This window comes from Streptomyces sp. NPDC016845, from assembly GCF_044332585.1.
Taxonomy (GTDB): Bacteria; Actinomycetota; Actinomycetes; order Streptomycetales; family Streptomycetaceae; genus Streptomyces.
This window is the reverse complement of the sequence record NZ_JBIRPI010000002.1, coordinates 813,667-868,477: the sequence shown is the minus strand read 5'-3', so window position 1 is coordinate 868,477 and position 54,811 is coordinate 813,667. Positions and strand designations below refer to the sequence as shown.

Genomic DNA, 54,811 nt, shown 5'->3' with positions numbered 1-54,811 from the left:
CGGGCAGAGCGACTTACGGGGTGCTCCCCTACCAGCACGGGCTCGGCATCGACGAGGAGGACGGGCTCCGCGTGTCCATGCGGGGCGCCGTGCGCGAGTCAGTGGTGGCGCCGCCCGTCGGCGCGGACGTGCTGCGGGTCGCCGTGTGCGCGGTGCCGCTGATGTCGAACTTCACGGACGTCGACGCGCTGGCCGCGGAACCGGGTGTCGTCGTCCGGTTCGTGGACCGTGCGGAGGAGCTGGTCGACGCCGATCTGGTGGTCGTGCCGGGCACGCGCGGGACCGTCAAGGCTCTGGAGTGGCTGCGGGAGCGCGGGCTCGCGGACGCGCTCGCGCGGCGGGCCGCCGAGGGGCGCCCGGTGCTCGGCATCTGTGGCGGGTTCCAGCTGCTCGGGGAGCGCATCGAGGACGAGGTCGAGTCCCGGGCGGGCGTCGTGGACGGGCTCGGGCTGCTTCCCGTACGCGTACGGTTCGCCCGTGAGAAGACGCTCGCGCGTCCGGTGGGTGAGGCGCTCGGCGCGTACGTCGAGGGGTACGAGATCCATCACGGGGTCGCTGAGGTCCTCGGCGGGGAGGCGTTTCTCGACGGGTGCCGGGTGGGGGCCGTGTGGGGGACGCACTGGCACGGGTCCCTGGAGTCGGACGGGTTCCGGCGGGCCTTTCTGCGGGCGGTCGCCGACGCGGCCGGGCGGCGGTTCGTACCCGCCCCCGACACGTCGTTCGCGGCGCTGCGCGAGGAGCAGCTGGACCGGCTCGGGGATCTGGTCGAGCGGTACGCCGACACCGATGCGTTGTGGCGGTTGATCGAGGGGGGCGCTCCGAAGGGGTTGCCGTTCGTGCCGCCCGGAGCGCCGTCGTGAGCGCGGGCCGGGCGGGTCGCCCCCGCCGCCCCTTCCCGTCCCGTCCCCGGGGGCCGCGCCCCCGGACCCTCCACAGTTCGTGCGTACGTGCAGGTTCGTGGGGGTGCGCCGCGCAGTTCCCGGCGCCCCCAAGTAGTTCTCGTTCACCGGAGGTTGACCGCTGATGCCCACTCCGTACCCGTTCACGGCCCTGGTGGGGCAGGACGATCTGCGGCTCGCTCTCCTGCTCAACGCCGTGTCGCCCGCCGTCGGCGGGGTTCTCGTGCGCGGCGAGAAGGGGACCGCCAAGTCCACCGCCGTGCGCGCCCTCTCCGCGCTGCTGCCCGACGTGGACGTCGTCCCCGGGTGCCGGTTCTCCTGCGCGCCGGGGGCGCCCGACCCGCAGTGTCCGGACGGGCCGCACGAGGCCGGGCCCGGCGTACAGCGGCCGGCGCGGATGGTCGAGCTGCCGGTCGGCGCCTCCGAGGACCGGCTCGTCGGGGCGCTCGACATCGAGCGGGCGCTGGCCGAGGGCGTGAAGGCGTTCGAGCCGGGCCTGCTCGCGGACGCGCACCGCGGCATCCTCTACGTCGACGAGGTCAACCTCCTCCACGACCACCTGGTCGACCTGCTGCTCGACGCCGCCGCCATGGGCGCCTCGTACGTGGAGCGCGAAGGCGTCTCCGTACGGCACGCCGCGCGCTTCCTCCTCGTCGGGACGATGAACCCCGAGGAGGGCGAGCTGCGGCCGCAGTTGCTCGACCGGTTCGGCCTGACCGTGGAGGTCGCCGCGTCCCGGGTACCGGAGCAGCGCGTGGAGGTCGTCAGGCGGCGGCTCGCGTACGACGACGACCCCGACGGGTTCACCGCGCGCTTCGCCGGGGACGAGGCCGACGTGCGGGAGCGGATCGCCGCCGCGCGGGCCCTGCTGCCTCAGGTGCGCCTCGGCGACAAGGCGTTGACGCGGATCGCCGCGACCTGCGCCGCGTTCGAGGTGGACGGCATGCGCGCCGACATCGTGATGGCCAGGACCGCGACCGCGCTCGCCGCCTGGGCGGGGCGCACCGATGTGCTCGCGGAGGACGTGCGGCAGGCCGCGCTGCTCGCGCTGCCGCACCGGCGCCGCCGCAACCCGTTCGACGCGCCGGGCCTGGACGAGGACAAGCTCGACGAGACGCTGGACGAGTTCGGCCCGGACGACGATCCGGAGCCCGAGGGGCCGGACGGCCAGGGTCCCGATGACGGCGGTCCCGATGACGGCGGTCCCGGCGGTGGTGGCGGGCTGCCTCCGCAGAGCGGGCCCGAGCAGGACGCCCCCGGCCCACAGGACACCGCCGACGCGCAGGACACCGCCGACGCGCAGGAATCCTCCGGGGAACCCGCGGCGCCTTCCGCCCCGCGCGGAGCGCAGGAGCAGCGTCCCGTCTCCCCCGGCGAGCCCTTCCGTACGAAGATGCTGAGCGTCCCGGGCCTCGGTGACGGCGCCGCCGGACGCCGGTCGAGGGCGCGGACCGAGCACGGCCGCACGACGGGCGCCGTACGGCCCCGGGGCACCCTGACCAAGCTGCATCTGGCCGCCACCGTGCACGCGGCGGCCCCGCACCAGCGGGCGCGCGGGCGGTCGGGCCCCGGGCTGGTCGTGCACCGTGACGACCTGCGGCAGGCGACGCGCGAGGGCCGCGAGGGCAACCTCGTGCTCTTCGTCGTGGACGCCTCCGGTTCGATGGCCGCGCGGCAGCGGATGGGCGCCGTGAAGGGCGCCGTGCTGTCTCTCCTCCTCGACGCGTACCAGCGGCGCGACAAGGTGGGGCTCGTGACGTTCCGCGGGTCCGGCGCCGAAGTGGCGCTGCCGCCGACGTCGAGCGTGGACACGGCCGCCGCGCGGCTGGAAACGCTGCCGACCGGTGGGCGTACACCGCTGGCCGCCGGGCTGCTCACCGCGCATGAAGTACTGCGCGTGGAGCGGCTGCGGGACCCGGCGCGCCGGCCGCTGATGGTCGTCGTCACCGACGGGCGGGCCACGGGCGGGCCCGAGCCGGTGAAGCTGGCGGGCCGGGCGGCAGGGCTGCACGCCGCCGGGGGTGTCGCGTCCGTGGTCGTCGACTGCGAGTCGGGCATGGTCAGGCTCGGGCTCGCCGGGCAGCTCGCCGGTCAGCTGGGCGGCAGCGTCGTCACCTTGGACGAGCTGCGCGCGGACGCCATCGCCGGGCTCGTCAAGGACGTACAAGGACAAGCGCAAGGACCGCACCAGACCCGCAGGAGGGCCGCCTGATGCCGCAGGGACAGCCGAGTGTCGTACCGGACGACGGACTGACGACGCGGCAGCGCCGCAACCGTCCGCTGGTGTTCGTGCACACGGGCGTCGGCAAGGGGAAGTCGACAGCGGCCTTCGGGCTCGCGCTGCGCGCCTGGAACCAGGGGTGGCCGATCGGGGTGTTCCAGTTCGTCAAGTCGGCGAAGTGGAAGGTCGGCGAGGAGAACGCGCTCAAGGTGCTGGGCGCCTCCGGCGAGGGCGGCACCGTCGACTGGCACAAGATGGGCGAGGGTTGGTCCTGGGTCCAGCGTGACGACCAGGCCGACAACGAGGAGAAGGCCCGCGAGGGCTGGGAGCAGGTCAAGCGGGACCTGGCCGCCGAGACGTACAAGCTGTACGTGCTCGACGAGTTCGCGTACCCGCTGCACTGGGGCTGGATCGACGTGGAGGAAGTGGTGGAGGTGCTGCGGGCGCGGCCCGGCACCCAGCACGTCGTCATCACGGGCCGCAACGCGCCCGACAAGCTCGTGGAGTTCGCCGACCTCGTGACCGACATGTCGAAGGTGAAGCACCCGATGGACACGGGCCAGAAGGGCCAGCGGGGCATCGAGTGGTGACGTCCGCATCCGCCGTGCCCCGCCTGGTCGTGGCCGCGCCCGCGTCCGGTTCGGGCAAGACGACCGTGGCCACGGGCCTGATGGCCGCGTTCGCCGAGCGCGGCCTCGCCGTGTCGCCGCACAAGGTCGGGCCCGACTACATCGACCCGGGCTACCACGCCCTCGCGACCGGCCGTCCGGGCCGGAACCTGGACGCGTACATGTGCGGTCCCGACCTCGTCGGCCCGCTGTTCGCGCACGGCGCGCAAGGCTGCGACCTGGCTGTCGTCGAAGGCGTGATGGGCCTCTTCGACGGGGTCTCCGGGCAGGGCGAACTCGCCTCGACCGCGCATGTCGCCAAGCTCCTCAAGGCGCCCGTCGTGCTCGTCGTCGACGCGTCGTCGCAGTCCCGCTCGGTGGCGGCGCTCGTCCACGGCTTCGCGTCGTTCGACCCGGAGGTACGGCTCGCGGGCGTCATCCTCAACAAGGTCGGCTCGGACCGCCACGAGGAGCTGCTCCGCGAGGCGCTGGAGGAGGTCGGCGTCCCGGTGTTCGGGGCGTTGCGCCGCGCTCCGCGAGTGGAAACGCCCTCCCGCCATCTGGGCCTGGTCCCGGTGGCCGAGCGAAGCGCCGGGGCGGTGGAGTCGGTACGGGCAGCGGCGCAGATGGTCCGTGAGGGCTGCGACCTGGAGGGCCTCCTGGCACTGGCGAGAACGGCCCCGCCCCTGACGGCAGAGGCGTGGACGCCGGCCCTGCCAGAGGCGCGGGGAACTGCGCGACCAGCCACAACGGCGCCGCACCCGCCGGCGAAACCGATCGTGGCAGTAGCAGGGGGCGCGGCCTTCACCTTCTCCTACACCGAGCACACAGAACTGCTCACCGCGGCAGGCGCCCAGGTGGCCGCCTTCGACCCCCTGAACGACGAACACCTCCCCGAGGGCACCACAGGCATCGTCATAGGCGGCGGCTTCCCGGAGGTCTACGCGCCCGAGCTGTCCGCCAACGGACAGCTCCGCAAGGCCGTCGCCGAACTGGCCCGCACGGGCGCCCCGGTGGTCGCGGAATGCGCGGGGCTCCTGTATCTCGCCAGGTCCCTCGACGGCCAGGAGATGTGCGGGGTCCTCGACGCCGAGGCACGGATGACGAAGCGGCTCACGCTCGGCTACCGGGACGCGGTCGCCGTCTCCGACAGCGTGCTCGCCCCGGCGGGGACGCGGCTGCGGGGCCACGAGTTCCACCGCACCGTCCTCGAACCGGGCGCGGGCCCGTCCCCGGCGTGGGGCATGCGGCTCCCGTCGCCGCGCGTCGAGGGCTTCGTACAACAAGGTGTGCACGCCAGCTATCTGCACACGCACTGGGCGGCGCTCCCGGACATCGCCCGGCGTCTCGTGGAGCGGTGCGCCGCGCCGTGACCTCAGCCCGCGATGCCCACGACGAGCCAGATGAACGCCGCTCCGGCGACCGTGCACAGCAGGGTCGAACGGGCCGGGTGGTCGTGGTGGGCCTCGGGCAGGATCTCGGCGGCGGCCAGGTAGAGCAGGACGCCGCCGAAGAAGCCGAGATAGCCGCCGAGCAGTTGCTCCGGAATGGTGAACAGGAGCGTGGAGGCGGCGCCGACGACGGGCGCCGCCGCGTCGGCCAGGAGCATGATCGTCGCCTTGCGGCGGGCGTTCCCGTACAGGCGCGTGATCGTGTACGTGTTGAAGCCGTCGGCGAAGTCGTGGGCGATCACCGCGAGCGCCACGGCGACGCCCATGCCGCCGCCGACCTGGAACGCGGCGCCGATCGCGATGCCGTCCATCATGCTGTGCCCGACCATCGCCCCGGCCGCCGTCAGGCCCACCTCGGGGACCCGGCCGCCCTCGTGCTCGTCGGCGCCGTGGGCGGCCTGGCGCTGGGCGAGGAGGTGTTCCAGAACGTGCGCGGCGAGGAACCCGGCGACGAAGAGCAGCAGCGCCGCGGGCACCCCGAAGACCGGCCCGTCGGCCGCGTCGAGCGCCTCCGGCAGCAGGTCGAGCCCGACGACGCCGAGCATCAGGCCGCCCGCGAGTCCGAGCACCAGATGGCGCCGGTCGGTGACCCTCCTCGCGGTCCAGCCGCCGACCAGGGTCATCACAAAGGCGCCGAGCGCCACGAACACCGCCATGCGCCTTTGCTAACCCATGCGGCACCCTCGGCGCACGTCGTGGTGGTCGGGGTCGGGGCACGTGCCGGGGTGGGCGCCGACGAGGTGCTCGGACTCGTCCGGGCCGTCCTCGACGAGGCCGGTGCCGGGCCGGACGGCGTGGTCGCCCTCGCGACCGTCGAGGCGAAAGGCCGGGAGCCGGGGCTCGTGGCGGCGGCCGGGGCGCTCGGGGTGCCGCTCGTGTCGTACGCGGCCGAGCTCCTGGCCGCTGTGCCGGTGCCGCATCCGTCGGCGCGGGTGGGCGCGGTCGCCGGTACGGCGTCGGTCGCCGAGGCGGCCGCGCTGGCCGCGTCGCGGGGTGTGCTCGTGGTGCCGAAGCGGGTGTGGCGCGGGCGGCTCACCTGCGCGGTGGCCGCCGTCGGTCCCGACTGCCCCTTGAACCTCTCGCTGGTCACTAGTCGCTAGGAGTCCGCTTCGTGCTCACCCCTCCCCCGGCCCTGCTCGCCGCCCTGGCGCGGTGCGCCGACCGCTTCCCGTCCGGGCGGGACGATGTGGTGGTCCTGCTCGTGGGACGCGGTTCGGCCGACCCCGCCGTGAACGCCGAACTCGCCGCCGCCGCACGGTTGTTGTGGGAGGAGGGAGGTTTCGCCGGGGTCGAGCCGGCGTTCGTCTCGGGTGCTTGGCCGGATGTGGCCTCCGGGCTCGACCGGTGCGCCGCGCTCGGGGCGCGACGGATCGTCGTCCAGCCGTACGAGGATGTCGCGGATGCCGGCTCGGGTGAGTTCCGGGCGCGGGCCCAGGAGTGGGGCGGTGCGCATCCCGGCGTGGAGGTGCGGCTCGGGGCGTCCCCCGTACCGGCGGGTGAGGAGGACGGCCCCGATCTGCGGCATCACGGGGACGCCGAGGTGCGGGACGACGGCGAGAAGCTGACCGACCTCGCCGTGAACGTCCGGACCGGTACGCCGCCCACGTGGCTGCGGGAAGACATCGCCGCTTCCCTTGAGGGGCTCGCGGCGTATCCGGACGGGCGCGCGGCCCGCGCGGCGGTCGCGGCCCGGCACGGGGTGCCCGCCGAGCGGGTGCTGCTCACGGCGGGGGCGGCGGAGGCGTTCGTACTGCTCGCGCGGGCGCTCGGGGTGCGGCGGCCGGTCGTCGTACACCCCCAGTTCACGGAGCCGGAGGCGGCGCTCGCCGACGCGGGGCATGTGGTGGGGCGGGTGGTGCTGCCGGAGTCCGACGGGTTCCGGCTCGACGCCGCGCTGGTGCCGGAGGAGGCGGATCTCGTCGTCGTCGGCAATCCGACGAACCCCACGTCCGTCCTGCACCCCGCCGAGGAGATCGTCCGGCTCGCGCGGCCGGGGCGGGTGCTCGTGGTCGACGAGGCGTTCATGGACGCGGTGCCGGGTGAGCGGGAGGCGCTGGCCGGGCGGACGGACGTACCCGGGCTCGTGGTGCTGCGGAGTCTGACCAAGACGTGGGGGCTCGCCGGGCTCCGGGTCGGGTACGTGCTCGCCGAGCCGGAGATCATCGCGGCGCTCGGGCGGGCGCAGCCGTTGTGGCCGGTGTCCTCGCCCGCGCTCGTTGCCGCGCAGGCGTGTGTGTCCGCGCGGGGGGTTGCCGAGGCGGAGAGCGCGGCTCGGGCGGTTGCCGCGGACCGGGCCCATCTGGTGGGGCTGCTCGAGGGGCTGGCGGAGTTCGGGGTGGAGGTGGCGGGGCCTGCGGAGGGGCCCTTTGTGTTGCTGCGGGTGCCTCAGGCCGGTGTGGTGCGGGAGTTGTTGCGGGGGGCCGGGTTCGCTGTGCGGCGGGGGGATACGTTTCCGGGGCTGGGGGTGGAATGGGTGCGGGTCGCTGTGCGGGGGCGGGAGGTCAGTGCCGAGTTTGTGGCCGGGCTGAGGGGGGTTCTGGGTTCCTTCGGGTGAGGGGGCCGGGCTTGCGCCTTCGCGCCGTGAGTGGTTGGGGTGGTCCCTGCGACGCGCGGTCGCCTGTGGTTGCTCGCGCCGTTCCCCGCGCCCCTGACGGGGCGCCTGGCCCCGGTGGCGATCCGCGGGTTCATCGTGGCTGCTCGCGCCGTTCCCCGCGCCCCTGACGGGGCGCCTGCTCCCGGTGGCGATCCGCGGGTTCGTCGTGGTTGCTCGCGCCGGTCCCCGCGCCCCCGGTGGGGATGCGCGGGGTCGTCGTGGGCTGCTCGCGCCGGTCCCCGTGGTCCTGGCGGGGCGCCGGGTGTTCGGGGCCCCGCCGTCTCGGGTTATGCCCTTGCTCGGTTCCTGCGGGTCATCGCTACCGCTGCGCCGCCCGCTGCCAGGAGGAGTACCGCGCCGCCCGCGATGTAGGGGGTGGCTGAGCTGCCGCCCGTTTCGGCCAGGTCGGCCGGGGGCTCTTCCTTGGTGCCCTGGGGGACGATCGCGTCGGGGGTCGGGGTGGAGACCGCCGGGGTCTCCTTCCCGGGAGCGGGGGGCTTCGGGGACTCGCAGGTGGCGCCGGCCAGGGTGACCTCGCCGTCGACCTCGGCGACGTTCAGCTTCAGGGGGTTGACCGAGACCTTGAGCCGGAGTGCGGAGGCCGCCGCCGTACGGGACGTCGTCGAGGTGGAGGAGAGGGCCAGGGAGACCTCGCCGACACCCGGGACCCTGACCTCCGTCGTGCCGCCCGCGGTCAGCGTGACCTTCTTGCCGAGGACCGTGACGGAGCCGAGCAGATTCGATTCCGCAACCGGCTTCTCACCCGCCTCGCACCGGGCCTTGGACGTGACCTGGTCCACCTCGATGAGGGAGAGCAGCGGCAGGCCGGGGACGTGCACCTTGGCGTGGACGAGCTGGGTGAAACCTTCCGCCTTCTTCGCGTCGACGGTCGCCTCCGCCTTCGCGACGTCCGCGCGCAGCACGTTGAACGGGCGGCCGTTGTCGACACCGTCCAGGTTCACGCTCAGCGCGGTCTTCTCGGCGCTCGCCGGGGCCTGCACCTCGTTGAGCGCGACCTTGAGGGGGACGTTCACCGTCTTGTTCAGGAGGGAGACGTCCAGGCCCGTGCGGAGCACGACCGCGCCGGCCTTGCCGCCGTGGTCGCCCGTCGCCGCGGCGGGGCCGGCGGCGGCGAGCGCGGCGGGTCCGGCGGCGAGCACGGTCGCGACGGCCGTCACGGCGAGGCGGCGGGCGGTCGTACGCGGTGCGGTGGTGACAGTGGAGCTGGGCATGCTGGTGGGACCCCCAGGAGAGGACAGAACAGATTCGGATTCAGGACAGGCGATGGTCAGAACAGATCCCCCTCGGCGGGCGCGCACAGGGACAGCACGTGCGCCGCCGACGGTGTCGACTGGTCATCGATGAGGGAATCTTTACGCACTGAGGGTGAACGGGCGGCAACCCTAGGTCAGTTCACCCCAACGAGGGGTTTTAGCTCGCATCTTCGAATCCGGGGGCTCGGATGTTCCCCGCCGTCCCCCTGATCTCACCCGAGCTGCTCATCTCCCGGGTACGCCGGTTGACCGCGAGGGCGCCGCGAAGCCGTGTGCAACGAGCAGCCGCCCGCCCGGGTAACGCTGCGTCAACCCAGGCGGCTTCTAGCCGACCACCCTCCCCCGCAGCACGATCGCGCGCGGAGCGGCCAGGACCCGTACGTCCTCGCGCGGGTCCGACTCGTACACCACCAGGTCCGCCGGGGCGCCCTCCTCCAGGGCGGGGCGGCCGAGCCAGGCGCGGGCGCCCCAGGCGGTGGCCGAGAGGGCCTCCACCGCAGGGATGCCCGCCTTGACCAGTTCGGCGACCTCGCCCGCGACGAGGCCGTGGGCGAGGGAGCCGCCCGCGTCCGTGCCGACGTAGACCGGGATGCCCGCGTCGTAGGCGTTGCGCACGGTGTCGTAGCGGCGGTCGTACAGCCGGCGCATATGGGCCGACCAGCGCGGGAACTTCTCCTCGCCGCCCTTGGCGAGGTCCGGGAACGTGGCGATGTTGACCAGGGTCGGAACGATCGCGACGCCGCGCTCGGCGAAGAGCGGGATCAGGTCGTCGGTGAGGCCCGTGGCGTGCTCGACGCAGTCGATGCCCGCCTCGACGAGGTCGCGCAGCGAGTCCTCGGCGAAGCAGTGGGCGGTGACGCGGGCGCCGAGCCGGTGCGCCTCGGCGATGGCGTCCTCGACGGCGCCGCGCGGCCAGCAGGCGCCGAGGTCGCCGGTGGAGCGGTCGATCCAGTCGCCGACGAGCTTGACCCAGCCGTCGCCGCGCCGGGCCTCCCGGGCGACGTAGGCGGTGAGGTCCCCGGGTTCGATCTCGTGGGCGTAGTTGCGGATGTAGCGGCGGGTGCGGGCGATGTGCCGGCCCGCGCGGATGATCTTCGGCAGGTCCTCGCGGTCGTCGATCCAGCGGGTGTCGGACGGCGAGCCCGCGTCGCGCAGGAGCAGCGTGCCGCTGTCGCGGTCGGTCAGTGCCTGCTTCTCGGCGGTCCCGGCGGGGACGGGGCCGTGGGCGTCGAGGCCGACGTGGCAGTGGGCGTCCACCAGGCCGGGCAGCGCCCAGCCGTGGACCGTCGTCACGTCCGGGCCCGGGGTGCGCGGGCGGTCGTAGGTGACCTTGCCGTCGATCACCCACAGTTCGTCGCGTACGTCGTCGGGTCCGGCCAGGACCCGTCCGGTCACGTGCAGCGCCCCCGCCGGGCTCGGCTCACTCATGCGCGAAGCCTATGAAACGGGTGGGTACGCTCGACAGCGGCATCTGTCCGAACCCGTGAGCACCTGTCCGAACCCGTGAGCGAAGAGAGCATCACCGTGACGCATCCGTTTCTCGATCTGGCCCCCCTGAGCGCCGAGCACTTCGCCGCCGTCGAGGACCGTGTGGCCCGTCTCCTGCGAACCTCCGCGTCCCAGGACGTCGTGATCATGCAGGGCGAGGCGCTGCTCCCGCTCGAGGGCGCGATCCGTGGCGCCGCCGGGCCCGGCACCGTGGCGCTCAACGTCATCACGGGCCCGTACGGGCAGACCTTCGGCGACTGGCTGCGCGACTGCGGGGCCACCGTGCACGACCTGGCGGTGCCCTTCCACACGGCGGTGACGGCCGGGCAGATCAGGGAGGCGTTCGCCGAACATCCCGACATCGACTTCGTCTCCCTCGTGCACGCGGAGGCGGCGACCGGCAACACCAACCCCGTCGCGGAGATCGGTGAGGTGGTCCGGGAGCACGGCGCGCTGTTCTACCTGGACGCCGTGGCGTCGATCGCCGCCGAGCCGGTACTGCCGGACGCCTGGGGCGTGGACCTGTGCGTGATCGGCGCGCAGAAGGCGATGGGCGGACCGGCCGGGGTCTCGGCCGTGTCGGTGAGCGCGCGGGCCTGGGAGCGGATGGCCGCCAACCCGCAGGCGCCGCGCCACTCCTACCTCTCGCTCCTGGACTGGAAGCAGCGCTGGATCGACGGCGGCCGGAAGGCCCTGCTCCACGCGCCCGCCCAGCTGGAGATGCTCGCGCTCGAGGCGTGCGTGGAGCGGATCGAGAGCGAGGGGCTCGACGCCCTGATGGCCCGTCACGCGAGCGCGGCGGCGGCGACCCGCGCCGGAACCCTGGCTCTGGGCGGGGGGCTCGAGCCGTACGTGCACGAGGCGCGGGACGCCGCGCCGGTCGCCACGACGCTGCGGGCGCCCGCCGGGACGGACGCGCGTGAGCTGGTCGCGAAGGCTCTCGCCGTGGACCCGGTGCTGCCGCTCGTGGCGGGCGGGGGCGCCCTGGCCAAGGAGATGATCCGGGTCAACCACTACGGTCCGCAGGCGACGCGCGGTGTCGTGCAGTCCTCGCTCGCCGCGCTCGGCGGGGCGCTCGCGGAGGCCGGGTGCGCGGTGGACCTGGAGGGTGCGCGGAAGGCCGTCGCCGCCGCCTGGGCATAAAAGGCGATCCTCCGCCGAAACAGACCGAAGCAATTCCGCCGTCCACAAAGTGGCGCCGCCCATTTCCGGGCGGCGCTTTTCTTTATCTTCCGCAAGAACTACTGAACTACATTCTTCCGCTTATTATCGGAGCAGCTTCCCGTACTGCTTCTGCCCGGTTCGACGGAACGTAAACACTAAGATTTCAACAACGCGAGTCGTCGTGAATCGGACACGCTTCCGACCAGGCAGAACGGTGTGACGTACTCCACACCAACGGTGTTATGCCCTATTTGTACACGGCAAATCGGCATATATCTCCGCCCACTCATGCGCGTGCTCACCTGCGCGCGATAACACAGATCGCCGCGCCACGTAACCCTGCTCGCAGATGCAATCCCAGAAATTGCTGGGTAAATTCAATTTGCATGACCGCCGTACAAGCGAAATTCCAGCTCGACCAGCCCGGCGTGGCCGACGGTGCCGCGATCTGGCGTATCGCACGCGACTCCAAGGTTCTCGACCTCAACTCCTCGTACAGCTATCTGCTGTGGTGCCGTGACTTCGCCGCCACCTCCGCGGTGGCGCGGGACGAGACCGGCGCGGTCGCGGGGTTCGTCACCGGGTACACACGGCCGGACCGACCGGGCACTCTGGTCGTATGGCAGATAGCCGTGGACTCCGCCCACCGCGGGCACGGTCTGGCCGGCGAACTCCTGGACGGTCTGGCCGCGAAGGCCGTCGCCGAGCGGCAGGTCACCACCGTCGAGACGACGATCACGCCGGACAACGAGGCGTCGCAGGCGCTGTTCCGCTCCTTCGCCCGCAGGCACGGGGCCGGCGTGGAGCGCACCGTCCTGTTCGACGCCGGGCTCTTCCCCGACGACGGGCACCTGCCGGAAGAGCTGTACCGGATCGGTCCGCTCGCGCCCGCCGCCTAGCCGGCCGAGCCCCACAAGCCGAAGCCATGCAAGCCGACCCCCCGCTACTCCCCTCCCAAGAGGAGCATTCGCTGTGACCATCACCCAGCCGGACCTGAGCGTCTTCGAGACCCTTGAGTCGGAGGTGCGCAGCTACTGCCGCGGCTGGCCCACCGTCTTCGACCGGGCCCACGGCAGCCGTATGTACGACGAGGACGGCCACGAGTACCTGGACTTCTTCGCCGGCGCCGGTTCACTCAACTACGGCCACAACAACCCTGTGCTGAAACGCGCGCTCATCGACTACCTGGAGCGCGACGGCGTCACGCACGGCCTGGACATGTCGACGACGGCGAAGCGCAACTTCCTGGAGTCCTTCCAGAACATCATCCTGCGCCCGCGCGACCTCCCCTACAAGGTCATGTTCCCGGGCCCGACGGGCACCAACGCCGTCGAGTCCGCGCTGAAGCTGGCCCGCAAGGTCAAGGGCCGCGAGTCGATCGTCTCCTTCACCAACGCCTTCCACGGCATGTCGCTCGGCTCGCTCGCGGTGACCGGCAACGCGTTCAAGCGGGCCGGCGCGGGCATCCCGCTGGTGCACGGCACGCCCATGCCGTTCGACAACTACCTGGACGGGCAGACGCCGGACTTCATCTGGTTCGAGCGGCTCCTCGCCGACCAGGGTTCCGGCCTGAACCAGCCCGCCGCCGTGATCGTCGAGACGGTGCAGGGCGAGGGCGGCATCAACGTCGCCCGCGCCGAGTGGCTGCGCAAGCTCGCCGACGTGTGCGAGCGCTGGGACATGCTGCTCATCGTCGACGACATCCAGATGGGCTGCGGCCGCACCGGCGCCTTCTTCTCCTTCGAGGAGGCGGGCATCACCCCGGACATCGTGACCGTCTCCAAGTCCATCAGCGGGTACGGGCTCCCCATGTCCCTGTGCCTGTTCAAGCCGGAGCACGACGTCTGGGAGCCCGGCGAGCACAACGGCACGTTCCGCGGCAACAACCCCGCCTTCGTGACGGCGTCCGCCGCCCTGGAGACGTACTGGACCGACGGTCCGGCCATGGAGAAGCAGACGCTCGCCCGCGGCCAGCAGATCGAGGAGGCCCTCGTCGCGCTGCGCGACGAGTTCCGCGACGAGACCGTGCAGTACCGCGGCCGCGGCCTCGTGTGGGGCCTCGAGTTCCGCGACAAGGAGCGGGCCGGCAAGGTCGCCAAGCGCGCCTTCGAGCTCGGCCTGCTGATCGAGACCTCCGGCCCGAACAGCGAGGTCGTCAAGCTCCTCCCGGCGCTGACGATCACGCCCGACGAGCTGGAAGAGGGGCTGCGCACGCTCACCAGGGCCGTGCGCGAGACCGCCTGACATCCCTCAGGGAACGCAACAGAGAGAGGCAGCGACACACCGTGATTGTCCGTTCGTTCAAGGAGATCGAGAACACCGACCGGCACGTGAAGTCGGCGTCCGGCACGTGGGAGACCAAGCGCATCGTCCTCGCCAAGGAGAAGGTCGGTTTCTCCCTGCACGAGACGATCCTCTACGCGGGTACCGAGACGAAGATGTGGTACAAGAACCACATCGAGGCCGTACTCTGCGTCGAGGGCGAGGCCGAGCTCACCAACGAGGAGACCGGCGAGAAGCACTGGATCGAGCCGGGCACCATGTACCTCCTGAACGGCCACGAGCACCACACGCTGCGGCCCAAGACGGACTTCCGCTGCGTATGCGTGTTCAATCCGCCCGTGACCGGGCGGGAGGACCACGACGAGCACGGCGCCTACCCGCTGCTGACCGAGGACGAGGAGGCCTGATTCTTATGACCGCCATCTCTGCGGACCACGGCATCGCCGATCTGTACCCGACCCGCGGCACCTCGGAGGTGGCCACCCCGCGCGTCGACCCGGTCGTCTGGTCGGCGCCCGGCGCCCGGGGCCCGATCCGCGAGTCCGACCTCGCGGGCTTCGAGCGGGACGGCTTCCTCGCGATCGACGAGCTGATCGGCCCGGACGAGATCGGTACCTACCAGGCCGAGCTGCAGCGGCTGATCACCGATCCGGCGGTCAAGGCCGACGAGCGCTCCATCGTCGAGCCGAAGTCGCAGGACGTGCGCTCGGTCTTCGAGGTGCACAGGATCAGCGAGGTCTTCGCGAACCTGGTCCGCGACGAGCGCGTCGTGGGGCGGGCCCGGCAGATCCTCGGCTCGGACGTCTACGTCCACCAGTCGCGGATCAACGTCAAGCCCGGTTTCGGGGCGAGCGGCTTCTACTGGCACTCGGACTTCGAGACCTGGCACGCCGAGGACGGCCTCGCGAACATGCGGACGGTGTCCGTCTCCATCGCCCTGACGGAGAACTACGACACCAACGGCGGCCTCATGATCATGCCGGGGTCGCACAAGACGTTCCTCGGCTGCGCGGGCGAGACGCCGAAGGACAACTACAAGAAGTCGCTGCAGATGCAGGACGCGGGCATCCCCTCCAACGAGGCGCTGTCCAAGTTCGCCGACGCGCACGGCATCAAGCTGTTCACCGGCAGGGCGGGCTCGGCGACCTGGTTCGACTGCAACGCCATGCACGGCTCGGGCGACAACATCACGCCCTACCCGCGCTCGAACGTCTTCATCGTGTTCAACAGCGTGGAGAACCCGGCGGTGGAGCCGTTCTCGGCGCCCGTACGCCGCCCGGAGTTCATCGGGGCGCGGGACTTCACCCCGGTGAAGTGACGCACGTACGCGCATGAGTGGGGCGGGACCGGTCACCGGTCCCGCCCCACCGGTGTGTGGGCTTACGGAAACCTCAGAGCCAGGCGAGCCGGGCCGCCCCGTCGAGGACGGCGTGTACGGCCCTGTCGTCGCCCTGGGCGGCCATGGGGACGGTGTACGGGGCGACGCGGCCGCCGATGAGGAGGCAGAAGTCGACGGCGTCCAGGGCGAGTTCGGCGCGGACCGGCTCGCCTTCCGCGCCCAGGACCCACTTCGTGGAGCGGCCCGCGTCGGTGACGGTGAGGGCGACCGGTTCGGCGGTCGTGCCGAGCGCGAGGCCGAGGATGCGGACGCCGAGCCGCACCAGGCGCCGCAGGTGGTCGGCGGGTGGCGGGGGGACGGGCCGCCCCAGGGCGCGCCCGATGTCGTCGGCGTGGATCCACGCTTCGAAGGCCCGGACCAGGAAGTGATCGGCGACGGGCAGCCGCGCGCCGACCAGCGTCGTGGGCAGCGCCGCCACTTCGGGGTCGTGCGCGGCCGGGGTGGCGAGCAGCGCGGCGGCCTGCGCGCGCCAGGTGGCGACCGTGGCCTGCGGTGAACGGGCCCGCTCGTGGGCGATGACGCGGTGGGTGCGGGTGGCCCAGGCGGTACGCCAGCCGGTGTCGTCGGGGGCCGTCGGGGTGGGCGGCGGCTCGTTGGCCGGAAGGCCCAGGTGGATGGCGAGATGCTCGTCGGCGGCGATCAGGTGGGCGATCGTGTCCCGCACGGTCCAGTCGTGGACGACGGGGGTCCGCCAGACGTCCGGGTCCGGCGCGGCGTCGGGCTCGGGGTCGAGTGCGGCGACGAGCGCCTCGAGCGCGGCGACGGCGGCGGCGTAGGGCTCGGCGTGCGGGGCGGTGCGGGGCACGGCCGGGCGGGCGACGAGGACGCGGGTCAGGATGTCGTCGCCCGCGCTGCGCGGGGCGGTGCCGAGGTTCTCCATCGGGCCGTCCAGCAGTCGTACGGTCTCTCGCAGCCGTTCCGCCTCCGCCGCGCACTCCGGGCACCGCGCGAGGTGTTCGGGGACGGCGTGCTCCTCCTCGGCGGGCAGGGCGTGGACGGCCCAGGCGCCGAGGAGGTCGCAGATCGCCGCGTGGTCGTAGGCGTCGGTCGTCATCACGCGCTCCTTTCCCTGGCCGGGTCGGGGGGGTCCGCCAGGGTTTCGGCCAGCCGGTGCAGGGCCGTGCGCAGCCGGGTCTTCGCGGTGCCCTCGGGGATGCCGAGTTCCACCGCTGCCTGACGGTACGTCCGCCCGGCGAAGTACGCCAAGTGGACCACCTGCCGTTGGGGCAGCGGGAGTTCGGCGAGGGCGGAGTGGAGCAGGAGGGCGCGTTCGCGGTCCACGACCCGCTCGTCGGGTCCCGGGTCCTGTGCCGGGATGGCGTGCAGGACCGCGTCGTCGGCGGTGACCGCCTTGCGGTGGCGGGCCTCGCTGCGCACCCAGTCGACGGCGCGGCGGTGCGCCAGCATCGTCAGCCAGGTGCGCAGGGTGCCGCGCCGCTCGTCGTAGGCGTAGGGCCGCGCCCACAGGTGGGCGAAGACCTCCTGGGCGACGTCGTCGGCGGCCCCGGTCTGGCGGGTCACCCGGACCGCGACTCCGCGCACGAGCCCGCCGTAGGTGTCGTACACCTCGGTGAGCGCGGCCTCGTCGCCGTAGACCAGCCGCCGGTGCAGCTCGGCGTCGGCCGTCGGTTCTGTCCCGTGCTTGCGGGCCACCGGCACCACCACCTCGTCCCTGCCTTCCTAGCGTCCGGCGGGCCCGCGCGCCAGGTGTGGTGGTGCGGCGGTGGCGAGGGGCGGTCAGTGGGACAGAGCGGTCAGGAGCCGGTCTACGTCCTCGGGCGTGTTGTAGAGGTGGAAGGCGGCCCTCAGATTGCCCGCGCGGGCGGCGACCTCGATGCCGTCCGTGCGCAACTCCGCCTGCCTGTGGCCGAGTCGGGGTACGGAGACGATCGGTGAGCCGGGCGACGGGACCGGCTGGTGGCCGAGGGCGGCGAGGCCCGCGCGGAAGCGGTCGGCGAGCGCCAGGTCGTGGGCGCGGACGGCGTCCGGGCCCAGCTCCTCGATCAGCGCGAGGGACTGGCGCGCCGCGGTGTACGCGAGGAGGCTCGGCGCCTCGTCGAACCGGCGCCCGGAGCGAGCGGGTCGGGTGACGGGGCCGTAGCAGCTGTCCATGGGGATCTCGCCGGAGACGTAGCCGCCGAAGACCGGGCGCAGCGCGTCCGGGTCCTCGGGGCCGACGAAGAAGGCGGTGCCGCGCGGGCAGGAGAGCCACTTGTAGCCGACGGCGCAGACGTAGTCGGCGTCCGCGGCCTGCAGCGGGAGCCAGCCCGCGGCCTGCGAGGCGTCGACGTAGAGGCGGGCGCCGTGGGCGCGGGTGGCCTCGCGCAGGGCGGCCAGGTCGGCGACGCGGCCGTCGGCGGACTGCACGGCGCTGACGGCGACGAGCGCGGTGTCGGGGCCGACGGACCCGGCGAGCGCGTCCAGCGGGACGATGCGGACCCTGAGGTCGCCCCGGACGTGGAACGGGTTGACGGTGGAGCTGAAGTCGTTCTCCGCGGTGAGGACCTCGGCGCCCGGGGGCAGCGACGCGGCGACCAGACCGCCGTAGACCGCGACGGACGCGCCGGCCGCCACCTGCGCCACCGGCGCCCCGGCTATCCGCGCGAAGGAGGCGCGGGCCGCCTCGACGTCGGCGAACAGGGCGTCGAGCGGGCGGCCCGCCGCCATGGTGTCGACGGCGATGCGCACCGCGTCGGCCGCCCGCGCGGGCAGCACCCCGGAACCGGCGGTGTTCAGGTAGGTGCTGTCCGGGTGGTACTGGGCGCGGACGAGATCGAGGTCGAGGGCGAGGGCGGGTTCCGGGGGCAGGTCCAGGGCGGGGACGCCGGGCTGGTGATCGTCGGTCGTCTGCATGACTTCACTGTGCCGGACGCCCCCGGGCGCCCGCGCCCGAATTCGATCAGCCCGGCTGGGCCGGGGTCAGCTCTGCGGGACCGCGCAGCCGTCGGGGCCGCACGCGTCGCCGCCGTCCGCGCTGTCGATCACCGTGAGCGGGGAGCGGCTGTCCCACGCCTGGGTCAGGGCCTGTGTGAAGACCTCGGCGGGCTGGGCGCCGGAGACCCCGAACTTGCGGTCGAGGACGAAGAACGGGACGCCGTTGGCGCCCAGCTCGGCGGCCTCGCGCTCGTCGGCGCGGACCTCGTCGGCGTACTTGTCCGGGTCGGCGAGGACCGCGCGGACCTCGGCCTCGTCGAGCCCGGCGTCGACAGCGAGGCGCACCACGTGCTCCTCGTCGGCGAAGACGGAGCCCTGCTCGGCGAAGTTCCCCCGGTACAGGGCGTCGATCATGGCGTTCTGGACGCCCTTCTCGTGCGCGAGGTGGAGCAGGCGGTGCAGGTCGAAGCTGTTTCCGTAGTCGCGGCCCGCGGTGAGGTAGGGCAGGCCGAGCGCCTGCGCCTGCTGCCCGAGCCCCTGCTCGTTGGCGGCGGCCTGCTCCTCGCTGATCCCGTACTTCTCGGCGATGTGCGGGACGACGAGACCGGTGTCGCCCTTGGCGATGGTGGGGTCGAGCTCGAAGGAGCGGTGCACGACCTGGACCTGGTCCTTGTGCGGGAAGGCGTCGAGGGCCTGCTCGAACCGGAACTTGCCGATGTAGCAGAACGGGCAGTTGATGTCGGTCCAGATCTCGACGCGCATGGGGTCTCTCGCTCCAGTGGATACGTACGGCGCAGGGGGAGCCCTGCGCCGTACGTCAACCGGTGCCGCCCGTGGCTAATTCCCGTCCCGCAGGTCCTTCGGCGCGCCGGAGCGCAGCTCGATGCGGTCGAAAACGACCTCGCACCCCTCCCCCGTCGGCGACTGCGCGAGGAAGCCGACCTGGGCCGCCGCCGCGGAGTGCTCGTCGCCGAGCGCGAAGACGCGGACGAAGGTCCACTTCTCGCCGTCGGTGGAGGCGTGGAAGGCGAACGCGGAGCCGGTGCGGGTGATCCGCAGCCACACGGTCGACCCCGGGACCACGAAGGAGTTCGCGTCGTCGGAGCGCCCGCGCGTGACGACCGTGCAGACCGTGGGCTCGTCCGGGGAGCGCTCGTAGCAGAGCTTGGCCCACTCCCGCTCCCCCACGTGGAGGTAGAGGACGCCCGCGTCGAACGCCGCCGCGAAACCGACCGTCACGCGGGCGATCAGCTGGAAGTCGCCCTCGGGCGGTGTGCCGAGGAGGCGCGGCGCGTCGGAGGCGGATTCGAGCGAGTCACCGGCCGGGGGCACGAAGCGGTCCTGGCGGGCGCCGGCCCGGCCGGTGAGCGCTCCGTCCGCGTACGCCCAGTGCCCCTCGGGGCCGTGGGCGTGCAGCTGGAAGGGCAGCTCGGGGAGGTTCAGTTCCATGGGCTTCAGTTCTCCAGGCGGCCGTTGTAGCGGCGCGGCAGGTCCAGCGGATTGTCGTCGCGCAGCTCCGGCGGCAGCAGCGCCTCGGGGGTCGTCTGGTACGAGACCGGGCGCAGCCAGCGCTCGATCGCGGTGGAGCCGACCGAGGTGGAGGTGGAGGTCGTCGCCGGGTACGGGCCGCCGTGGTGCTGGGCGGGGGCGACGGCGACGCCGGTCGGCCAGCCATTGACCAGGACGCGTCCGGCGAGCGGGGTCAGCTCGGCGAGGATCTCCGTGCCGCGCCCCTCACCGGCGGCCTCCTCGGCGGAGAGCTGGACGGTGGCGGTGAGGTTGCCGGGCAGGCGGGAGAGGACGGCGGTGATCTCGTCGGCGCTCTCGTAGCGGGCGACGACGGTGACCGGGCCGAAGCACTCCTCGAGGAGCAGGTCGTGCGCCCCGCCCTCGACGGCGAGCCTGGTCGCCGGGACGGTGAGGAAGCCGGGGCTGACGGTGTGCTCGCCGCCCGCGCCGGGCGTCACCGGCGCCTCGACGTCCGGGAGCTGGGCCCGCTCGGCGACGCCCGCGACGAAGTTGTCCCGCATGCGGTGGTCGAGCAGGACGCCCCCGGCGGTGTCGCTGACGGCGGCCGTGAGCGACTTGACGAGGCTGTCGCCCGCCTCGCCGCTCGGCGCGAACACCAGGCCGGGCTTGACGCAGAACTGGCCGACGCCCAGGGTCATGGAGCCCGCGAGGCCCGTACCGATCTGCTCGGGGCGCTCGGTGGCGGCCGCCTCGGTGATCACGACCGGGTTGAGGGAGCCCAGTTCGCCGTGGAACGGGATCGGCACCGGACGGGCCGCGGCGGCGTCGAAGAGCGCGCGCCCGCCGCGTACGGAACCGGTGAACCCGGCGGCCGAGACCAGCGGGTGCTTGACCAGCTCGACCCCCGCCTCGAAGCCGTGCACGAGACCGAGCACGCCCTCCGGGATGTCGTGCCGGGCGGCGGCCCGCCGGATGACGGAGGCGACCAGCTCGGAGGTGGCCGGGTGGTCGGGGTGCGACTTGACGACGACGGGGCAGCCCGCGGCGAGCGCGCTCGCGGTGTCACCGCCGGGCACGGAGAAGGCGAAGGGGAAGTTCGAGGCCGAGTAGACGGCGACGACACCCAGCGGGATCTTGTAGCGGCGCAGGTCCGGGATGGGCGGCGTGGCGGTGTCGTCCGGGTGGTCGATGACGACGCCGAGGAAGGCTCCCTCGTCGACGACGCTCGCGAACGCCCGCAACTGGAAGCTCGTGCGGGCGAGTTCACCGCCGAGCCGGACCGGTCCGAGCGCGGTCTCCGCGTCGGCGGCCTCGACCAGATGGTCCTTGGCCTCGTCCAGCAGATCGGCGGCGGTGCGCAGGAACGCGGCGCGCACGGTCCGGTCCGTCAGAGCGGAACGGGCGTCGTGGGCGGCGCGGACCGCCTGGTCCACCTCCTGGGCCGTGGCCTCGACCGCGACCTGTTCCCGCTGCTTCCCGGTTCGGGGGTCGACACTCCAGACTGGTGCTGCTGCCACGGCGAATTCCTCCAGCTTTTCCCGCGGCTCGCCGGACGAGCCACGAGAGTCGTTCGATATACTGAACGCTGTCTCTGTTGATGAACTCTACGGAGACTATTTCTCGTCGAACGAAGGGGTCAAGGGCGATGTCGGCTGGCGAGACGGGGGCCGTTGCGGGCTCCGCGGCGGGGGCCGCGCAGGGTGGCGCGCAGGTCAAGTCGGCGGTGCGCACGGTCGAACTGCTCGAGTACTTCGCGGGCCGCCCCGGCATGCACTCCCTGGCCGCCGTCCAGGAGGCGGTCGGCTACCCGAAGTCGAGCCTCTACATGCTCCTCCGCACGCTCGTCGAGCTGGGCTGGGTGGAGACGGACGCGACCGGCACGCGGTACGGGATCGGGGTGCGGGCGCTGCTCGTCGGCACCTCCTACATCGACGGCGACGAGGTCGTGGCCGCCGCCCGGCCCACGCTCGACCGGCTCTCCGACGACACCACCGAGACCATCCACCTGGCGCGGCTCGACGGCACCAACGTGGTCTACCTGGCCACCCGCCAGTCCCAGCACTACCTGCGGCCCTTCACGCGCGTGGGGCGCCGGCTGCCCGCGCACTCCACCTCGCTCGGCAAGGCGCTGCTCGCCACGTACGGCGACGAGCAGGTCCGCAAGATGCTCCCGGAGACGCTGCCCGCGCTGACCGAGCACACGATCACCGACCGCGAGAAGCTCATCGAGGAGCTGCACACGGTGCGCGAGCAGGGCTTCGCGGTGGACCGCGAGGAGAACACGCTCGGCCTGCGCTGCTTCGGCGTCGCGATCCCCTACCGGACCCCGGCGCGAGACGCGATCTCCTGCTCGGTGCCGGTGGCACGGCTCACTCCCGCGCACGAGCAGATGGTGAAGGACGCGCTGTTCGACGCGCGGGACCGCCTGACGCTGGCGACGCGCCGCCTCTGAGTCCGCCCCCGTCCGGGGTTGATGAGAGCTTTCTGAGAAAAGCGGGCTTATCGGAACGATTCGCTCCCGGCCGCTCGTCCTACCAGCGGGATGAACAAGACGATCAGGCGCGCCTCCGTCTTCAGTCTGCTGCTCGTGTTCGCTCTGCTGGTCAGGGCGACATGGGTGCAGTTCTACGACGGCAAGGCCCTCGCAGACAACGACAAGAACCGGCGGAAGACGATCGCGCAGTACGCGTATCCGCTCGGCGACATCATCGTGGGCGGAAAGGCGGTGACCGGCTCGGCGCCGACGGACGGCGGCAGCGACCTGAAGTACAAGCGGACCTACAAGGACGGCTCCCTGTACTCCGCGGTCACCGGCTTCACGTCGCAGGTGTACGGGTCCACGCAGCTGGAGGCGCTGTACCAGGACGTGCTCGACGGCACGGCGACCCGGCTGACGAACCCGCTCGACACGGTCACCGGCAAGCGCTCCGCCCCCGGCGACGTGGTCACGACCATCGACCCCGCCGTGCAGAAGGCGGCGGCGAAGGCGCTCGGCTCCACCAAGGGCGCCGCCGTCGCGATCGACCCGAAGACCGGGCGGATCCTCGGCATGGTGTCGTCGCCGTCGTACGACCCCTCGGAGATCAGCGGCTCGGGAGCGTCCGACGCCGCGGCGTGGAAGAAGCTGTCCGACGACGAGGACGTGCCGACCCTGAACCGCGCCCTGAAGCAGGCGCTGCCGCCGGGCTCGACGTTCAAGCTGGTGGTCGCGGCGGCCGCGCTGGAGAACGGGCTGTACTCGTCGGTCGACGAGAAGACCGACTCCCCGAACCCGTACCGCATGCCCGGCACCACCACGGATCTGGAGAACGAGAGCGCGAGCGCGCCCTGTGAGGACGCGTCCCTGCGCACCGCGCTCCAGTACTCCTGCAACAACGTCTTCGGCAAGATCGCCGTCGACCTCGGCCAGGACGAGGTCCGGGCCATGGCGGAGAAGTTCGGCTTCGACGACAAGAAGCAGGACGTGCCGGTGCGCGCCGCCGAGAGCGTCTACCCCTCCGGCATGGACAAGGCGCAGACCGCGCTCTCCGGCATCGGCCAGTTCGACGTCACCGCCACCCCGCTCCAGATGGCGATGGTCTCCGCGACGCTCGCCAACGGCGGCGAACAGGCGTCCCCGCACATGGTCTCCGAAGTGACGAACGCGGACGGCGACGCGGTCGAGAGCTACCCGGACTCGGAGACGGAGCGGGTCGTCAGCGAGTCGACCGCCTCGCAGCTCCGGTCGGCGATGGAGACCGTCGTCACGAAGGGCACCGGCACGAACGCGCAGATCGCGGGCGCGACCGTCGGCGGCAAGACGGGCACGGCCCAGCACGGCGAGAACAACAGCAAGACGCCCTACGCCTGGTTCACCTCGTACGCGAAGGACGACTCGACCGGTGAGGAGGTCGCCGTGGCGGTGGTCGTGGAACAGTCCGACGCGGCGCGCTCGGAGGTCAGCGGCAACGGGCTGGCCGCTCCGATCGCCAGGGCCATGATGTCGGCGGCGCTGAAGGGTTAGCCCCCGAAGGCGGGCCGGGTCGTGAGCCCGGCGTACGGCAGGCCCTCGTTGCCGGGTGCGGCTTGGTCGTGGTCGCTCGCGCAGTTCCCCGCGCTCGTGGCGGTGAACCCGCGGAGCGTCACTCGCGGCGCCGGCGGCGGACCTGCCACACCACCACCGCCCAGCCCGCCAGCAGCGGTACCGCCGCGCCGACCGACGCGCCCGTCACGAAGCCCGCGCCGGTGCTTGCCTCGCCGTCCCGTACGGACAGGGCGACCGCCGCGGTGATCAGCGCCACCGTCGCCAGCGCCAGCGTCAGCCAGAAGCGGCGGCTGAAGAAGGCGTGGCGGGTCGGGGCCGCCGGGGGCGGGGTCGTCATCTCCGCCGCCGGGCCCAGCGTCGCCGCCTTCGGGCGCTTGTACCAGCCGTAGACGGCCCACGTGCCGCACGGCTCCCAGCCCTCGACCGCGAGTTCGCGGTCCAGGGCGGCGCGGCCCCGGGTCACCAGTTCGCGGCGGTACTCCCAGCGTTGCGGCTGTTCGGGGTCCCGGTGGCTGACGAAGCGGCCGAGAGCGTCGACGCGTTCGACCTCCCAGCCCTCGTCGCCGAAGCGGTCGAGGAGCGCCTCGTCGGCGTAGGTGTCGGCGGTCCAGCGCCAGGTCTCCACGTGCTCGTCGGGTACCGCACCGTCCGGCGCCGCGCTCTCCGGCGCCAGCTGCCGGGCGAACTCCTCGACCGGGCCGAACTCGTCCTCGGGGTCCACCGGGCCGGACTCGGCCAGATGTGCCGCGAGGTCGTCGACGGTGGCGTCGACGTGGTCCGGGGGCAGCCCAGAGGCACCGAGGAGGCGGCTCAGCTCGGCCAGGTAGTCGTCGGTGGTCATCGCAGACCGCCCTTGGCCAGCATGGCCCGTACCGACGCGTCGAACTCCCGCCAGAGCGCCCCTTGTGCGGCGAGCGTGGCGCGGCCCGCGTCGGTGAGTGTGTAGTAGCGGCGGCCCGGCCCCTTCTCGGTGGCGCGGAACTCGGCCGCGACGAGACCGGCCTCCTCGAGCCGGTTGAGCACGGGGTAGAGCGTGCCGCCCTTGATCTGGCCGAAGCCTGCGCCGTCCAGCGTCTTGGCGATCTCGTAGCCGTAGCTCTCGCCGTCGGTGAGGGCGGCGAGGACGAGCAGGTCGAGCACGCCCTTGAACCAGCTGGCACGACGGTCGCCGCTCACGCGGTCCTGCCCTTCATGACGGCCGCCGGTCCGTCTCCGACGACAAGCCCGGAATCCGTGGCCCTCAGCCCCGGTGACAGCCCGTACACGGTGAGGTGCGGCGAGACGTGCGCAGTGACGGTCATGCCATGGACCGTATGGCTACCTAGTCAGTTACGCAACCTAGGTCGCCCCCCGACCCAGTTCCTGCCCCCCCTCGGATCATGTCCGAAATCTCGCACGCCCTTCGAACCGCCGTACGCAACGCTGGTACGCTCTCGCATCCCGTCGACCCGCATCGAGCCGCACAGTGAGGGGAGGGATCCGCGTGAGCACTGTCGTGGACGACGACAACTCCGCCGAGTTCCATGCCTTCTTCGAACGGCACCACGCCGAACTCGCCCGCCTCGCCCACCTCCTGACGGGCGAGCCGGACGCCGCCGACGACCTCGCGGCGGACGCGCTGCTCGCGCTCTGGCACCGCTGGGACCGGGTCAGGGATGCCGACCACCCGGTGGCGTACGCGCGTGGTGTCGTCGCCAACCTCGCCCGCACCCGGATCCGCAGCGCGGTCCGCGAGCGGCGGCGCGTGGCCCTGTTCTGGTCGGGCCGGCAGGAGCGCGCCGAGGACCCGGACGTGCCCGCCGTGGTCGACGTGCAGGGCGCGCTGCGCGAACTCCCGTTCCGCAAGCGGGCCTGCGTGGTGCTGCGGCACGCCTTCGACCTGTCGGAGAAGGACACCGCGCTCACCCTCGGCATCTCGGTGGGTACGGTGAAGAGCCAGACGTCCAAGGGCATGGCCGAGCTGGAGAAGCGGCTCGGGTCCGGCGAGCGGGAGGGCCCGGCCCCGCGCCGCGTACGGGCGATCGGGGCGACGGCGGAGGGAGGCAGGCGGTGAACGACGAAGTGCGGCGGCGGCTGCGCGAGTCCGCCGACGCGCACCACCCGGACCGGGAGCGGATGCTCGCCCGGATCGAGCGCGGCATGTCCGAGCCGCACCCGGCCCTGGGCGCACGGCGCCGCCCTGCCGTCGGGTGGGTACGGATCGCGGGCGCGGTGGCCGGGGTCGCGGGGGCCCTCGCCGTGGGCGCGTTCGCGGTCGGCGCGACACTTGGCGACGACGACGGCGGGGGCCCGCGCCAGACGGTCGCCGTGACACCCACCCCGGGCGCCAGTCGCTCCGCCGCGCAGGCCCTGTGGTCGAAGGGGACCGTCGACCCCGGCTCGAACCGGTACTGGGCGCAGAGCGACATCACCTTCAAGGCGCGCCAGCAACTCACGGACCTGACGCTGGAGTTGAGGGTCGCACAGACCGGCAAGGTCACCGACACCGGCAACTGGAGGTCGCTGCCCGCCGAGGACTTCACGGTCTCCGTCGGCGAGCGCGGCGGGTTCCTGGTGTACCGGTGGGTCCTGAAGAACGGCCGTACGGTACCGGCCGGGCAGTACGTGTTCGCCGGGCAGTACAACCACGCCGAGGGCGACCGGGACGCGGGCGGTGACTCGTACTCGGTGTGGGGCCGCACCGTGAACGGCGACCAAGTGACCGTGAGCGGAGATTTCGAGTAAGCGGAATGCCCGACGAGGAGGCGGCAACCTTTCCCCGCCACCCGGCGACCAAGGGGCATGACCAAGACAGGCACCCCCTCCCGACACAGCCACCGGCGCCGCGTCACCCGGCGCCGGGCCACCTTCGGCGGGCTCCTCGCGGTGACGCTCACCGGCGCCGCCCTCGCCACCACGGGCATGCTCAGCCCGGCCGGGGCCGCGACCGCCTGGCCGACGGCCACCGGCACCCAGGCCGTGAGCAGCAGCATCTCGGTCTCCGGCACCTACGACGGCTCGTACAAGCGGTTCTACGGCTCCGGTGACCTCGGCAGCGGCGGCCAGGACGAGGGCCAGGACCCGATCTTCAACCTGAAGGACGGCGCCACCCTCAAGAACGTCATCCTCGGCTCCCCCGCCGCCGACGGTGTGCACTGCGCGGGCAGCTGCACGCTCCAGAACGTCTGGTGGGAGGACGTGGGCGAGGACGCCGCCACGTTCAAGGGCAAGTCCACGTCGTCCGTCTACACCGTGTACGGCGGCGGCGCGAAGAAGGCGTCCGACAAGGTGTTCCAGTTCAACGGCGCGGGCAAGCTCGTCATCACCAAGTTCCAGGTGTCGGACTTCGGCAAGCTGGTCCGCTCGTGCGGCAACTGCTCGACGCAGTACAAGAACCGCAACATCATCATCAACGACGTCGACGTGACCGCCCCCGGCAAGTCGATCGTCGGCATCAACTCCAACTACGGCGACACGGCCGCCCTGCGCAACGTCCGTATCCACGGCGACAGCAGCAAGAAGATCAAGCCGTGCATCCGCTACAACGGCAACAGCACGGGTGCCGAGCCCACGGAGGTCGGCAGCGGCCCCGACGGCACGTACTGCAACTACACCGCCTCGGACCTCACGTACGACTGAGCCGTGACGGCCGGGCGCCGGTGTGCCGACGCCCGGTTCGCGGCGGTGTCTCAGCCCACGAAGTACGTCGGGTTCGGGAACTTGTACGTCTTGTCCGCGTACCCGCCGTCGAGGTCGGACTGCTGGTCGCCGAAGTTGCCGACGATGTCGTAGCCGAGCGACTCGATGTGCTTGCGGGTGCCCGACTTGTACTGCACGGTCGTGCACTTCCAGGCACCGGCGGTGGCGCAGCCGCCGAGGTAGGCGGGCGGGTTGTCGGCGTTCTTCAGGTACACGTGGCGCGCGTCGAGGTCCGTGTCGATGCCGACCTTCTTCAGGTTGGCCACGGCGGAGTCGCGCTGCGCCTCGGTGAGGCCCGAGTTGTAGAAGACCTCGACGCCCTTGCTCTTGGCGTACTCGATGAGGGCGGGGGCGCCGAAGACGGCCGGGCGGTCGGCGTCGGCCACATAGGCCGCCCAGGTGGCACTGTTGTAGACGTAGCCGGTGCGCACCTCGTAGTCGAGGCTGAGCAGCAGCGTGTCGTCGATGTCGAAGACGACCGCGGGCCTGGCGCGGTGGTGCCGCGCCTTCTGGGCCGCCTCCGCGATGTCCTTCCTGGCGCGCGCCTGGACGCGCGCCAGGTCGTCGGCGTAGGCGCTGTGGGCGTCGGCCCGCCAGGTGCCGTCGGCGTCCTGCGTGGCGCCGTAGTACGACTTGATGTCGCCGACGAGCTTGCCGATGTTGTAGGGCTCCGCCGTGGTCCCGGCGGTGGGGGCATCGGCGCCGGCCGTGCCGGTGCCGTAGAGGGCGCCGCCCGCGAGGGCGCACGCGGCGGCTGTACCCGCGACTGTGATGGACTTCCGCATGGCCCGTGTCTACGCGCATCACACAGGGCGTCGCGAGAGCAGTTATTGGATCGATACACGTATCGGTCGAACCATTGCTCAGCGATGGCGGCGGCTTGACCTGGCCTTTGAGCGGCCCGTCCTACGCTCACCCGGTGCAGCCGCAGTTCACCGTCGCCTCCTCCTCGCACGGGCAGTCGCCCGTGCTGCTCACCGTGTTCGCCGTGGGCGGCGTCATCGCCCTGTGCACCGGGCTGTGCTGGGCGTTCGACATACGCGGACTGCCCGTACGGCGTACGCGCACCGCCGGGCAGCCGCGCTTGCTCGGTGCTCTCCTCGCCCTCGCCGGTCTCGTTCTCCTCGCCATCGTGTACGCGCTGTGGCAGCTGGGCTGAGCCGTCTCAGACGCGGGGACGCCAGTCGCCGAGATACCTCGCGCGGGTGTGCTGTGCGGCCTGGGCGCGGGTGAGCTGCGGCCGGTTCGCCGGCACGGTGACGACCGCGCCCGCACCCGAGTTGCGGTACTCGGCGAACCGCTGCTCCTGCCACGGGTAGGCGTCCGACATGTTGGCGTAGGGCGCGACCGCGTCGATGCCGGGCCCCAGGTGCGTGTCCCGCACGACGAGCATCGGCCGGGCGGTCGTGTCGGAGCTCGGCACCCACGGCCGGGCGAGCTTGTAGTACGCGTCCGGCGCCGCCGAGCTGATCCGGGAGCGGCCGACCAGGTACCCCAGCGGATTGGCGGCCGCCGTGGACGGCGCGAAGACGAAGCCGTACGGGGCGCCCGCCAGGTCGGTGCGGACGAGCGTGCGGAAGTGGCAGTCCTCGAAGACGGCGGTGCCGCGTCCGAAGACGAAGTCGACGTCGCCCTCGACGTGACAGCCGCGGAAGTACTGCCGCGCGACGGTGGTGAGGGCGGGCGAGTCCGCGTACAGCGTGTCCTGGTGCCCGAGGAAACGGCAGTCGAAGAAAGCGGAACGGTCGCCCATGACCTTGAGCGCGACCGCCTGCGTCCCGGTGACGCCCGGATGGTCGGCGCGCAGCCAGTCGTTGGCGAAGGTGATTCCGCGGGCGGTGAACCCGTCAGACCGCAGCGTCACGGTCGCCGACCCGCTCGTGCCGTACGTACCGGACCCGTCGGGCTTGACCGTGCCCGCCGCGTTGTCGAACACGACGACGGTACGACGCGGATCGCGGGCGGCGCCGAGCCAGGTCATGCCGGTCGCGGTGGCGGGAACGGAGACGGTCTCTCGGTAGACACCGGGCGCGAGTACGAGGGTGTACCCGTCCCCGGCGACGGCGTCGACGGCGGCCTGGACGGTGGTGTGGTCACCGGAGCCGCGCGGGTCGACGTAGAGCGTGCGCGGGCTGAGCCGGCGCGCGGGCGATCCGTAGGCCGCGCCGCCGGCACCGAGAGCGAGAGCGCCGCCGAGACCGACTCCGGCGGCGAGGAACCGCCTGCGCTTCAAGCCGAGTTGAGGTTGCTGATCAGACATGCTTGTACTCCGGGTAGCCAGGGGCGCGGGGAACTGCGCGAGCGACCGCGACGCCCCCGCACCCGGACGACAACATCACCTCAGCGGAGCCGATCCGCCCCGGCCCCCCGTCCGACGACCCGGGACACGGCCTTCGCCGGGTCCACCTGCGTACGCAGCACAGGCTTCCAACCGGCCCCGGAGGCGAGCGGAGTCGTCGGATTCGCCGCGTTGTAGGCGCCGATGAGATCGGTCTGCCGGCCGTTCACGACATTGCCCTGTGCCGTCAGCGGGGAGTCGTTCCACCGGTGCAGGACCGTCGAGGCGCCGACCCCCTTCGGCAACGTGAACGAGTTCTTCTCGGCGAACAGCTGCGACTTGAAACCGATGCCGAACGAGTAGCTGTGGTCGGCCCCCGCGACATAGGAGTTGTTGTACGCGTCGACCTGCCCGAACCGCACGCGCGGGGCCCGCTCGACGAGGTTCCTGAAGAGGTTGTGGTGCAGGGTGACGCGCAGCTTGCCCTCATCGGTCGCGCCCGCGCTGTCGCTGTTGCCGATCATGAAGGTCTTGTCGTGGTCCTCGAAGACGTTCCAGGACGCGGTGACGTAGTCGGCGCCCCTGACGACGTCGAGTTCGCCGTCGTGCTGCTGGAAGACCCGGCCGTAGTAGCTGGGCAGCGTCGAGTCGGGGTGGTCCCCGTCGGTGAACGTGTTGTGGTCGAGCCAGACGTGCGTGGCGTTGTAGACGACGGCGGCGTCGTACTCGGAGTTCCAGTTGCCGGTGTCGCCGTCGGTCGGGTCCCACTGCGGGAAGCAGTCGAGCGGGGACTCCAGGGTCAGGCCGCGCACGATGACGTTGTCGACGCCGTTGATCTGGAGGCTGCCGCCGACGATGCCCGCGCCGCGCCCGGCGCCGATGATCGTGGTGTTGGCGGGGACGGCGGCCTTGATGGCCTTGGCCTGGGCGGCGGCGGACTGGTTGCGCAGGTACTCCTGGGTGCCCGCGGTGGCCTTCTCGCCCTCCAGGTCCTCCTCGTAGCCCCAGACGGCGGGGTCGTAGTCGGCGAGGTACTGGTCGAAGTCGTAGCCGGGGACGGCGAACTCGGAGCAGTCCGCGCCGTCCGCGTCGAGCGTTCCCTCGACCTTGATGATGCGCGGCGCGGTGCCGCTGACGGCGAGGGCCGCCTTGAACTCGGCCCAGGTGGTGACCGTGTAGACCCGGTCGTGGGTGGCGGCCGCGCCGCCCGTGGTGCCGGTCGTCGCCGAGGCCCAGCCGTCGCGCGAGGCCAGCGTCTGGCGTGCGGCGTCGCGGCCGTGCGCCTGGGCGGCGCCCGTGGTGGTGACGGCGAGGACGAGGGCGGTGCAGCCCACGAGCCCGGCGATGACGCGCGCATGACATCTCGGTGTGTTCACTGTGCGGCTCCTGGAAAGGTGCGAGAGGGGTTCAGGCGGGGGTGGTGCCGGACAGCCACGTCAGCCGTGACCGCCATACGTCCGACAGCTCGTCGATCTCGTCGCCGAGGCGGCGCACGTCACGCGCGGGCAGCACCCGGCGCTTCAGCAGCCCGGTGGCGACGAGGCGGGCCACGGCGATCGCGCCGGGCGGGTTGGCGTGCGTGTTGTCCTGTTCGGTGGCGGTCCAGTTGAAGTAGACCTTCGTCTCCTCGGCGCCGAGCCGCTGCCACAGCGCGAGCGTCATCGCCTGGATGTCGAGGAGCGCGACGCCCTCCTCGCGGGCGAGGGCGCGCATCGCATCCGGGTACTCGCCGTGGGTGGGCAGCGCGGTCCCGGCGGCGTCGAACTTGCGGCGCTCGACGGAGGTGGCGAGCACCGGGCGGGCGCCTCTGGCCCGCGCCCCGTCGACGTACAGCTTCAGGTACTCCTGGTACGTCGACCAGGGCTCGGTGTAGCGCGCGGGGTAGGCGCTCTTCTCGTCGTTGTGCGCGAACTGGATCAGCAGCAGGTCGCCGGGGCGGATCGCCGCGAGGACGGCGTCGAGGCGGCCCTCGTCGGCGAAGCTCTTCGAGCTGCGGCCGTTGACCGCGTGGTTGGCGACCCCGACGCGCGAGGAGAGGAAGAACGGCAGGGCCATGCCCCAGCCGGTCTCCGGCGCGGCGTCCGCGTACTTCTGGGCGGCGGTGGAGTCGCCCGCGATGAACAGGGTCCGGCCTTTCGGGGAGTGGGCGGCGGCCGGCGGTGCGACGGCCGCCGCGAGGGGCAGTCCGGCGAGCGCGGCGAGGGCCGTTCTTCGAGTGGTCGACACGGTGCGGTGCCCTTCCTTCGGAGGCGTACGGGAGGGTGGGTGGATCCGGCGGCGGGAGTGCGGCGGGGCAGCCTGGTTCATCCCGCCGCCGGACCGGTCTCGTACGGGCGCGTGGCGGCCTCGGGCCTTACTTGGCCTGCGCCTTCCACTCGTCCTGCGCCTTGTTCAGCTGCTCGGCGAGGTTGTCGAGGAACTTCTTGGCGGACTGCTTGCCGAGCATGACCTTCTGCAGGTCGTCCTCGTTCTCGGCCTTGGAGATGGTGTTCCAGTCGGGCAGGTAGTACGGCAGGTCCACGATCTTGGTCGAGCCGGAGGAGAGGGCCTCGGCGGCGAGCCGGGTCGGCTCCGACTTCTGCACCCAGGCGTCCTTGGCGGCGTCGGTGTTGGCCGGGATCTGCTTGGCCTGCTCGTTCCACTTGCTGTTCTCCGCGTGCGACGCGGCGAACTCGATGAACTTCCAGGCGGCCTGCTTGTTCTTGCTGGACTTGAAGAGGCCGAGCCCGTCGACGGGGTTGGAGACCTGGACGCGGGTGCCGTCCTCGGCGGTCGGACTGGGCAGGCCGCGGAACTTGTCGCCGAACGCCTTCACGTGGTCCTGGTAGGAGCCCAGGTTGTGGCTGAGCATGCCGATCTGGCCGCTGTCGAACTGGGCGACCATCTTCGTGAAGTCGTTGTTGACGTCGGCGGACGGCGTGGCCTTCTTGTAGAGGCCGACGTACTTCTCCAGGGCGGTCACGTTCTTCGGGTCGTTGACCGTGGTCTTGCTGTTGTCCCCGTCCCAGAAGGACGTGATGCCGCTCTGCCCGTACATCGCGTCGAGGGCCTGGGCGATGGAGCCCTCGCCGCCGCGGATGGTGTAGCCGAACTTGTTCTCGCCGGTGTCGGTGAGCTCGGCGGCGGCGTCGAAGAACTTGGGCCACGTCGTCGGCGCCTCCACGCCGGCCTCCTTGAACAGGTCCGTGCGGTAGTACAGGACACCGTTGTTGGCCGACGTGGGGACGGTGAACAGCTTCGAGTTCGAGCCGCCCGCGGACTTCACGGACGCCACGAAGGCATCGTTCAGCTTGCCGTTGAGGGAGCTGGTGGCAAGCCGGTCGTCGAGGGGTTCGAGGGCGTTCTGCGCGGCGATCCCGGCGAGCATCGCGGTGCCCACACCGCCGACGTCGGGCAGGCCGCCGCCCTGGATCGCGGTGTCGTACTTGGACTGCACGTTCTCGGCGGGGATGCCGACGTACTTCACCTTGACGTTCGGGTTCGCCTTCTCGAAGTCCTTGATGATCTCCATCCAGACGTCGCGGCGCACCGCCGTGTTGTTGTCCCAGAAGGTGATCTCACCCTTGCCGGAACCCTCGTCGCCCTTGTCGCCGCCCGTGCCGGTGCCGTCGTCGCCGCAGGCGGTCGCGGTGAGCGCGAGGACGGTGGTCAGGGTGAGGGCGGTACCGGTGCGGAGCGCGCCTTTGCGCATGCGGATGTTCATGGTCTGCTCTCTTCTTCTGGATCCAACGGGTTTTCGCGGTTGTCGCGGGGGGTGTTCCGGGTGACCTGGACGATCTGGAAGTGCGTGAACAGGGCGGTTCCGGCCGGGCCCGTGCCGGCCGGCGCCGCCGCGAACAGGGCGAGGAGCGCGCCGACCCAGCGCCAGGGCGTCGCGGCGAAGACCTGGCCCGAGGGCAGGAACCCGGCGCCGTCGCCGGTGTCGAGGGCGAAGCGGCAGCGCGCCCCGTCGGTGATGTCGATCCGCAGCCGGGCCGTGCCGTCCGGCGCGGGGCGCGCGGTGGCCGCGTCGCGTTCGGCTTCGGCGACGGTCTCGGCGAACCGGTGCACGGCGCGGGCGGTGCCGTCCTCGCCGCGCTCCAGCCCGATCCAGGAGTACGCGTCACCGAGGACGGCGAGGCCCGCGCGGGCACCGGGTGCGGTGCTGGTGAGGCTGAGGCCGACCTCGACCCGGGACGGGAGGAGCGGCAGGCGCTGCGTGAGCAGGTGCGGTACCCGGCGCAGGTCGCGCACCCCGTCCGCGGACCGCACGCAGGACAGCCGCAGCCCGTCCCCGCCGTGTGAACTGGCCCATCCGTCACGGGGGTTGGCGGTCCACTGCCATTGCCGCCCGATCCGGCCGCCGGGGAAGTCGTCGTCGGTGGCGGGCGCGGTCACGGGCTGCGCGGGCAGCGCCGGTTTGGCGTGTACGAGCACGGGGGCGCCGTCGTCCCCGAGCACGGGCCAGCCGTCGGCGTCCCAGCGCATCGGTTGCAGATGCACGACACGCCCGTACGGGCCGCGCTGCTGGAAGTGCAGGAACCAGTCCTCGCCCGCGCCGGTCCGCACCCAGCCGCCCTGGTGGGGGCCGTTGACCGCGGTGGCGCCCTGTTCCAGGACGACGCGCTCCTCGTACGGCCCGAAGAACGAGCGGGAGCGGAACGCGCCCTGCCAGCCGGTCTCCACACTCCCCGCCGGGGCGAAGATCCAGTACCAGCCGCCGTGCCGGTACACCTTCGGGCCCTCGATGGTGAACCAGCCGGGGATCCGGTCGCCGTCGACGAGGATCTGGCCCTCGTCGAGGAGTTCGCGGCCGTCGGGGCTCATGCGGTGGCCGGTGAGCCGGTTCTTGATGCCGGCGCGCGAGCGGGCGTAGGCGTGCACGAGGAACGCCTCGCCGCTCTCCTCGTCCCACAACGGGCACGCGTCGATGAGCCCTTTGCCCGCCTTGAGAAGGTGCGGAGCGGTCCACGGGCCCCTGACCGACGATGCGTTGATCTGATACACGCCGTGATCGGGGTCGCCCCAGAAGATCCAGAAGCGGCCGTCGTGGTGGCGAAGGGACGGGGCCCAGACGCCGCAGTCGTGGCGCGGCGTCGTGAACGCCTCGGCGGGTTCGAGCCGGTCCAGGGCGTGCCCGACGAGCGTCCAGTTGACGAGGTCGCGGGAGTGCAGGAGCGGCAGGCCCGGTACGCGGCCGAAGCTGGACGCCGTCAGGTAGTAGTCGTCGCCGACGCGCAGGACGTCGGGGTCGGACCAGTCGGCGGCGAGGACCGGGTTGCGGTACGTGCCGTCGCCGAGGTCGCCCGTGCGGGCCGGTGTACGTGCCGGTGTGCTCACGCGGTCACCGCCTTGCGGACCAGGGCCGCGGCGCGGGCCCGGTCCAGGCGGCCGTCGGCGACGACCGTGACGACGCGGCGCACGGCGGTCTCCCCCGCGCCGATCCGCAGCCGCGCGGCCGAGGCGAGCGAGGAGCCGACGCCCGGGTACTCCCCCGTGCGCACGAACCAGGGGTCGCGGCGGGTCTCGGCGGTGGCCCCGGCGAAGACCAGGGTCCAGCCGTCGCCCGCGAGGGCCAGCCAGTCGGCGGTACGGCCGTGCACGGCGGCCTCGCCCTCGGCGGCGGCGGTGAAGACGGCGGGGGCGGCGGGCTCCTTCGGCGCGCGCCAGAAGAACCCGCCGTAGGCGGCGCCGGGGCGGCCGTTGGTGGCGGGGCTGCCGATGCCGATGTCCTCGCCGCCCGGGTTGGTGAGGGAGAAGGTGAGGTCCAGCGCCCAGACGTCGGGCCCGAGCCGGGTCGTGGCGACGGTGCGGCGCTCGCGCAGGACGAGGCAGCCGCCGGCGGTCCACTCCAGGTCCTCGACGAAGCCGTCCGGGTCGCACAGCTTGAACTCGACGTGGCGCTGCTCGCCGTGGTTGTCGAGTTCGGTGGGGCCCTGGTCGCGGACGTAGGTGCGGCCGCCCCAGAAGTTGAACCCGGCGACGTCCGGGACGGCGACGCTGACGCCCAGGTGGTGGAGGTGGTCGGCGGGCGCGAACTCGGTGACGGGGGTGCCGCCGAGGGTGCTGACCGGGTGCAGGCAGGGGCGCGGCGAGAGCCGGTGCTCGACGTCGGGGCGCAGCTCGTAGCGGGCGACGGGGCGGCCCGCGCAGCTGAGGGTGAGAGGGGCGGTGGTCTGCCGGAGAAGGTGGTTCATGATGCTGCCTCCAGTCCTGACCGGGGCCGGGCCCACTGCGCGCCGAGCCCGGCGTAGCCGGTGAGGGAGTCCGCGCTGGCGGCGACGAGCCCGTCGATGCCGTGCACGACGCGGCGGGGGGCCGCGCCCTCGCCCGCGCCGGGGAGGGAGGTCCAGGCGTCGGAGGGCAGGGCGCGCGGGTCCGGGGCGCGCCGGATCTCCTCGACGACGCGCATGAAGGCGCCGGTCACGGCGGGCGGTACGAGGAGGTCGGCACCGGACGTCAGATGGTCGAGGAGGTTCTCCAGGAGGTCCGTGCGCCCGAAGACGGTCTCCTCGGGGCCGTGCCCGGCGCGCTGCACGAGGACGCGGTCCTGCTTGTACCAGAAGGTGATCCGGCCCCGGCTGCCGTGCACGACGACGTACGGCTCCTCGGCGTGCTCGGCGCAGAGCGTGGCCGCGACGGTGACGCGTACGCCGTCGCGCGGGGTGATCTCGACGAAGGAGGTGTCGTCGGCCTCGATCGCGTTGGCGCGGAAGAGTTCGGTGCGGATGGCGGCGAGGTCGTCGGCGCCGGTCGCGCCGGAGAGGGCGAGGGCGGTGGAGACGGCGTGGGCGAGGGGGTTGGTGAGAACACCGTCGACGACGTCCACGTATCCGGCGCCCGTGCCCGTGCCCGTGGGGCCGGGGGCCGGGAGGCGGCGGTGCCCTGCCCAGGGCGCGCGCCGGAAGTACGCCTCGTCGCGGACCCAGGCCCCCGCGGCGCCGATGCCGAGCACTTCCCCGATGCGGCCCTCGCGTACGAGATCTCGTATATGAGACAGCGCGTGCGAGCCGAGCGACTGGAACCCGACCTGGCAGGCGACGCCCGCCTCCGCCACGCCCCGCACCATCCGCTCGTACTCCGTATATGACGGCGCGGGCGGCTTCTCCAGGAGGAGGTGGACGCCCCGGCGCGCGGCGGCCAACGCCAGTTCCGTGTGCGTGGGGATGGGCGTGCAGATGATCGCCACGCGGGCGCCGGTCGCGTCGAGGAGCGCGCCGAGGTCGTCGCCCTGTGCGACGGGGCCGAAGCCTTCGAGTTCCGGCTCCTCCAGGGGCTTGAGTTCGCAGACGCCGGCGAGCGTGACCCGACCGGCGTCGGCGAGGCGCCGCAGGTTGTTCAGGTGCCAGCGGCCGTGCCCGCGCGCACCGGCGAGGACCACGGGAACCGGCTCGACGAGACCCTGGCCGCTCATCCCTTCACCGCCCCGGCGCTGAACCCCGTGACCAGCCACTTCTGGATGAACGCGAAGACGATGACGACGGGGACGGCCGCGACGACACCACCGGCGGCGAGCGCGCCCAGGTCGACCGAGTCGGCGCCCATGAGCGTCGCGAGACCGACCGGGATCGTCTGCTTGTCCTGGTCCGAGAGGAACATCAGGGCGAACAGGAAGTGGTTCCAGCTGTGCACGAAGGCGAAGGAGCCGACCGCGATCAACCCGGGCCGAAGCAGCGGGAGCACCACGGCGCAGAAGGCGCGGAAGCGTCCGCAGCCGTCGACCCAGGCCGCCTCCTCCAGGGAGTACGGCACGTTCTTGATGAACCCGCTGATCAGGATCATCGTGAGCGGCAGCTGGAAGACGGTCTCGGCGATGATGACGGAGCCGAGCGAGTTGATCATCTTGAGGTTGGCGAAGATCTGGAAGAGCGGGACCAGCATCAGGGCGCCCGGGATGAACTGCGAGCACAGCAGCGCCAGCATGAAGCCCTGCTTGACCTTGAAGTTGAACCGGGCGAGGGCGTATCCGCCGGCCAGCGCGACCACGGTCGTCATCAGCATCGAGGCGACGCCGACGAGCAGGCTGTTCTGGAAGAAGATCGCGAAGGACCGCTCGTTCCACACCTTGTCGAAGTGGTCGAAGGTCAGCGGCCACGGCACGAGCGAGGTGGACCCGGCCGGCCGGAACGCGAAGAGCAGCATCCAGTAGAACGGGATCAGCGTGAAGAGGAGGTAGACGCCGAGCGGCACATAGATCTGCCAGCGCGGAACGTCGTCGTAGGAGCGGCCCTTCTTCGGCGGGACGGGGGCCGTCCGGTGGCGGTGGCGGCCGCCGGACGTGGCGCGGTCGGGTGCGGTGACAGTGCTCAACTGGGCTTCCTTGACGTTCACTTCTCCTGGCCCCCGAACTTGCTCAGCCGCAGATAGACCATCGAGCAGAAGAGGAGGATCACGAAGGCGATGGAGGTCAGCGCGGACGCGTAGCCGAAGTCGTGCGAGTCGACGGCGATGGAGGCGATGCGCAGCGGCAGGGTGGTCGTCTCACCCGCGGGCCCGCCGCCGGTGAGGGTGTAGAGCAGGTCGACGTTGTTGAACTCCCACACCGCGCGCAGCAGCGTGGACAGGATGATCGCGTCCTTCAGGTGCGGCAGCGTGATGTGCAGGAACTGCCGCCAGCGGCTCGCGCCGTCGACCTCGGCGGCCTCGTACAGGTCCTTCGAGACGGACTGCAGGTCGGCGAGGATGAGGATCGCGAAGAAGGGGACGCCGCGCCAGAGTTCGGCGGTGACGACGGCCGGGAAGACGGTCGCGGTGTCCGACAGCCACGAGGTGCCGTAACTGCCCACGCCCACGTCGGCGAGGTAACGGGTGATGCCGGTCTGGGAGTTGTAGAGCAGCATCCAGACGGCGGAGGTGAGCACGCCCGAGACGGCCCACGGGGAGAAGACGAGGGCGCGGGCCATGCCCCGGCCGACGAAGGTCTGGTTGACGACGAGCGCGAGACCGAGCCCGAGCAGCAGCTGGAGCACCACCTGCACGACGACCCACTGGAGGCTGAAGCCGAGCGTGTGCCAGAAGTCGGGGTCGTCGGTGAACGCGGTGACGAAGTTGTCCAGGCCCGCGAAGCCGTTGCGCCAGGGCTTGGTGGGGTTGAAGTGCTGCAGGCTGTAGTAGAAGACGCTGAGCACGGGGTACGCGATGAAGCCCAGCATCAGCAGCCCTGCCGGGGCGATCAGCAGGTACGGCAGCCTGCGCGGGGTGGCCGACTTGCGGCGCCGGGCGGGCGGGGCTTTCGCCACGGCAGTGGCTTGGGCCATGACTGGACTCCGTTCTTGAAAGCGCTTTCCAGAGGGGGTGCGGTGGGTCTGGGCGCGGGGTGGTCTGGGTGCCGGTGAGAGAGCGGCGGGGCGCGGGGTCAGCCCGCGTAGGGATCGGGGACCTCGCCCGGCTTGGCCAGGAAGGCGAAGTCGCAGCCGGTGTCGGCCTGGGTGATCTGCTCGTTGTAGAGCGCGCCGTAGCCGCGCTCGTAGCGCTCGGGGGGAGCGGTCCACTCGGCGCGGCGCCGCGCCAGCTCGTCGTCGGAGACGTTCAGTTGCAGGGCACGCGCGGTGACGTCGAGGGTGATCGAGTCCCCGGTGCGGACCAGGGCCAGCGGTCCGCCGACGTACGACTCGGGGGCGATGTGCAGCGCGCACGCCCCGTAGCTGGTGCCGCTCATGCGGGCGTCGGAGATCCGCACCATGTCCCGTACGCCCTGCTTCAGCAGGTGGTCGGGGATCGGCAGCATCCCGTACTCGGGCATGCCGGGACCGCCCTTGGGGCCTGAGTTGCGCAGTACGAGGACGGTGTCGGCGGTGATGCCGAGGTCCGGGTCGTTGATGGTGCGCTGCATCGTCTTGTAGTCGTCGAAGACGACGGCGGGCCCGGTGTGCTTGAGCAGGTGCGGTTCGGCGGAGATGTGCTTGATGACGGCGCCGTCGGGGCAGAGGTTGCCGCGCAGGACCGCGACGCCGCCCTCGGCGGCGACCGGGTTCTCACGGGTGCGGATGACGTCGTCGTTGTGGACGGCGGCGTTCGCGAGCTGGTCGCCGAAGCGGCCGTTGACGGTGGGCCGGTCCAGGTGGAGCAGGTCGGGGATGCGGGAGAGGAACGCGGGCAGGCCGCCGGCGAAGTAGAAGTCCTCCATCAGATACGTCCGACCGCCGGGCCGTACGTTGGCGAGGACCGGCACGGTGCGGGCGATGCGGTCGAAGTCGTCGAGGGTCAGGCGGACGCCCGCCCGGCCCGCCATGGCGATCAGGTGGATCACGGCGTTGGTCGAGCCGCCGAGGCCGAGGACGGTGGTGACGGCGTCCTCGAAGGCGTCCGCCGTGAGGATCCCGGACGGCTTGAGCCCGGTCCAGGCCAGCTCGACGGCGCGTCGTCCGGAGGCCGCGGCCATCCGCTCGTGCGCCGAGTCGACGGCGGGGATCGACGAGGCGCCGGGCAGCGTCATGCCGAGCGCTTCCGCCGCGGCGGTCATGGTGGAGGCGGTCCCCATGGTCATGCAGTGACCGGGCGAGCGGGCCAGCCCGCCTTGCAGTTCGCGCAGTTCGCAGTCGGTGAGATTCCCTGCGCGGTGCTCGTCCCAGTACTTCCACATGTCGGTGCCGGAGCCGAGCGTCTCGCCGCGCCAGTGTCCGGGCAGCATCGGCCCGGCGGGCACGAAGAGAGACGGCACGTCGGCGGAGGTGGCGCCCATGAGCAGCGCCGGGGTCGACTTGTCGCAGCCGCCGAGCAGGACCGCCGCGTCGACGGGGTAGGAGCGCAGCAGCTCCTCGGTCTCCATGGCGAGCAGGTTGCGGTAGAGCATCGGGGTGGGCTTCTGGTACGTCTCCGAGAGCGTGGAGACGGGGAACTCGAGAGGGAAGCCGCCTGCCTGCCAGACGCCCCGCTTGACCGCTTCGGCGCGTTCGCGCAGGTGGACGTGGCAGGGGTTGATGTCGGACCAGGTGTTGAGGACGGCGATCACCGGGCGGCCCCGGTACTCCTCGGCCTCGTAGCCGAGCTGGCGCATCCGGGCGTTGTGCGACCAGGTGCGCAGGGCGCCTTCGGCGCCGTACCACTGGTGGGAGCGGAGCGCCTCCGGGGCCAGCCTGGGGCGGCCGTCGGTCGTGTCGGTCATATGGACCACCCCGCGGCGATCCCGGCGACCTCGGCGCGCTCCCCCACCGCCAACTCCTGGCTGGGCGGGCGGACCTCGCGGCGGCACAGGCCGAGCGAGGCGAGCGCCTCCTTGACGACGGTGACATTGTTGGCGGAGGCGTCGGCGCCCCGCAGCTCCTCGAAGCGGCGGATCTGCTCCCACACCTTCATGGCCTTGGGATAGTCACCGGCTCGAAGCGCTTCGATCATGGAAAGCGAAACGCCCGGCGCGACGTTCACGAGCCCCGACGTGAAACCGGTGGCGCCGGCCGAGAAGTAGGAGGGCGCGTACGGCTCGGCGAGCCCGGCGACCCAGACGAACCGGTCCATACCCGCGTCCCGCGCGAACGCGGCGAACCGCGCGGCGTCCGGCACGGCGTACTTCACGCCGATCACGTTCGGGCAGTCCGCGCCCAGCTCGGCGAGGCGGGCGCCGGGCAGCGAGGCGTTCTTCAGGTACGGCACGACACCGATCTCGGGCACCGCCTGCGCGATGGCCCGGTGGTAGTCGACCCAGCCGCCCTCGGAGACGTACGGGTGCACGGGCTGGTGCACCATCACCATGTGGGCGCCGAGGTCACGGGCGTGGCGGGCGGCCTCGACGGCGGTCGGCACGTCGTGGCCGACGCCGACCAGGACCGAGGCGCCGGGCCGCTCCCCCGTCTCCGTGAGGGTCAGCTCGGTGACGAGGCGGCGCTCCTGCGGGGTCAGCGCGTAGAACTCGCCGGTGTTCCCGTTCGGCGTGAGCGTGCGCACCCCGGCGTCGAGCAGCCGCCGCAGCAGGGCCGTGTACGTGGCCTCGTCGACCGACCCGTCCTCGGCGAACGGGGTCACGGGGATCGCCACCACGTCGGCCAGCGCGGTCCGCTGGGTCTGGAACGCGTACGACGACGCTGTCGTGCCTGTCATGAGCGCGGCTCACCCTTCTGGTTCGGCCGGTTCGGCCGGCTCTGCTGGCCCGTCTGGCTCTGCTGGCTCGGCTGGTCCGGCTGGCTCGGCTGGTCCGGGCCGAGGATCTCGATCTCGGGGAACGCCCGCCGCACGAACGAGGCGATGTGGTCGCGCAGCGCACGGGAGGCGCCCTGCGCGTCGCCGGCGAGCGCGAGCTCCAGGATCTCCTGGTGCTCGGCGGCCTCCCGGTCCCAGGAGGGGTGCGCGGCCCAGGCCACGGCGGAGACGAGCGCGGCCTGGTCGCGGACCTCGTCGAGCATCTTGCCGAGCAGCGGGTTGCCGCACGGGACGTAGAGCGCGCGGTGGAACTCCCGGTTGGCGAGGGAGCGCTGCGCCGTGTCGTCCGCCGTGGCGGCGCGCTCCAGGGCCTCGCGGGCGACGTCGAGGGAGGCGCGGCGGTGGACGGTGCGGCGCAGCGCCTCGGGTTCGAGGAGGAGGCGCACGTCGTAGACCTCGCGGGCCATGTCCGCGTCCACCATGCGCACCGTGACGCCCTTGTACTGGCTCATCACGACGAGTCCGGTCCCGGCCAGGGTCTTGAGCGCCTCGCGCACCGGCGTCTTGGAGACGCCGAACTGCGCGGCGAGGTCGGTCTCCACCAGCGGCTGGCCCGGCCTCAACTGCCCGGTCAGAATGCGGTGCTTGATCTCGTCCTGCACGTACTGCGTACGGGAGGAGGGGATCGGAGTGGGCACTGAGGTCATGCGCGCCTCTCGCGTTTCACGTGTGATGTGGGGCTGATCGCGTATCTCGTATCGCGTCTCATATATGACGTACGAAGTACGACGCGTTGAAGCTAGAAGCACGGCGATGTTTCGTCAACGCTTCCGACGAAAGAAGTTCGGCCGGACTCGAAAAAAGCGATTGCCCTGTACAGGCGGCTCAATTGAGCGCCTGCACAGGGCAGTTGGAAGTGGTCGATGAGACTCCGTTACGTCTTTTACGCCTTCCAGGCCGGGTCGCGGCCGCTCAGGCCGATGACGCGGTCCAGCAGCGGGGCGTGGTCGGGCACGGGCACGATGCGGCCGAACACGCCGTCGCGGTGGTCGCCGTCCGCGTCCTGGTCCGGCGCATCCGGCGCATCCGGCGCATCCGGCGCATCCATGGTGAGCAGGTCGCGGGCGGCCCGCAGCGCCGCCTCGTCGGGCACGTACTCCTGCCCGGTGGCGCGGGCCAGGTCCCAGCCGTGCACGACCAGCTCGTCGGCGGTGACCAGGCCCGCGACCGCGCCGGGCAGGTCGAGGCCGCCCGCCCGCGTCATGCCCTCCCAGGCGGCGGGCTCGCTCCAGGTGTCGGCCAGCGCGTCCAGCGCCTCGGGCAGGACGGCGCGCCAGTCGGCCGGGAGTGCGGGCAGCCCCGGGCCCGGGTCGCTGCCCTCGGCCTCCTTGCGCCCGGCGGCGCGAAGGCCCGCCGCCAGACCGACGATGTGGCCGAGCAGCTCGCGTACGGCGTAGTCGGCGCACGGGGTGGGCAGGTCGAGCTGGTCCTCGCGGACGCCGTGGGCGAGGCGCGCGACGATGCGGGCCTGCGGGCCGATGTCCACTGTGGTGTCACTCATGGCGAATGGTGACCCTTCCGGTGAGTACGGCGTCCTGAGTGGACGTCCTTCACCGGGGTGGACTCGGCCGTGGCCCGGAACTCATCGGTGCGGCCCGTCAGAGCTGCCTCAGCGCCTCCGTGACCATGGCCAGGTCCGCGTCCGAGGCGAGCCCCGCGTGGTAGAGCCGCAGCTCGTTCGCGCCCAGGTCACGGGCGGCGCGGGCGTCCTCGGCGAGCGTGCCGGGGCTGCCGCCCATGCCGCCCACGACGGTGAGATTCGCGGCGACCACCCCCCTGCCCTGCTCGGCGAACGGCCGCACCAGGCCCGCGCCGCCCGTGCAGGGCACGACGACGCCGTCCGCGACGGAGAGGATGTGCGCCGGGTCGACCCCGGCGTTGGCGCCGCAGTGGTACGGGACCGGGTCGGCGTGGAGCAGCACCTGGAAGCCCGGCGGGGCCGCCTCCCGTACCGCCGCCACAGCGGCTTCCTGGAGGGAGCGTGCGGTCGCGTCGCGGTGGGCGCGGGTGGCCGCGGCGGTCTCGGCGCCGAGGAGCTTCTCGACGGTGGGCCAGCCGTCGTCGGCCGCGTGGCCGCGCCACAGGGGTTCCAGGGCGGTACGGACGGACGCCTGCAACTCGGCGCTGTTCAAGTCCTGTTGCGCATACCCCTGCTCGCAGTCCGGGCAGAAGCACACGGACATCAGATACTGCCCGGCCTCGCCGAGGCCGACGCCGGCCGTCTTGTCGTGGGCGTGCAGATGGGCGAGGCCGTACCAGCCGAGGGACTCCAGTTCGGTGCCGAGGGCGCCGGGCCGGGTCGCGGCTTCGGCGGCGAGGTCGACGAGGTAAGTACGGGTGGCGGGCTGCGCGATGCACGGGGCCCAGGGGTAGCGGTCGCCGTAGGCGTTGCGGACGGAGGTGTCCGGGTGGTCGGCGCCGAGGCGGCTGTTGTGGGCGAGGACGACCCAGGTGTGGACGTCGAGCCCGGCGTCGGCGAGGGCGGCGGCGGCTTCGCCGTAGGCGTCGCCGGGGGCCCAGTCGCCGGCGGCGTACGGCCCGAGGGGCTTTCCGTGCCACCTCTGCTCATCGACCGGATACAGCACGGAGGCGTGTTCCGCGGTGACGATGCGGTGGTGCGGGTGGCGCGGGGTGAGGGCGCGGGTGGAGTGGTAGGCGGCGGCGAGGGTGACCTGCTGGACGCCGAGGTCGGCGATGCGGCGTGCGGCGTCCGGGTCGCCGTTGACGTCCCAGGGATAGACGAACGCGGAGACCTTCACGCGGCGCCCCCCTCGGCGCTTTCGAGGAGCGCCTGGCCGCGCTCGATGAGGTCGGTGAGCTGCTTGACGTGTTCCCCGGTCGGCTCCTGGAGCGGCGGGCGGACCTCGCCGACGTCGAGCCCGCGCAGCCGTACGCCCGCCTTGACCAGGGAGACCGCGTACCCCTTGCCCTGGTTGCGGAGTTCGACGAGGGGCCGGTAGAAGCCGTCGAGCAGCTTGTTCGCGGTCGCGTCGTCGCCCGTGTTCAGCGCCTTGTGGAAGGCCTGCGCGATGTCGGGCGCGAAGCAGAAGACGGCGGAGGAGTAGAGGGTGATGCCGATGCCGCGGTAGGCGAGGCCGGTGAGTTCGGCGGTGGGAAGCCCGTTGAAGTAGAGGAAGTCCGCGTCCGGGGCCTCGCTGCGTACGGCGCTGACGATGCGCTGCATCAGGTCGAGGTCGCCGAGCCCGTCCTTGAGGCCGAGGATCTTGGGGTGGCGGGCGAACTCGACGACGGTCTCCGGGGTGAAGACGGCGTTGTCGCGCTGGTAGACGATGACGTCGAGGGAGGTCGCCTCCGCGAGCTGCGTGTAGTGGCGCAGGAGCCCCTCCTGTCCGGCGACGACGAGGTAGGGCGGCATCGCCAACAGGCCGTCGGCGCCCGCGCGTTCGGCCAGGCGCGCGTAGTGGACGGCGAGGGCGGTCCCGTATCCGGCGCCCGCGATGACGGGCACCCTGCCCTCGGCCGCCTCGACCGCGGCGGCGACGCAGGCCTCGAACTCCTCCGGGGCGAGCGCGTGGAACTCGCCCGTGCCGCAGCAGGCGAAGACGGCGGCGGCCCCGGCCTCGACGCCGCGCCGTACGTGGGCGCGGTAGGTGTCGAGGTCGACAGCGGCGCCGTCGCCGTCGGGCCCGTACGCGGTGACGGGGAAGAACAGCGGACCGCTGGGGACGCTGAGTCGGGCGGCGAGGGCGGCTGAGGTCACGGGCTCTCCCTGTACATGAGCAACATGAGCATGATCATGTGCACGTCTATGATCCGCGTCTATATTTCTGAACGCGCTCACGGTAAGCCGCCCCAAAGGGGACGGTCAAGCACTTGGACTCGTCGCATGAGCAACACCCTTGACGGGCTCGGACGCCGCTCCTTAACGTGACCTCGATTGTGTCCACGCATGTGAATGCAGCTCACAGACACGGAGATCACGCGCATGTCAGAGTCCTCGCCGCCCGCCGGACCCCGCACCATTCTCCTCACCGGCGCCGCCGGCGGCCTCGGCACGCTCATGCGGGAGCTGCTCCCCGCACACGGCTACCGGCTCCGGCTGCTCGACGTGCGCCCCATCCCCGACGCGCCGGACGCGATCGTCGCCGACCTGAACGACACGGAGGCGCTGCGCGAGGCGGTGCGCGGCGTCGACGGCGTGCTGCACCTGGCGGGCATCTCCCTGGAATCCACCTTCGACAAGATCCTCGAGTCGAACATCAAGGGCACCTACCACCTCTACGAGGCCGTCCGCGCCGAGGCCCGGACCCGCGCCGACGGCCGGGCCCCCCGCATCGTCTTCGCCTCCTCCAACCACGCGATCGGCTACACCCCGCGCCCGCACACGGAGGACGGCGCCCCACTGGTCCCGGTCTCGACGCTCCGCCGCCCCGACACCTACTACGGCCTGTCGAAGTCGTTCGGCGAGGACCTGGCCCAGTTCTACTGGGACAAGTTCGGCCTGGAAACGGTGTCGGTCCGCATCGGCTCCTGCTTCAAGGAGCCCACCGACGTCCGCATGATGTCGGTCTGGATGAGCCCCGCCGACGGCGCCCGCCTCTTCGACGCGGCCCTGACCGCCCCGGACGTCGGCCACACCGTCGTCTACGGCTCCTCCGCCAACACCCGCCTGTGGTGGGACCTGTCGAGCGCCCGCGCCCTCGGCTACGACCCCCAGGACGACTCGGAGGAGTACGCGGAAACCCTGCTGGCCGAGTTCGGCCCGCTGACCGACGACAACCCGGCCCACCGGCACATGGGCGGCCGCTTCGTCAACGACCCGCCGGTCTGGCCGCACTAGGCACTGAGTTCCTACGGATGCGGCGGGCCTTGGCAACGAATCTGCGAGGCAGCTTCGGACCCGCGCATGCGTAGTCGATCAGTAGGTTCCGGTAGGTAGTGTTCGCGAGTTCCGGTGCCAGGGCGATCAGGGCACTCAGGTCGTCGGACGAGCCGGAAAGGCGTGTGCGGTAGGCGGCGCTGGCCGCGCGCAGGGTGACTTCGTGAGGTTCGTGTTCCAGACCCTGTTCGACGAGGCGCGCGGCTGCGGGGAAGTCGCCCTGCTCGGCGCGCACGTCCGCCAGGTCCGGGCAGAGGGACCAATTGGCGGAGTCCAGGAGCAGGGCGCATTCGAAGGCAGCAGCAGTCTGATGCAGGTCGCCCATCACACGCCAGGTTGCCGCTCGTGCGACTGCCGTCCACCCCGATCGACGGCATCGGCGCGGTCGCACGCCGCAAAGGACAGTTCGTACTGGCCGCAGACCTGGGGCAACCTGGCCATGGCGACCAGCGACTCCGGCACGGGATCCCGTTCGGACACTACGTCGAGGGCATGGAACCAGGGTGCGAACCGCTTCCGCACCCCGTCGGTGTCCAGGTCGTGGCCGCAGAGCGACCACGCGGCCGGGCCCGAGGATAAGGACAAGCTGAGACGACAGGACCGAACCCTCGGCGATGGCCGTGCTCCCCGCCCCCGGCGCAATTTCGCGCTCCTGTGCGAGATCCTGGTGACGGTGCCGCTGCCGCTGCAGGAAGCTCGCTCGCGCCGACGCCCGTGGCGGCGCCTTCTGCCTCTAACCTGCACCACATGGGCCACGGCGAACACCCCGAAGCCGAGCTGTGGCACCACCAGGACGGGCCGAAGAACTCTCCGCCCGCCCTGCCCCTTCATCGACCGGCGCGACGTCAACGAGCTGGACGTCGTGCCCATCGAGCCCGTCGGCTAACCCCGAGCGACCTCAGCGGTGTGCGCGGGGGTGTAGCGCTCACCTGTCACCTGGTCGCTCAGCGGGTCCAGCGCGGCCAGCGCGTCGGCGTCCAGGGTGAGCTCCAGTGCGGCCGCGTTCTGCTCCAGCCGGGCAGGGCTGCGTGTGCCCGGAATGGTCGCCACCGCCACCCCGAGCTGCTCGGCTTGGGCGTGCACCCAGGCCAGCGCCACCTGGGCCGGGGTGGCACCCAGCCGGTCGGCCACCTCGCGCACGGTCTGCGCGATCTTCTCGTTGGCCTTGCCCGCCTCGCCGGCGAAGCGGGGGTTGGTGCGCCGGAAGTCCTTCTCGCCCAGTGCGGAGCGGTCCAGGGCGCCCGTCAGGAACCCCCGTCCCAGCGGCGAGTACGGCACCAGCCCGACCCCCAGCTCGGCCATCACCGGGGTGATGGCCTCGACGTCGCGGGTCCACAGTGAGTACTCGCTCTGCACCGCGGTGATCGGGTGCACCGCGTGCGCCCGGCGCAGCAGTTCGCCGTCGACCTCGGACAGGCCCAGATGGCGGACCTTGCCCGCCTCGACCAGCTCGGTCATCGCCCCGACGGTCTCCTCGATCTCCACGTCCTGGGGCGGGCGGTGGGCGTAGTACAGGTCGATCACCTCGACGCCCAGCCGCAGCAGCGAGGCGTCGCAGGAGCGCAGCACGTAGTCCCGGGCACCGCGGATGCGGCGTGCCCGGTCGCCGGCACTGCGGTCGATGCCGAACTTGGTGGCCAGCTGCACCTGGTCCCGGCGGCCGTGGATGGCTCGGCCCACCAGCACCTCGTTGTGCCCGGTGCCGTAGGAGTCGGAGGTGTCCAGGAACGTGATGCCCAGCTCCAGGGCGCGGTCGATGGTGGCCAGGCCGCCGTCCCAGTCTGCGGCGCCGTAGCTCTCGCTCATCCCCATGCACCCCAGGCCCATCGCGCTGACGGTGAGACCGGGCGAGCCGAGCGTGGTTCGGGTGATCATGCGCGGATACTCCTCCTGCCCGGCGGACCGGGCGGTACCTTGAGTTGACGAACGCCTGCGAAACTAGGACTTAAAGCGCGCTCAAAGTCAAGCCGGAGGACCGACCCCCGCAAGCGGGTCACCCGGCTCCAGGAACCGCCACCCGGCCAGCCGCTACGACGTGGGCAAGACCGTCAAACGCCCCGTCAGTATCACCCGTGAACAAACTGATCTGCGTCTTCCTTGGCACCGTCATAGTCGCGGCGGTCCGCTTGTGGCTCCGCCCATGATCCGCCGGACAGGGCCTAGCCAGGTCCGAGCTCAGAGGTACCCCCTCAGCGGAGATGCGCGACGAACATCCGCCAGGCCGCACGCCCAAAAGGGATCACCGGCCCGGCGGGATTCTTGCTGTCACGGACCGGAGCGAGGGCAGGAACGTCCTGGGCGAGCTCCACGCACTCATTGTTGCCGCCGCTGTAGCTACTCCTGCGCCACCGCGCGCCTGCCAGGTCGGGTATGGCGTGGCCTGCGCTGTTCATGTCCTGTGCTCCTTGGCCCTGCGTCGGATGAGGGCACGGGACTCCACCGGAGAGAGCGCCGACGTACGCGCGGCATCGAACAGTTCCCGGTAGCGGGAGACCTCGGCCTCACGCTCCAGCCAGACGGAACCGGTCGGGTTGTCCGTCAGCACCACGTCGAGCGCCGCCTCCTCCGGGAAGCCCAGTACCACGTACGGCCCGAACATACTTGCATGTGCCCCGCGCGAGAACGGCAGGACCTGGACGGTCACGTTGGGCCGCTCCGACGCTGCCAGTAGATGGTCCGACTGTGCTGCGGTCACCGCCGCCCCTCCGACCTGCTGCAACAGGACCGCCTCGGACAGAACCGCCCAGAACTGCAGTGGAGCATCACCGCTCAGCCGTTCTTGGCGCGCGAGGCGCACCTGGACGAACTTCTCGATCTCGTCCGCTGTCTTCCACTGGCGGGATGCCACCGTCACCGCGCGGATGTAGTCCGGGGTCTGCAGCAGCCCGGGGATCAACTGCGCCTGGAAGGTGCGGATCACGCCCGCCATCGCCTCCAAGGCGATGTAGTCACGGTAGGTGTCTGCGAGTACGGAGCCGTATTCGTTCCACCACCCCTGTCTGCGCCGGCGATTGGCCTTCCGGGCCAGCGCGGTCAGCCGGTCACGCACCTCGGGGTCCGAGGCGCCGTAGGCAAACAGCATCGCGGTCAAATCCGGGAGCCGGACGGCCACCCTGCCGTTCTCGATGCGGCTGACCTTCCCTTTCGTGCAGTCGAGTGCGTCGGCCGCCTGCGTCGTGGTCAGCCCTGCGGCCTCCCGCAACCGGCGCAACTCATCGCCAAGTTGGCGTCCGAGGACGGTCGAGGGACTGGAGGCGGCGCTCTTCACAGGCATCCCCCACATCTAGCAGAGCGCGAAGTCGCGCCCGCAGCGTTTAACTCGAAAGGTGGAACATTGCGGCGATGCTATTCGGCAACGTTGCAGATTCGACTGTTGCACCGGCAAGCTCCGAGTATCCGCGTGGCCAACTTCGGCCGCGCCAAAGGGCTTTCGCAGTCCCCAAACCCCCCGGAGGCCCGTATGGCCACGCCGAACGACGTCACCTTCCACCTCAGCCGCTCTCGCCGCAGCGTCCCTCGGGCCCGCGCTCTCCTCCTCTCCACGCTCGCCACCTGGCAGGTCGCATCAGAGGACCAGGAGTCCGCCGAGGTGGTGCTGAGCGAACTCGTCACCAACGCTTTGTGCGCCGACGCCCCGCCCGACCAACTCGTCGGCGTCCGGATCGCCCGAAACCATGCCGACGGATTGCTACGGATCGAGGTGAGCGACGGCGGGCTGGGGCTGCCCGAGGTCAGGACGCCCGGGGACGACGAGACGGGCGGGCGAGGACTCGTGCTCGTGACCGCCCTCGCGCACGAGTGGGGCGTTGACGTATGGACCGCCGGAAACGGCAAGACCGTATGGGCCCAGCTCAAATCACCAGGCATCGCCGCCCAGCCGGAAGCAGTCGAGGTGGCTGCGGTACGGGTCCTAGTGGGACACCGCGTACGGGTCTGGGGTGCGTGGCTCACCGTCCGCAGCACGCACACGGAGCCCTGCGCGACCCTGGGCACCGCCGTCGTCCTGGGCCTCGACGACGGGCCGCCCCTGCGCGTGCAGGCCACCGACCCGTTGTCCGTACAGCGCTGAGAACGGCGCCGAAAATTGACACGGGCACCGAACGGGCCCGTCCGCCCTCCTGTTCGGGCATTCAGGGCGCCCGAACAGACACGCCTCACCGCTCCCCCGCAGGTCCGCGCCGGACAGCCCCCTTTCCGAACGGGCCGAGACGGGCAGCATCTTGTCCGCAACAGACCTGGTCACCGCCGCCCGGCGCCGGTAGAACTTCCGGTGCGGGCCCTTCCGGGCCCGAACGGGCAACGGAGCTGCGCCAGGGAGGCAGGTCGGCATGAGCGCGGAGGAACGCCAGCGGGAGATCGTGCGCACCGCGCGCCGCACCGGCTCCGTCGACGTCACGGAACTCGCGATCGAGCTGGGTGTCGCCAAGGAGACCGTCCGCCGCGACCTGCGCGCTCTGGAGGACCACGGCCTGGTCCGGCGCACGCACGGCGGGGCGTACCCGGTGGAGAGCGCCGGGTTCGAGACGACGCTCGCTTTCCGTACGACCATGCACGTGCCGGAGAAGCGGCGGATCGCCTCGGCCGCCGCCGACCTGCTCGGCGACGCCGAGACCGTCTTCATCGACGAGGGGTTCACCCCGCAGCTCATCGCCGAGGCGCTCCCCCGCGACCGGCCGCTGACCGTCGTCACCGCCTCCCTCGCCACCGCCGGCGCGCTCGCCGAGGCCGACAACACCACCGTGCTGCTGCTCGGCGGCCGGGTACGCGCGGGCACGCTCGCCACCGTCGACCACTGGACGACGAAGATGCTGGCCGGGTTCGTCATCGACCTCGCCTACATCGGCGCCAACGGCATCTCCCGCGACCACGGCCTGACCACCCCCGACCCCGCCGTCAGCGAGGTGAAGGCGCAGGCGATCCGGGCCGCCCGGCGCACGGTCTTCACAGGCGTGCACACCAAGTTCGGCGCGGTCAGCTTCTGCCGCTTCGCGCCGGTCGGCGCCCTCGAAGCGATCGTCACCGGCAGCCAGCTCCCCACGTCCGAAGCACACCGGTACTCGCTGATGGGCCCGCAGGTCATTCGCGTCTGACCCGCATGAGCAAGAACACGCCGCACCACCGCTCGGGCACCCCCATGCCCGAAACCTCATCCCCTTCATCCCCACACGCCACATAAGTCCAGGAGCAATCATGCGAACCCAGAGCCGACGGAGGCCGCCGGGCGCCCTGCTCGCCACGGCCGCCGCAGGGACGCTGCTCATCCCCCTCCTGTCCGGCTGCTGGGCCGGCGCCGGCGGGCTCGGTACGGGCGGCGACGCCATCAACGTACTGATGGTGAACAACCCGCAGATGACCCAGTTGCAGAAGCTGACCTCCCGCTACTTCACGCGCGAGACCGGCATCAAGGTCAACTTCACCGTGCTGCCCGAGAACGACGTCCGCGACAAGATCAGCCAGGACTTCGCCAACCAGGCGGGCCAGTACGACGTGGCGACGCTCAGCAACTACGAGATCCCCATCTACGCCCGCAACGGCTGGCTGCACGATCTCGACCCGTACGTGAAGAAGGACACCGGCTTCGACCAGCAGGACATCCTGGAGCCGATGCGCGAGTCGCTCACCGGCGACGACGGCAAGCTCTACGGCGAGCCCTTCTACGGCGAGTCGTCCTTCCTCATGTACCGCAAGGACGTCTTCGCCGAGAAGGGGCTGAAGATGCCCGCGCGTCCGACCTGGCAGCAGGTCGCCGATCTCGCCGCCGAGGCCGACGGCGCCCAGTCCGGCATGAAGGGCATCTGCCTGCGCGGCCTGCCCGGCTGGGGCGAGCTGATGGCGCCGCTGACGACCGTCGTCAACACCTTCGGCGGCACCTGGTTCGACAACGACTGGACCGCGCGCCTGGACGACAAGGGCTTCAAGGACGCCACGAAGTTCTACGTGGACCTCGTGCGCGAGCACGGTGAGTCGGGCGCCGCCCAGGCCGGGTTCGCCGAATGTCTCAACAACCTCACCCAGTCCAAGACCGCCATGTGGTACGACGCGACCTCCGCCGCGGGCTCGCTGGAGTCCGCCAACTCCCCGGTCAAGGGCAAGATCGGGTACGTGCCCGCGCCCGTCGTGAAGACGGAGGGCAGCGGCTGGCTCTACACCTGGGCGTGGGGCCTGCAGAAGGCGTCCCACAACCCCGACAACGCCTGGAAGTTCATCTCCTGGGCGTCCGGCAAGGAGTACGAGAAGCTCGTCGGCGAGAAGGTCGGCTGGTCCGACGTCCCGGCCGGCAAGCGCGCCTCGACGTACGAGATCCCGGAGTACCGGCGCGAAGCCGCAGCCTTCGTCGACGTGACCCGCACCGCCATCGAGGGCGCCCGCCCGCGCGACCCCGGCGTGCAGAAGCGGCCCGCGCCCGGCATCCAGTTCGTCGGCATCCCCGAGTTCACCGACCTCGGCACCAAGGTCTCGCAGGAGATCAGCGCGGCCATCGCCGGGCGCCAGTCCGTCGACTCGGCCCTGAACAAGTCCCAGGACCTCGCCGCCGAGATCGCGAAGGAGTACGAGGGCCGATGACCAGCACATCGACGACGCCGCCGGTGCCCGCGGCCCCCGCCGCCCGTACCCGGATACCCGACGCCCGCCCCGACGCGCCCAACAGACTCCGCGCCTGGGCCACCCGCGCACCCCTCCTGCCCGCCCTCATCTTCATGATCGTCGTGACCCAGCTGCCGTTCGTGGCCACGCTGGTGATCTCCCTCTTCGACTGGAACGCGCTCTACCCGGACGCCCGCGAGTTCACCTGGTTCGGGAACTACTCCGAGGTTCTCTCCGACCCCGACCTGCGCAAATCCGTCCTGACGACCATCGTTTTGACCGTCACCGTCGTCATCGTGAGTCTGGTCGTCGGGCTCGGTCTCGCCCTGCTCCTGGACCGTAGGTTCCGGGGGCGCGGCCTCGTCCGTACGCTGCTCATCGCGCCGTTCCTCGTCGTGCCCGTGGCGGCCGCGCTGCTCTGGAAGCACGTGCTCTACAACCCCGAGTACGGGCTCCTCAACGGCCTGCTTCACTACGTCGGCGGGCCGCAGCCGGACTGGATCTCCAACACCCCGCTGATCGCGGTGGAGATGGCGCTGATCTGGCAGTGGACCCCGTTCATGATGCTGATCCTGCTCGCGGGCCTGCAGTCGCGCTCCCCCGAACTCCTGGAAGCGGCCCGGATGGACGGCGCGAGCCCGTGGCAGATCTTCCGCCACATGACGCTGCCGCACCTGCGTCGCTACCTGGAGCTCGGCGCCCTGCTCGGTTCGATCTACATCGTGCAGAACTTCGACGCCGTCTTCACGCTCACCTCCGGCGGCCTCGGCACCGCCAACCTGCCCTACACCGTCTACCAGAGCTTCTACCAGGCCCACGAGAACGGCCTCGCCTCGGCCGCCGGCGTCCTGGTCGTCATCGGTTCGATCATCATCGCGACGTTCGCGCTGCGCGTCGTGTCGTCCCTGTTCCGCGAGGAGGTGTCACGCGGATGACCTCCACCGGCATCAGCAACAGCCCCAGCCCCCGCCCCGGCAAGGGCTTCTTCAGGAGCAAGGGCCTCGGTCTCGTCGCCTGGCTGCTCGGCATCGTCTTCTTCCTGCCCATCGCGTGGATGGTGCTCACCTCCTTCCACTCGGAGGAGGACGCGGCGACCAACCCGCCGTCCTTCGCGGCCTCGCTCACCCTCGACGGCTACCGCGAGTTCTTCGGCGCGGGCGGCGGCGCCAGCCCCTGGCCCGCGCTGATCAACTCGACGGTCGCCTCGCTCGCCTCGACGCTCTTCGTCCTGCTCCTGGCCCTGCCGGCGGCGTACGCGCTGTCGATCCGGCCGGTGAAGAAGTGGACGGACGTGCTCTTCTTCTTCCTCTCGACCAAGATGCTGCCCGTCGTCGCGGGGCTGCTTCCGCTCTACCTCTTCGCGAAGAACACCGACTTCCTCGACAACATCTGGCTGCTCGTCATCCTCTACACCTCGATGAACCTGCCGATCGCGGTGTGGATGATGCACTCGTTCCTCTCGGAGGTGCCGGTCGCGGTCATCGAGGCCGCGCAGATCGACGGCGCGCGGCTGCCCACCGTCCTGACCCGGGTGGTGGCCCCGATCGCACTGCCCGGCATCGCGGCGACCG

Annotated in this window: 55 protein-coding genes and 1 pseudogene (2 of these 56 running past the window's edge); 24 read left to right on the top strand and 32 right to left on the bottom strand. The window is 71.7% G+C overall.

The genetic code is table 11. From position 1 onward, the window contains the following. From ACH4RC_RS10025 to ACH4RC_RS10010, 4 genes are all read left to right on the top strand, one after another. Positions 1-860, top strand: the 3' portion of a protein-coding gene (locus ACH4RC_RS10025; protein ID WP_398197899.1) for a cobyric acid synthase. The gene continues 652 nt to the left of window position 1, outside the view; only the last 860 of its 1,512 coding nucleotides appear in the window; the start codon falls outside the window, past its left edge; it ends in the stop codon at positions 858-860. Positions 861-1,023: 163 nt separating this feature from the next. Beyond that, positions 1,024-3,111, top strand: a complete 2,088-nt coding sequence (locus tag ACH4RC_RS10020) for a putative cobaltochelatase (protein ID WP_398197651.1) — start codon at positions 1,024-1,026, stop codon at positions 3,109-3,111. Next, a complete protein-coding gene (gene cobO / locus ACH4RC_RS10015; RefSeq protein ID WP_398197649.1) occupies positions 3,111-3,710 on the top strand; it encodes a cob(I)yrinic acid a,c-diamide adenosyltransferase in 600 nt (199 codons plus the stop codon). The genes ACH4RC_RS10020 and cobO overlap by 1 nt, the downstream gene beginning before the upstream one ends. Next, positions 3,704-5,101 carry a cobyrinate a,c-diamide synthase gene (locus tag ACH4RC_RS10010; RefSeq protein WP_398197647.1) on the top strand — a complete coding sequence of 466 codons (1,398 nt, stop codon included), beginning with the start codon at positions 3,704-3,706 and terminating at the stop codon, positions 5,099-5,101. The genes cobO and ACH4RC_RS10010 overlap by 7 nt, the downstream gene beginning before the upstream one ends. Before the next feature lie 2 nt (positions 5,102-5,103). Here ACH4RC_RS10010 and ACH4RC_RS10005 read toward each other — a convergent pair whose 3' ends face one another. After that, positions 5,104-5,835, bottom strand: coding sequence for a ZIP family metal transporter (locus tag ACH4RC_RS10005; RefSeq protein WP_398197644.1), 732 nt, complete (start codon positions 5,833-5,835; stop codon positions 5,104-5,106). Between the two features lie 39 nt (positions 5,836-5,874). Between ACH4RC_RS10005 and ACH4RC_RS10000 the strand changes: the two genes are divergently transcribed. The 3 genes and pseudogenes from ACH4RC_RS10000 (at position 5,875) to cobC (ending at position 7,733) form a co-directional block, all read left to right on the top strand. Beyond that, positions 5,875-6,279, top strand: coding sequence for a cobalamin biosynthesis protein (locus tag ACH4RC_RS10000; protein ID WP_398197643.1), 405 nt, complete (start codon positions 5,875-5,877; stop codon positions 6,277-6,279). A gap of 11 nt (positions 6,280-6,290) precedes the next feature. Continuing rightward, positions 6,291-6,506: pseudogene (locus tag ACH4RC_RS09995) on the top strand (hypothetical protein); the annotation flags it as partial. A gap of 132 nt (positions 6,507-6,638) precedes the next feature. Then, the gene (cobC, locus tag ACH4RC_RS09990; protein ID WP_398197897.1) at positions 6,639-7,733 is read left to right on the top strand and encodes an Rv2231c family pyridoxal phosphate-dependent protein CobC; all 1,095 of its coding nucleotides are present in this window, start codon (positions 6,639-6,641) and stop codon (positions 7,731-7,733) included. A 326-nt stretch (positions 7,734-8,059) separates the two neighbouring features. Here cobC and ACH4RC_RS09985 read toward each other — a convergent pair whose 3' ends face one another. Then, complete coding sequence (locus ACH4RC_RS09985; RefSeq protein WP_398197641.1) at positions 8,060-9,004, bottom strand: SCO1860 family LAETG-anchored protein; 945 nt, start codon at positions 9,002-9,004, stop codon at positions 8,060-8,062. A 366-nt stretch (positions 9,005-9,370) separates the two neighbouring features. Then, positions 9,371-10,474 carry an amidohydrolase family protein gene (locus ACH4RC_RS09980; RefSeq protein ID WP_398197639.1) on the bottom strand — a complete coding sequence of 368 codons (1,104 nt, stop codon included), beginning with the start codon at positions 10,472-10,474 and terminating at the stop codon, positions 9,371-9,373. Positions 10,475-10,570: 96 nt separating this feature from the next. Between ACH4RC_RS09980 and ACH4RC_RS09975 the strand changes: the two genes are divergently transcribed. From ACH4RC_RS09975 to thpD, 5 genes are all read left to right on the top strand, one after another. Further along, positions 10,571-11,677 (top strand): pyridoxal-phosphate-dependent aminotransferase family protein, encoded by a 1,107-nt coding sequence (locus tag ACH4RC_RS09975; protein ID WP_398197636.1) that lies wholly within the window; start codon positions 10,571-10,573, stop codon positions 11,675-11,677. A gap of 407 nt (positions 11,678-12,084) precedes the next feature. Next, positions 12,085-12,597 (top strand): diaminobutyrate acetyltransferase, encoded by a 513-nt coding sequence (gene ectA / locus ACH4RC_RS09970; protein ID WP_398197633.1) that lies wholly within the window; start codon positions 12,085-12,087, stop codon positions 12,595-12,597. A 73-nt stretch (positions 12,598-12,670) separates the two neighbouring features. Further along, positions 12,671-13,942, top strand: a complete 1,272-nt coding sequence (gene ectB, locus ACH4RC_RS09965) for a diaminobutyrate--2-oxoglutarate transaminase (protein WP_398197630.1) — start codon at positions 12,671-12,673, stop codon at positions 13,940-13,942. Between the two features lie 41 nt (positions 13,943-13,983). Further along, positions 13,984-14,388: an ectoine synthase gene (locus tag ACH4RC_RS09960; RefSeq protein ID WP_394435105.1), complete on the top strand. Its 405-nt coding sequence runs from the start codon at positions 13,984-13,986 to the stop codon at positions 14,386-14,388. A 5-nt stretch (positions 14,389-14,393) separates the two neighbouring features. Beyond that, a complete protein-coding gene (thpD, locus tag ACH4RC_RS09955) occupies positions 14,394-15,299 on the top strand; it encodes an ectoine hydroxylase (RefSeq protein ID WP_398197627.1) in 906 nt (301 codons plus the stop codon). Positions 15,300-15,372: 73 nt separating this feature from the next. On the opposite strand, the gene ACH4RC_RS09950 is transcribed toward thpD, so the two are convergent. From ACH4RC_RS09950 to ACH4RC_RS09925, 6 genes are all read right to left on the bottom strand, one after another. After that, the gene (locus ACH4RC_RS09950) at positions 15,373-16,434 is read right to left on the bottom strand and encodes a maleylpyruvate isomerase family mycothiol-dependent enzyme (RefSeq protein ID WP_398197625.1); all 1,062 of its coding nucleotides are present in this window, start codon (positions 16,432-16,434) and stop codon (positions 15,373-15,375) included. Continuing rightward, positions 16,434-17,045, bottom strand: coding sequence for a sigma-70 family RNA polymerase sigma factor (locus tag ACH4RC_RS09945; protein WP_398197623.1), 612 nt, complete (start codon positions 17,043-17,045; stop codon positions 16,434-16,436). Before ACH4RC_RS09945 ends, ACH4RC_RS09950 begins: the two co-directional genes overlap by 1 nt. A gap of 72 nt (positions 17,046-17,117) precedes the next feature. Next, complete coding sequence (locus ACH4RC_RS09940) at positions 17,118-18,233, bottom strand: aminotransferase class V-fold PLP-dependent enzyme (protein ID WP_398197620.1); 1,116 nt, start codon at positions 18,231-18,233, stop codon at positions 17,118-17,120. Between the two features lie 66 nt (positions 18,234-18,299). Beyond that, positions 18,300-19,016 carry a DsbA family oxidoreductase gene (locus tag ACH4RC_RS09935; RefSeq protein WP_398197617.1) on the bottom strand — a complete coding sequence of 239 codons (717 nt, stop codon included), beginning with the start codon at positions 19,014-19,016 and terminating at the stop codon, positions 18,300-18,302. Between the two features lie 75 nt (positions 19,017-19,091). After that, a complete protein-coding gene (locus ACH4RC_RS09930) occupies positions 19,092-19,703 on the bottom strand; it encodes a DUF1349 domain-containing protein (RefSeq protein WP_398197614.1) in 612 nt (203 codons plus the stop codon). Between the two features lie 5 nt (positions 19,704-19,708). Further along, entirely contained in the window at positions 19,709-21,241 is a 1,533-nt protein-coding gene (locus ACH4RC_RS09925) for an aldehyde dehydrogenase (NADP(+)) (RefSeq protein ID WP_398197612.1), read from the bottom strand. Positions 21,242-21,369: 128 nt separating this feature from the next. Here ACH4RC_RS09925 and ACH4RC_RS09920 point away from each other — a divergent pair, with 128 nt between their 5' ends. Beyond that, on the top strand, positions 21,370-22,176 hold the full coding sequence (locus ACH4RC_RS09920) for an IclR family transcriptional regulator (RefSeq protein ID WP_398197610.1): 807 nt from the start codon (positions 21,370-21,372) through the stop codon (positions 22,174-22,176). 90 nt (positions 22,177-22,266) lie between these two features. Further along, the gene (locus tag ACH4RC_RS09915) at positions 22,267-23,727 is read left to right on the top strand and encodes a peptidoglycan D,D-transpeptidase FtsI family protein (protein WP_398197608.1); all 1,461 of its coding nucleotides are present in this window, start codon (positions 22,267-22,269) and stop codon (positions 23,725-23,727) included. A gap of 118 nt (positions 23,728-23,845) precedes the next feature. On the opposite strand, the gene ACH4RC_RS09910 is transcribed toward ACH4RC_RS09915, so the two are convergent. Genes ACH4RC_RS09910 through ACH4RC_RS09900 form a run of 3 tightly spaced genes read right to left on the bottom strand, consistent with a single transcriptional unit; the run spans position 23,846 to position 25,049 of the window. Then, positions 23,846-24,589: a hypothetical protein gene (locus tag ACH4RC_RS09910; RefSeq protein ID WP_398197606.1), complete on the bottom strand. Its 744-nt coding sequence runs from the start codon at positions 24,587-24,589 to the stop codon at positions 23,846-23,848. Beyond that, a complete protein-coding gene (locus ACH4RC_RS09905; protein ID WP_398197604.1) occupies positions 24,586-24,924 on the bottom strand; it encodes a PadR family transcriptional regulator in 339 nt (112 codons plus the stop codon). The genes ACH4RC_RS09910 and ACH4RC_RS09905 overlap by 4 nt, the downstream gene beginning before the upstream one ends. Then, positions 24,921-25,049 (bottom strand): hypothetical protein, encoded by a 129-nt coding sequence (locus tag ACH4RC_RS09900; RefSeq protein ID WP_398197601.1) that lies wholly within the window; start codon positions 25,047-25,049, stop codon positions 24,921-24,923. The genes ACH4RC_RS09905 and ACH4RC_RS09900 overlap by 4 nt, the downstream gene beginning before the upstream one ends. Positions 25,050-25,231: 182 nt before the next feature. On the opposite strand from ACH4RC_RS09900, the gene ACH4RC_RS09895 reads away from it, so the two are divergent. Genes ACH4RC_RS09895 through ACH4RC_RS09885 form a run of 3 tightly spaced genes read left to right on the top strand, consistent with a single transcriptional unit; the run spans position 25,232 to position 27,366 of the window. After that, positions 25,232-25,801: a SigE family RNA polymerase sigma factor gene (locus ACH4RC_RS09895; RefSeq protein ID WP_398197598.1), complete on the top strand. Its 570-nt coding sequence runs from the start codon at positions 25,232-25,234 to the stop codon at positions 25,799-25,801. Further along, complete coding sequence (locus ACH4RC_RS09890; RefSeq protein ID WP_398197596.1) at positions 25,798-26,472, top strand: hypothetical protein; 675 nt, start codon at positions 25,798-25,800, stop codon at positions 26,470-26,472. The genes ACH4RC_RS09895 and ACH4RC_RS09890 overlap by 4 nt, the downstream gene beginning before the upstream one ends. Before the next feature lie 57 nt (positions 26,473-26,529). Then, positions 26,530-27,366 carry a pectate lyase gene (locus ACH4RC_RS09885; protein ID WP_398197594.1) on the top strand — a complete coding sequence of 279 codons (837 nt, stop codon included), beginning with the start codon at positions 26,530-26,532 and terminating at the stop codon, positions 27,364-27,366. A 50-nt stretch (positions 27,367-27,416) separates the two neighbouring features. On the opposite strand, the gene ACH4RC_RS09880 is transcribed toward ACH4RC_RS09885, so the two are convergent. Then, complete coding sequence (locus ACH4RC_RS09880; RefSeq protein WP_398197593.1) at positions 27,417-28,211, bottom strand: HAD family acid phosphatase; 795 nt, start codon at positions 28,209-28,211, stop codon at positions 27,417-27,419. Positions 28,212-28,345: 134 nt separating this feature from the next. Here ACH4RC_RS09880 and ACH4RC_RS09875 point away from each other — a divergent pair, with 134 nt between their 5' ends. Next, entirely contained in the window at positions 28,346-28,585 is a 240-nt protein-coding gene (locus tag ACH4RC_RS09875; RefSeq protein ID WP_398197590.1) for a hypothetical protein, read from the top strand. A gap of 6 nt (positions 28,586-28,591) precedes the next feature. Here the strand turns inward: ACH4RC_RS09875 and ACH4RC_RS09870 are convergent, their stop codons facing one another. From ACH4RC_RS09870 to ACH4RC_RS09800, 15 genes are all read right to left on the bottom strand, one after another. Further along, a complete protein-coding gene (locus ACH4RC_RS09870; protein WP_398197588.1) occupies positions 28,592-29,686 on the bottom strand; it encodes a pectinesterase family protein in 1,095 nt (364 codons plus the stop codon). An 80-nt stretch (positions 29,687-29,766) separates the two neighbouring features. After that, complete coding sequence (locus tag ACH4RC_RS09865; protein WP_398197586.1) at positions 29,767-31,080, bottom strand: polysaccharide lyase family 1 protein; 1,314 nt, start codon at positions 31,078-31,080, stop codon at positions 29,767-29,769. 31 nt (positions 31,081-31,111) lie between these two features. Further along, on the bottom strand, positions 31,112-31,930 hold the full coding sequence (locus tag ACH4RC_RS09860) for a rhamnogalacturonan acetylesterase (protein ID WP_398197584.1): 819 nt from the start codon (positions 31,928-31,930) through the stop codon (positions 31,112-31,114). Positions 31,931-32,057: 127 nt separating this feature from the next. Next, positions 32,058-33,407 carry an ABC transporter substrate-binding protein gene (locus ACH4RC_RS09855; protein WP_398197582.1) on the bottom strand — a complete coding sequence of 450 codons (1,350 nt, stop codon included), beginning with the start codon at positions 33,405-33,407 and terminating at the stop codon, positions 32,058-32,060. Continuing rightward, positions 33,404-35,023 carry a family 43 glycosylhydrolase gene (locus ACH4RC_RS09850; RefSeq protein WP_398197580.1) on the bottom strand — a complete coding sequence of 540 codons (1,620 nt, stop codon included), beginning with the start codon at positions 35,021-35,023 and terminating at the stop codon, positions 33,404-33,406. Before ACH4RC_RS09850 ends, ACH4RC_RS09855 begins: the two co-directional genes overlap by 4 nt. Then, the gene (locus tag ACH4RC_RS09845; RefSeq protein WP_398197578.1) at positions 35,020-35,880 is read right to left on the bottom strand and encodes a PmoA family protein; all 861 of its coding nucleotides are present in this window, start codon (positions 35,878-35,880) and stop codon (positions 35,020-35,022) included. The genes ACH4RC_RS09850 and ACH4RC_RS09845 overlap by 4 nt, the downstream gene beginning before the upstream one ends. Then, complete coding sequence (locus tag ACH4RC_RS09840) at positions 35,877-37,097, bottom strand: Gfo/Idh/MocA family protein (RefSeq protein WP_398197576.1); 1,221 nt, start codon at positions 37,095-37,097, stop codon at positions 35,877-35,879. Before ACH4RC_RS09840 ends, ACH4RC_RS09845 begins: the two co-directional genes overlap by 4 nt. Next, positions 37,094-38,014, bottom strand: coding sequence for a carbohydrate ABC transporter permease (locus tag ACH4RC_RS09835; protein WP_398197574.1), 921 nt, complete (start codon positions 38,012-38,014; stop codon positions 37,094-37,096). Before ACH4RC_RS09835 ends, ACH4RC_RS09840 begins: the two co-directional genes overlap by 4 nt. Beyond that, positions 38,011-38,940: a carbohydrate ABC transporter permease gene (locus ACH4RC_RS09830; protein WP_398197571.1), complete on the bottom strand. Its 930-nt coding sequence runs from the start codon at positions 38,938-38,940 to the stop codon at positions 38,011-38,013. Before ACH4RC_RS09830 ends, ACH4RC_RS09835 begins: the two co-directional genes overlap by 4 nt. Before the next feature lie 98 nt (positions 38,941-39,038). After that, entirely contained in the window at positions 39,039-40,787 is a 1,749-nt protein-coding gene (gene araD / locus ACH4RC_RS09825) for an L-arabinonate dehydratase (protein WP_398197570.1), read from the bottom strand. Then, positions 40,784-41,716, bottom strand: coding sequence for a dihydrodipicolinate synthase family protein (locus ACH4RC_RS09820; RefSeq protein ID WP_398197568.1), 933 nt, complete (start codon positions 41,714-41,716; stop codon positions 40,784-40,786). Before ACH4RC_RS09820 ends, araD begins: the two co-directional genes overlap by 4 nt. Further along, the gene (locus ACH4RC_RS09815; protein WP_398197566.1) at positions 41,713-42,462 is read right to left on the bottom strand and encodes a GntR family transcriptional regulator; all 750 of its coding nucleotides are present in this window, start codon (positions 42,460-42,462) and stop codon (positions 41,713-41,715) included. The genes ACH4RC_RS09820 and ACH4RC_RS09815 overlap by 4 nt, the downstream gene beginning before the upstream one ends. A gap of 236 nt (positions 42,463-42,698) precedes the next feature. Then, a complete protein-coding gene (locus tag ACH4RC_RS09810; RefSeq protein WP_398197565.1) occupies positions 42,699-43,316 on the bottom strand; it encodes a TIGR03086 family metal-binding protein in 618 nt (205 codons plus the stop codon). Between the two features lie 97 nt (positions 43,317-43,413). After that, positions 43,414-44,574 carry a hypothetical protein gene (locus ACH4RC_RS09805; RefSeq protein WP_398197562.1) on the bottom strand — a complete coding sequence of 387 codons (1,161 nt, stop codon included), beginning with the start codon at positions 44,572-44,574 and terminating at the stop codon, positions 43,414-43,416. After that, positions 44,571-45,536 (bottom strand): 5-dehydro-4-deoxyglucarate dehydratase, encoded by a 966-nt coding sequence (locus ACH4RC_RS09800; RefSeq protein WP_398197560.1) that lies wholly within the window; start codon positions 45,534-45,536, stop codon positions 44,571-44,573. The genes ACH4RC_RS09805 and ACH4RC_RS09800 overlap by 4 nt, the downstream gene beginning before the upstream one ends. Positions 45,537-45,761: 225 nt before the next feature. Between ACH4RC_RS09800 and ACH4RC_RS09795 the strand changes: the two genes are divergently transcribed. After that, positions 45,762-46,616 (top strand): NAD-dependent epimerase/dehydratase family protein, encoded by an 855-nt coding sequence (locus ACH4RC_RS09795; RefSeq protein WP_398197557.1) that lies wholly within the window; start codon positions 45,762-45,764, stop codon positions 46,614-46,616. Here ACH4RC_RS09795 and ACH4RC_RS09790 read toward each other — a convergent pair. From ACH4RC_RS09790 to ACH4RC_RS09775, 4 genes are all read right to left on the bottom strand, one after another. Further along, entirely contained in the window at positions 46,588-46,980 is a 393-nt protein-coding gene (locus ACH4RC_RS09790; protein WP_398197554.1) for a hypothetical protein, read from the bottom strand. The genes ACH4RC_RS09795 and ACH4RC_RS09790 overlap by 29 nt on opposite strands. A 557-nt stretch (positions 46,981-47,537) precedes the next feature. Then, complete coding sequence (locus ACH4RC_RS09785; RefSeq protein ID WP_398197551.1) at positions 47,538-48,530, bottom strand: aldo/keto reductase; 993 nt, start codon at positions 48,528-48,530, stop codon at positions 47,538-47,540. A 314-nt stretch (positions 48,531-48,844) separates the two neighbouring features. Beyond that, positions 48,845-49,048: a DUF397 domain-containing protein gene (locus tag ACH4RC_RS09780; RefSeq protein ID WP_398197548.1), complete on the bottom strand. Its 204-nt coding sequence runs from the start codon at positions 49,046-49,048 to the stop codon at positions 48,845-48,847. Further along, entirely contained in the window at positions 49,045-49,929 is an 885-nt protein-coding gene (locus tag ACH4RC_RS09775; RefSeq protein WP_398197545.1) for a helix-turn-helix domain-containing protein, read from the bottom strand. Before ACH4RC_RS09775 ends, ACH4RC_RS09780 begins: the two co-directional genes overlap by 4 nt. A 186-nt stretch (positions 49,930-50,115) precedes the next feature. Here ACH4RC_RS09775 and ACH4RC_RS09770 point away from each other — a divergent pair, with 186 nt between their 5' ends. From ACH4RC_RS09770 to ACH4RC_RS09750, 5 genes are all read left to right on the top strand, one after another. After that, positions 50,116-50,724 carry an ATP-binding protein gene (locus tag ACH4RC_RS09770; protein ID WP_398197543.1) on the top strand — a complete coding sequence of 203 codons (609 nt, stop codon included), beginning with the start codon at positions 50,116-50,118 and terminating at the stop codon, positions 50,722-50,724. 259 nt (positions 50,725-50,983) lie between these two features. Continuing rightward, a complete protein-coding gene (locus tag ACH4RC_RS09765; RefSeq protein WP_398197540.1) occupies positions 50,984-51,745 on the top strand; it encodes a DeoR/GlpR family DNA-binding transcription regulator in 762 nt (253 codons plus the stop codon). 100 nt (positions 51,746-51,845) lie between these two features. After that, positions 51,846-53,219 carry an ABC transporter substrate-binding protein gene (locus ACH4RC_RS09760; RefSeq protein WP_398197537.1) on the top strand — a complete coding sequence of 458 codons (1,374 nt, stop codon included), beginning with the start codon at positions 51,846-51,848 and terminating at the stop codon, positions 53,217-53,219. Further along, positions 53,216-54,175 (top strand): carbohydrate ABC transporter permease, encoded by a 960-nt coding sequence (locus tag ACH4RC_RS09755; RefSeq protein ID WP_398197535.1) that lies wholly within the window; start codon positions 53,216-53,218, stop codon positions 54,173-54,175. The genes ACH4RC_RS09760 and ACH4RC_RS09755 overlap by 4 nt, the downstream gene beginning before the upstream one ends. After that, positions 54,172-54,811 carry the 5' portion of a carbohydrate ABC transporter permease gene (locus ACH4RC_RS09750; RefSeq protein WP_398197533.1) on the top strand. It continues 230 nt past the right edge of the window, so the window shows 640 of its 870 coding nt (coding positions 1-640); the start codon lies at positions 54,172-54,174; its stop codon lies beyond the right edge, outside the window. Before ACH4RC_RS09755 ends, ACH4RC_RS09750 begins: the two co-directional genes overlap by 4 nt.

What these genes read in the sequence shown, in the direction of transcription:
- ACH4RC_RS10020 (WP_398197651.1), top strand. Translation starts at nt 1,024, where the DNA reads ATGCCCACTCCGTACCCGTTCACGGCCCTGGTGGGGCAGGACGATCTG.
- cobO (WP_398197649.1), top strand. Translation starts at nt 3,111, where the DNA reads ATGCCGCAGGGACAGCCGAGTGTCGTACCGGACGACGGACTGACGACG.
- ACH4RC_RS10005 (WP_398197644.1), bottom strand. Translation starts at nt 5,835, where the DNA reads ATGGCGGTGTTCGTGGCGCTCGGCGCCTTTGTGATGACCCTGGTCGGC.
- ACH4RC_RS09985 (WP_398197641.1), bottom strand. Translation starts at nt 9,004, where the DNA reads ATGCCCAGCTCCACTGTCACCACCGCACCGCGTACGACCGCCCGCCGC.
- ACH4RC_RS09980 (WP_398197639.1), bottom strand. Translation starts at nt 10,474, where the DNA reads ATGAGTGAGCCGAGCCCGGCGGGGGCGCTGCACGTGACCGGACGGGTC.
- ectA (WP_398197633.1), top strand. Translation starts at nt 12,085, where the DNA reads ATGACCGCCGTACAAGCGAAATTCCAGCTCGACCAGCCCGGCGTGGCC.
- thpD (WP_398197627.1), top strand. Translation starts at nt 14,394, where the DNA reads ATGACCGCCATCTCTGCGGACCACGGCATCGCCGATCTGTACCCGACC.
- ACH4RC_RS09950 (WP_398197625.1), bottom strand. Translation starts at nt 16,434, where the DNA reads ATGACGACCGACGCCTACGACCACGCGGCGATCTGCGACCTCCTCGGC.
- ACH4RC_RS09940 (WP_398197620.1), bottom strand. Translation starts at nt 18,233, where the DNA reads ATGCAGACGACCGACGATCACCAGCCCGGCGTCCCCGCCCTGGACCTG.
- ACH4RC_RS09935 (WP_398197617.1), bottom strand. Translation starts at nt 19,016, where the DNA reads ATGCGCGTCGAGATCTGGACCGACATCAACTGCCCGTTCTGCTACATC.
- ACH4RC_RS09930 (WP_398197614.1), bottom strand. Translation starts at nt 19,703, where the DNA reads ATGGAACTGAACCTCCCCGAGCTGCCCTTCCAGCTGCACGCCCACGGC.
- ACH4RC_RS09920 (WP_398197610.1), top strand. Translation starts at nt 21,370, where the DNA reads ATGTCGGCTGGCGAGACGGGGGCCGTTGCGGGCTCCGCGGCGGGGGCC.
- ACH4RC_RS09915 (WP_398197608.1), top strand. Translation starts at nt 22,267, where the DNA reads ATGAACAAGACGATCAGGCGCGCCTCCGTCTTCAGTCTGCTGCTCGTG.
- ACH4RC_RS09910 (WP_398197606.1), bottom strand. Translation starts at nt 24,589, where the DNA reads ATGACCACCGACGACTACCTGGCCGAGCTGAGCCGCCTCCTCGGTGCC.
- ACH4RC_RS09900 (WP_398197601.1), bottom strand. Translation starts at nt 25,049, where the DNA reads ATGACCGTCACTGCGCACGTCTCGCCGCACCTCACCGTGTACGGGCTG.
- ACH4RC_RS09885 (WP_398197594.1), top strand. Translation starts at nt 26,530, where the DNA reads ATGACCAAGACAGGCACCCCCTCCCGACACAGCCACCGGCGCCGCGTC.
- ACH4RC_RS09880 (WP_398197593.1), bottom strand. Translation starts at nt 28,211, where the DNA reads ATGCGGAAGTCCATCACAGTCGCGGGTACAGCCGCCGCGTGCGCCCTC.
- ACH4RC_RS09870 (WP_398197588.1), bottom strand. Translation starts at nt 29,686, where the DNA reads ATGTCTGATCAGCAACCTCAACTCGGCTTGAAGCGCAGGCGGTTCCTC.
- ACH4RC_RS09855 (WP_398197582.1), bottom strand. Translation starts at nt 33,407, where the DNA reads ATGAACATCCGCATGCGCAAAGGCGCGCTCCGCACCGGTACCGCCCTC.
- ACH4RC_RS09845 (WP_398197578.1), bottom strand. Translation starts at nt 35,880, where the DNA reads ATGAACCACCTTCTCCGGCAGACCACCGCCCCTCTCACCCTCAGCTGC.
- ACH4RC_RS09840 (WP_398197576.1), bottom strand. Translation starts at nt 37,097, where the DNA reads ATGAGCGGCCAGGGTCTCGTCGAGCCGGTTCCCGTGGTCCTCGCCGGT.
- ACH4RC_RS09830 (WP_398197571.1), bottom strand. Translation starts at nt 38,940, where the DNA reads ATGGCCCAAGCCACTGCCGTGGCGAAAGCCCCGCCCGCCCGGCGCCGC.
- araD (WP_398197570.1), bottom strand. Translation starts at nt 40,787, where the DNA reads ATGACCGACACGACCGACGGCCGCCCCAGGCTGGCCCCGGAGGCGCTC.
- ACH4RC_RS09820 (WP_398197568.1), bottom strand. Translation starts at nt 41,716, where the DNA reads ATGACAGGCACGACAGCGTCGTCGTACGCGTTCCAGACCCAGCGGACC.
- ACH4RC_RS09815 (WP_398197566.1), bottom strand. Translation starts at nt 42,462, where the DNA reads ATGACCTCAGTGCCCACTCCGATCCCCTCCTCCCGTACGCAGTACGTG.
- ACH4RC_RS09810 (WP_398197565.1), bottom strand. Translation starts at nt 43,316, where the DNA reads ATGAGTGACACCACAGTGGACATCGGCCCGCAGGCCCGCATCGTCGCG.
- ACH4RC_RS09795 (WP_398197557.1), top strand. Translation starts at nt 45,762, where the DNA reads ATGTCAGAGTCCTCGCCGCCCGCCGGACCCCGCACCATTCTCCTCACC.
- ACH4RC_RS09790 (WP_398197554.1), bottom strand. Translation starts at nt 46,980, where the DNA reads ATGGGCGACCTGCATCAGACTGCTGCTGCCTTCGAATGCGCCCTGCTC.
- ACH4RC_RS09785 (WP_398197551.1), bottom strand. Translation starts at nt 48,530, where the DNA reads ATGATCACCCGAACCACGCTCGGCTCGCCCGGTCTCACCGTCAGCGCG.
- ACH4RC_RS09780 (WP_398197548.1), bottom strand. Translation starts at nt 49,048, where the DNA reads ATGAACAGCGCAGGCCACGCCATACCCGACCTGGCAGGCGCGCGGTGG.
- ACH4RC_RS09775 (WP_398197545.1), bottom strand. Translation starts at nt 49,929, where the DNA reads ATGCCTGTGAAGAGCGCCGCCTCCAGTCCCTCGACCGTCCTCGGACGC.
- ACH4RC_RS09770 (WP_398197543.1), top strand. Translation starts at nt 50,116, where the DNA reads ATGGCCACGCCGAACGACGTCACCTTCCACCTCAGCCGCTCTCGCCGC.
- ACH4RC_RS09765 (WP_398197540.1), top strand. Translation starts at nt 50,984, where the DNA reads ATGAGCGCGGAGGAACGCCAGCGGGAGATCGTGCGCACCGCGCGCCGC.
- ACH4RC_RS09760 (WP_398197537.1), top strand. Translation starts at nt 51,846, where the DNA reads ATGCGAACCCAGAGCCGACGGAGGCCGCCGGGCGCCCTGCTCGCCACG.
- ACH4RC_RS09755 (WP_398197535.1), top strand. Translation starts at nt 53,216, where the DNA reads ATGACCAGCACATCGACGACGCCGCCGGTGCCCGCGGCCCCCGCCGCC.